The sequence below is a fragment of the Halomonas smyrnensis AAD6 genome, from assembly GCF_000265245.1.
Lineage (GTDB): Bacteria > Pseudomonadota > Gammaproteobacteria > Pseudomonadales > Halomonadaceae > Halomonas > Halomonas smyrnensis.
Map to the genome: position 1 here is coordinate 1 of NZ_AJKS02000010.1, position 57017 is coordinate 57017.

Genomic DNA, 57017 nt, shown 5'->3' on the forward strand with positions numbered 1-57017 from the left:
CCAGAAAAGGCTGAGCGGGGTAGCATCCATGGCAACGGCGGTGTCCGTAGGCTGACGTTTTGGCGAATATCAGCTTACTCGGATTCACCGCCGTTTCTCTATCCAGCCCTCGCCTCAAGCCCTGCCTGTTTCACGCCGATCTGCGAAGAACCATTTTTTTGCCTTTATAAATTATTGGAAAAATTTTCCATAAGTCGTTGACGGGGTGCCGGCGGCGAGCCTAGTCTCTGTATACAGAAATATTTTCCAGAAAACATAACAACGCCACTGGAGGATCACGTCATGGCTCGCATGACCGCCGCGGAAGCCGCCGTTCACGTGCTCAGGAAGGAAGGCATCGATGTTGCCTTCGGCCTGCCTGGCGCCGCCATCAACCCCTTCTATGCCGCCATGCGCACGGTCGGCGGCGTGGACCACGTGCTGGCCCGCCACGTCGAGGGCGCCTCGCACATGGCCGAGGGCTACACTCGTGCCCGGCCCGGCAACATCGGCGTGTGCATCGGCACCTCCGGCCCGGCCGGCACCGACATGATCACCGGCCTCTACTCGGCCTCCGCCGATTCCATCCCGATCCTGTGCATCACCGGCCAGGCGCCGGTGAGCAAGCTGCACAAGGAAGACTTCCAGGCCGTCGACATTCAGGCCATCGCCGGTCCGGTGACCAAGTGGGCCACCACCGTGCGCGAGGCGGCCCAGGTGCCGCGCGCCTTCCAGCAGGCCTTCCAGCTGATGCGCAGCGGGCGTCCCGGCCCGGTGCTGCTCGACCTGCCGATCGACGTGCAGATGACCGAGATCGAGTTCGACCCGGACACCTACGAGCCGCTGCCGGCCTACAAGCCATCCGCCAGCCGCGCCCAGATCGAGAAGGCGCTGGCCATGCTCAACGAGGCCGAGCGGCCGCTGCTGGTCGCCGGGGGCGGGATCATCAACGCCGACGCCAGCGAGCTGCTGACCGAATTCGCCGAGCTGACCGGGGTGCCGGTCATCCCGACCCTGATGGGCTGGGGCACCATCCCCGACGACCATCCGCTGATGGCGGGCATGGCCGGCCTGCAGACCTCGCACCGCTACGGCAACGCGACTCTGCTCGCGTCCGACTTCGTGATGGGTATCGGCAACCGCTGGGCCAACCGCCACACCGGCAATCTCGAGACCTACACCGAGGGCCGCACCTTCGTTCACGTGGACATCGAGCCGACCCAGATCGGGCGCATCTTCGGCCCCGACTACGGCATCGTCTCCGACGCCGGGGCGGCGCTCGCGCAGTTCGTCGAGGTGGCCCGCGAGTGGCAGGCCGAGGGCCGGCTCAAGGATCGCAGCGCCTGGGCCGAGGCCTGCCAGGAGCGCAAGCGCACCCTGCTGCGCAAGACCCACTTCGACAACGTGCCGGTCAAGCCGCAGCGGGTCTTCGAAGAGATGAACCAGGCCTTCGGCAAGAACACGCGCTACATCAGCACCATCGGCCTCTCGCAGATCGCCGGCGCCCAGTTCCTGCACGTCTACAAGCCGCGCCACTGGATCAACTGCGGCCAGGCGGGCCCGCTGGGCTGGACCATCCCGGCCGCGCTCGGGGTGCGTCGGGCCGATCCCGAGGCCGAGATCGTCGCGCTCTCCGGCGACTATGATTTCCAGTTCATGGTCGAGGAGCTGGCGGTGGGCGCGCAGTTCCACCTGCCCTACCTCCACGTGCTGGTGAACAACTCCTACCTGGGGCTGATCCGCCAGGCCCAGCGCGGCTTCGACATGGACTACCAGGTGCAGCTGTCGTTCGAGAACATCAACTGCCCCGAGATCAACGGCTATGGGGTGGACCATGTCTCCGTGGTCGAGGGCCTGGGCTGCAAGGCGATCCGCGTCACCGAGCCCGGCCGGATCGGCGAGGCCTTCGCCGAGGCCCGCGATCTGATGAGGCAGTACCGGGTGCCGGTGGTGATCGAGGTGATCCTCGAGCGGGTGACCAACATCGCCATGGGCACCGACCTGACAGGCATCAACGAGTTCGAGGCGCTGGCCGAGAGCGTCGCCGATGCGCCGAGCTCCATCGCCGCCCTGCGGTAGGAAGCGTTAGGCTGGTCGCCGCTGGTGGCCGGCGGCGGGCGCATCGGCAAGATCGATGACACACACGACAGGACACAGGGAGAAGCACATGGCCAAGTTTGCCGCCAATCTCAGCATGCTGTTCACCGAGGTGGATTTCCTCGACCGCTTCCAGGCCGCCGCGCAGGCCGGCTTCAAGGGCGTCGAGTACCTCTTTCCCTACGACGTCGAGGCCGCCGAGATCAAGAAGCGCCTCGACGACCACGGCCTGACCCAGGTGCTGTTCAACCTGCCGGCCGGCGACTGGGGCGCCGGCGAGCGCGGCATCGCCTGCCACCCGGACCGGGTCGAGGAGTTCCGCGCCGGCGTCGACCGCGCCATCGAGTACGCCCGCGTTCTCGGCAATACCCAGGTCAACTGCCTGGCCGGCATCCAGCCCGCCGGCGTCAGCATGGAGCAGGCCCGCCGGACGCTGGTCGAGAACCTGCGCTTCGCCGCCGACAGGCTCGAGGCCGCCGGCATCCTGCTGGTCGCCGAGCCGATCAACACCCGCGACATTCCGGGCTTCTTCCTCAACCGCACCGCCCAGGCCCTGGCGATCTTCGACGAGGTAGGCTCAGGCAACCTGAAGCTTCAGTACGACATCTATCACATGCAGATCATGGAAGGGGACCTGGCGCCGACCATCGAGACACACCTCGACCGCATCGCCCACGTGCAGCTGGCCGACAACCCGGGCCGTCACGAGCCGGGCACCGGCGAGATCCACTACCCCTTCCTCTTCGACCACCTCGATCGACTGGGCTATGCGGGCTGGATCGGCGCCGAGTACAAGCCGGCCGGAAGCACTCAGGAGGGGCTTGGCTGGCTGGACGGCGTTCGCTGAAATGCGACTGCGCTCGGCATCTCGATCGCCGGCGGTGCCCGGAATCCTCATGTACTGAAGTACATTCCGGCTCCTCCGCGCCGGCGGCGACCGACCTGCCATCGCTCGTAACGCCTTTCATCTGACTCGCCGCGAGGACGGGCGCCGGGGACAAGTCGTAGCGAGGGTTCTTTGCCATGGATGGCAAAGGTAGCGCCCAGGGAAGGGTTTACAGCGCCTCGCGAAGGCTTGTCGCCGGGAAGCCCGAGCGATAACGGCAGTAGACATACGCTCGAGATCACGACGACAACAGAGACAAACGGGAGACGCATCATGAGCAAGATCGGTTTTATCGGACTGGGCATCATGGGCCGTCCCATGGCGGGCCACCTGCTGGACGCCGGCCACACACTGACCACCGTCAAGCGCGGCCCCCTGGACGAGACCCTGGCCGGCAAGGGCATGCAGGAGCTGGCCGATCCCAAGGCGGTCGCCGAGGCCTCCGAGGTGATCATCACCATCGTCCCCGACACCCCGGACGTCGAGGAAGTGCTGTTCGGTGAGGGCGGCGTCATCGAGGGGCTGAAGCCCGGCACCCTGGTGATCGACATGAGCTCGATCGCCCCGCTGGCCACCCAGGACTTCGCCAGGCGCATCCATGAGGCCGGCGGCGAGTACGTCGACGCCCCGGTGTCCGGCGGCGAAGGCGGCGCCATCAACGCCGCCCTGACCATCATGGTCGGCGCCACCGGGGAAGGCTTCACCCGCGCCGAGCCGCTGCTCGAGGTGATGGGCAAGACCATCACCCATATCGGCGGCCACGGCGCCGGACAGACATGCAAGGTGGCCAACCAGATCGTCGTCGCGCTGACCATCGAAGCCGTCTCCGAGGGCCTGCTGTTCGCCTCCAGGGCCGGCGCCGACGTGGCCAAGGTCCGCGAATCGCTGCTCGGCGGCCTGGCCCAGTCGAAGATCCTCGACGTCCACGGTCAGCGCATGATCGACCGCACCTTCGATCCCGGCTTCAAGATCAAGCTGCACCAGAAGGACCTCAACCTGGCGCTGGAAGGCGCGCGCAGCCTTGACCTGGCGCTGCCCGGCACCGCCAACGCCCAGCAGCTGTTCCAGGCCTGCGTCGCCCACGGCGGCGCCGACTGGGACCACGCCGGCATCGCCCGCGCCCTGGAAACGCTGGCCGACCACGAGATCGGCAGTGAGTGATGCCATGCCACCGCCCGGCGGCGTCGAGCGGCGCCGCCGGGCGATGGAGGATGGGGAGGTGACTGCTCCCTGAAGGCAGGCGTCGGGTCGTCGTCTGCCGGAGTCGTCGCTTGACGGCTCCTTGCCCGGTGGCGAGTCTTCCCCTATGCCCCCCTGGCTCGTCACCGGGCCCTTTTGCCAAGGAGACCCCTGAATGAATGCCCCTTCCCCGCGGACCGTTTCCCCGCAGGCCTTCGCCGAGCGCCCCGAGGCGGCGCGCGCCTGGCTCGAGCGGCTCGGCGAGATCGCCGTCTCGGCCGTGCACCCCGATACCCTGCTGCCCGACCGGCTGCCCGAGCCCCCGGCCGGCCGCACCCTGGTGGTCGGCGCCGGCAAGGCGGCGGCGGCCATGGCCGTCGCCCTGGAACGCGCCTGGGACGCCCATCAGCCCGAGGCGCCGCTGTCCGGCCTGGTGGTGACCCGCTACGGGCATGGCCCCCAGGCGCCGGATTCAGGCCCGTCGGGGGAGGGCGCCGCCGGGCGCCGCATCGAGATCCTCGAGGCCTCGCATCCGATGCCCGATGACCTGAGCGAGAAGGCCGCCCGGCGCATGCTCGAGGCCGTGGACGGCCTCGGCGAGGACGACCTGGTCATCACCCTGATCTCCGGCGGCGGCTCGGCGCTGATGACCCTGCCGGCGCCCGGCGTGAGCCTGGCCGAGAAGCAGGCCATCAACAAGGCGCTGCTGAGAAGCGGCGCCCCGATCGGCGAGATCAACACCGTGCGCCGCCATTTGTCGGCGATCAAGGGCGGGCGCCTGGCCGCCGCCGCCCATCCGGCCCGGGTGCTGACCTGGCTGATCTCCGACGTGCCCGGCGACGAGGCCTCGCTGATCGCCTCCGGGCCGACGCTGCCCGATGCCTCCACCCCCGACGAGGCGCTGGCGATCCTGGAACGGCGCGGCATCGAGGTCTCCGCCGCGGTGCGCCGGCAACTTGAGGCCAACCACGAGGCGCCGCGGCCGGACGATCCGGGCTTCGCCCGCGACGAGAGCGAGATCCTGGCCCGCGCCCGGGACGCCCTGGCGGCCGGCCGGGCCGCCGCCGAGGCCGACGCGGTCGAGGTGCGCCTGCTCGGCGACGACCTCGAGGGCGAGGCCCGAGAGCTCGGCCGCGAGCACGCCCGCCTGGCCCTCGAGGCCCAGGCCGGGCGCGAGCGGCCGCTGCTGATCCTGTCCGGCGGCGAGACCAGCGTGACCGTGGCCGGCGACGGCCGCGGCGGGCGCAACGTCGAGTACCTGCTGGGGCTGTTCACGGCCCTCCAGGGCGCCGCCGGCATTCATGCCCTGGCCATCGACACCGATGGCATCGACGGCTCCGAGGACAACGCCGGGGCGATTTTCGGGCCCGGCTGCTGGACGCGCATGAACGAGCGCGACCTCGACGCCGACGCCTATCTGTCGCGCAACGATACCGACTCGTTCTTCGAGGCGCTGGACGATCTGATCGTGACTGGGCCCACGCGCACCAACGTCTCGACTTTCGTGCCATCCTGGTACTGCCGCGGAATTCATGCCCACACTGCCGCGCCATGCCCCGATCCACGAGCCGATCCGCCGCACCAAGATCGTCGCCACTCTCGGCCCCGCCAGCGACCGGGAGGGCGTGCTGGAGCAGATGATCGCCGCCGGCGTCGACGTGGTGCGCCTCAACTTCTCCCACGGCTCGGCGGACGACCATCGCCGCCGGCTAAGCGCGGTGCGCGAGATCGCCGCCCGACAGGGTCGCAGCGTCGCCGCCCTGGGCGACCTGCAGGGGCCGAAGATCCGCATCGCCCGCTTCACCGAGGGCAAGGTCGTGCTCGAGGAAGGCGCGCCCTTCGTCATCGACGTGGCCCTCGACGGCCAGGCCGGCGACGCCAGCCGCGTCGGCTGCGACTATCGCGAGCTGGCCGACGACGTGAGCGCCGGCGACCGCCTGCTGCTCGACGACGGCCGGGTGGTGCTCGACGTCTCCCGCGTCGACGGCAGCGCCATCCACACCACCGTGGTGGTGGGCGGCGAGCTGTCCAACAACAAGGGCATCAACAAGCAGGGCGGCGGGCTCTCCGCCCCGGCGCTGACCGACAAGGACAAGGCCGACCTCGAGACCGCCATGGCCATCGGCGTCGACTACCTGGCCGTGTCCTTCCCGCGCAGCGCCGCCGACATGCAGGAGGCCCGCGCGCTGCTGGGCGAGGCCGGTCGGGAGATCGGCCTGGTGGCCAAGCTCGAGCGCGCCGAGGCGGTGGCCGACGACGAAACCCTCGACGGCATCATCGAGGCCAGCGAGGCGGTGATGGTGGCCCGCGGCGATCTCGGCGTGGAGATCGGCGACGAGGCGCTGATCGGCACCCAGAAGCGCATCATCAAGCACGCCCGCAGCCACAACCGCGCGGTGATCACCGCCACCCAGATGATGGAGTCGATGATCGACTCGCCCTTGCCGACCCGCGCCGAGGTGTTCGACGTGGCCAACGCGGTGCTCGACGCCACCGACGCGGTGATGCTCTCCGCCGAGACCGCCGCCGGCGACTTCCCGGTCGAGACCGTGGAGGCCATGGCCCGGGTGTGCCTGGGCGCCGAGCGCGAGCGCATCGCCCAGTCCTCCGGCCACCGCATCCACGAGGGCTTCTCGAAGATCGACGAGACCATCGCGCTGTCGGCGATGTACGCCGCCAACCACCTGTCGGGCGTGGCCGCCATCGCCTGCATGACCGCCACCGGCTACACCCCGCTGATCGCCTCGCGCATCCGTTCCGGGCTGCCGATCGTCGGCCTGGCACACAATCCGGTCGCCCAGCGGCGCATGGCGCTGTATCGCGGGGTGATCTCGCTGCCCTTCGACACCAGCGAGATGTCGGCCGCCGAGCTCAACGACCGTGCCATGGCGCTGCTGGTGGGGCAGGGCGTGGCCGAGCCGGGCGATCACGTCATCCTCACCCGCGGCGATCACATGAACGCCCACGGCGGCACCAATACCCTGAAGATCCTCGACGTCAACGAGCGGCATCGCGACGGCTAGTGCGAAAACGTCCCCGATGATCGTGGCGTCACCTGATATCGCCCCGACCGTGCCGACGGTCGGGGCATTTTCTGTATACAATGCCGGTATGCGATACAGTCAGCCATCCGCCCACATGCGACAGTCCGCGCGGACGATCAGGAGACCCACGTCATGAGCCAAGCCTGGCACGAGGAGTTGCAGGCCGACGTCAGGAGCGGTGCCCGCGTCGGCGACCGCGATATCGCCGACAAGGTGCGCCGAGCGGTGCTGATGCAGCGGCTGCCGCCGGGCACCAAGCTGCCCGAGGTGACGCTGGGCGAGGTGTTCGGCGTCAGCCGCTCGGTGGTGCGCAAGGCGCTGACCCGGCTGGCCTCGGAGCACGTCGTCGACCAGCGTCCCAACCAGGTGGCGCGGGTGCGGGCGCCGAGCATCGAGGAGACCCGCGAGACCTTCGCCGCCCGCCGCCTGGTGGAGGGCGAGGTGGTCGCGCTGCTGGCCGGCCGGCTGTCCGCCGAGACGCTGGACGCGCTCAGGCTCCAGGCGAACGAGGAGACCGAGGCCCATCGCCGCGGCGACGAGCCGGCGCGCATCGAGCACTCGCTGAACCTGCACCACCTGCTGGCCGAGCACTCGCCCAACCGGGTGCTGGGCGGCATGCTCACCGACCTGGTGCTGCGCACCTCCATCGTGGTGGCGCTCTACAAGCGCTCGGGGCTCTCGTCGTGCTATCAGGAGGCCCAACACGAGCGGCTGGTCGAGCTGCTGGCCGCGGGCGAGGCGGACGCCGCCCGCGGCGCGATCCACGATCACCTGCTCGGGCTGGAGGCGCTGCTGGACCTGAGCCCGCGGGAGTCGCGCATCGATCTGAAGTCGATCCTGGGGCAATCGCCCGCGACCTGAGACGGTCGAGATACCCCTCCGACATTCCAAACGACACCGCCGCGCCTCTCGACCAAGAGGCGCGGCGGTGTCGTTTGGCGTCGAAGACGCCGGTGGCGGGGCGGGTGGCGTCAGGCGCGGGAGGCCGCCTCGGCGCCGGCCTGGGCGCGACGCTCGCGGAAGGCGATCAGGAACAGCACCAGCACCGCCAGGGCGAAGGCCGCCGGGAACAGCCAGATGCCCTGCCAGTCGTGGCCGCCGTCGGCCAGCGTGTAGTGGTCGGTGACCTGGCCGGCGATCCAGAAGCCGATCAGCATGCCGACGCCGTAGGTGGCCAGGGTGATCATGCCCTGGGCGGCGCTCTTGAACCGCTCGCCGGCCTTGGAATCGGTGTAGATCTGCCCGGTGACGAAGAAGAAGTCGTAGCAGATGCCGTGCAGCGCGATGCCCAGCAGCAGCAGGTAGAGCTCTCCCTCGGCGTCGCCGAAGGCGAACATCGCGTAGCGCAGCGCCCAGGCCAGCATGCCGATCAGCAGCGTCTTCTTGATGCCGAAGCGGCCGATAAACAGCGGCAGCAGCAGCATGAACAGCACCTCGGAGGCCTGTCCCAGGGTCATCTTGCCGGTGGGATTGGCCACACCGACCTCGGCCAGGAAGGGGTTGGCGTTCTGATAGTAGAAGGCCAGCGGAATGCAGATCAGCACCGAGGCGGCGAAGAAGATCGCATAGTTGCGGTCCTTCAGCAGCGACAGGGCGTCGAGTCCCAGCACCTCGCGCAGGCCGGTCCTGCCCTGGCCTTTGGCCTTGGGCGGGGTGGCGGGCAGGGTGAAGCTGTACACGCCCAGCGCGAGAGAGGCGATCGCGCCCATCAGGAAGGTGTTGCGCAGCAGGCCCTCGCCGATACCGGCGGCGGAGTCCCAGGCGAACACGTAGCTGATGCCGAGGCCGGCGACGATCCAGCCGAGGGTGCCCCACACGCGGATGCGGGCGAACTCGATGGCCGGGTCGCTCAGCTGGCGGAACGAGACCGAGTTCACCAGCGCCAGGGTCGGCATGTAGAGGATCATGTAGGCCAGCACCAGCGGATAGAAGGCCGCGAAGTCCTCGGCCAGATAGAGCCCGACCATCAGCGCCGCGCCCAGCAGGTGCAGCACCCCGAGCAGGCGCTCGGCGTGGAAGTAGCGGTCGGCGATCAGGCCGATGATGAAGGGCGCGATGATCGCCCCCCAGGACTGGGTGGCGAAGGCCATCCCGATCTGGCCGCCGCTGGCCTCCAGGTTGCTGGCCAGGAAGGTGCCCAGGGTGACGAACCAGCCGCCCCAGATGAAGAACTGCAGGAACATCATCAGGCTCAGGCGCGAGCGTAGCAGTGACATGGCGTTTTCCTTCTCGTGAGGCTTGTTGTTGTGAGGCGCGTTCTCGTGAGGCCCGTTCTTGTGAGGCCTGTGGCGTGCTCCTGTCGGGGCGGCGCTAGCGCGCCAGCCCCAGGATGCGGCGATTGCGGGCCGGGCTGGTGTCCTGGCCGGCGAAGTCGTCGAAGGCGCGGCCGGCGCGGGTGATCAGGTGTTCGGCGATGAAGGGCGCGCCCTCGGCGGCGCCCTGGGCGGCGTCCTTCAGGCAGCACTCCCATTCGAGCACCGCCCAGCCGTCGAAGCCGTACCGGGTCAGGCGGCTGAAGATGCCCTTGAAGTCGACCTGGCCGTCGCCCAGCGAGCGGAAGCGCCCGGGGCGATCGACCCAGCCCTGATAGCCGCCGTAGACGCCGCTGCGCGCGTCGGGGGTGAACTCGGCGTCCTTGACGTGGAACATGCCGATGCGCTCGTGGTAGCGATCGATGAAGCCCAGATAGTCGAGCCGCTGCAGCAGCAGGTGGCTCGGGTCGTAGAGGATCCTGGCCCGCGGATGATGATCCACCGCCTCGAGGAAGCGCTCGAAGGAGGCGCCGTCGTGCAGGTCCTCGCCGGGATGGATCTCGTAGCACAGGTCGACCCCGGCCTCCTCGAAGGCGTCGAGGATCGGCCGCCAGCGCCGGCCGAGCTCGGCGAAGCCCTCCTCGACCAGTCCGGCGGGGCGCTGCGGCCAGGGATAGAAGAAGGGCCACAGCAGGGCGCCGGAGAAGGTGGCGTGGGCCTCGAGCCCGAGCCGCCGGCTGGCCTTGGCCGCCAGCTTGAGCTGGGCGATGGCCCACTCGGTGCGGGCCTCGGGATCGCCATGCAGCTCGGCCGGGGCGAAGCCGTCGAACAGCTCGTCGAAGGCCGGGTGGACCGCCACCAGCTGGCCCTGCAGGTGGGTGGAGAGCTCGCTGATCTCGACCCCGGCCGCGGCGCAGCGGGCCTTGAGGTCGTCGCAGTAGGCCTGGCTATCGGCGGCGCGCTCGAGGTCGATGAAGCGCGGATCGTGGGTCGGCAGCTGGATGCCGCGATAGCCCTGCTCGGCGGCCCAGCGGGCGATGGCGTCGAGGCCGTCGAAGGGCGCCTCGTCGCCGATGAACTGGGCCAGGAAGATCGCCGGGCCGCGAATGCCGGAAGAGGTGTCGCTCATGGAAGGCTCCGTTCAGTCGATGGAGGGCAGGTCGGTCCAGCGGCTGCCGCCGGCCTGGCTCTGGGTGACCGCCTCGATGAAGGCCATGCCGCGCAGCCCCGAGGCCATGCCGGGCACGCCGGCGATGTCGCCGCGGTCGCCGCGCCGGATCGCCGCGGCGGCGTCGCCGTAGAGGTTGGCCAGCGCCTCGAGATAGCCCTCGGGGTGGCCGCCGGGCAGGCGCAGCCGCGACAGGGCCGCGTCGACCAGCTCGGGCTGGTCGATGCCGGCGCGCAGCACGCGCATCGGCGCGCCGCGCGAGCGGTGGACCAGGCTGTTGGGCTCCATCTGGCGCCATTCCAGGGCGCCGTCCTCGCCGTAGAGGCGCAGCTTCAGCGCGTTCTCCTCGCCGGTGCTGACCTGGCTGGCCATCAGGGTTCCGGAGGCCCCCTCGGCGGTGCGCAGCAGCACGTCGCCGTCGTCGTCCAGCCGCCGGCCGTCGACGTGGCTGCCGAGCGAGGCGCACAGCGCCTCGACGCGCTGCCCGGAGACGAACTCGGCCAGGCCGAAGGCGTGAGTGCCGATGTCGGCCATGCAGCCGCTGGGGCCGGCCAGGGCCGGGTCGGTGCGCCATCCGGCCTGCTTGTTGCCCTGGGCCTCGAGGGTCTCGCCGAGCCAGCCCTGGGGATACTCGACGTGGATCTTGCGCAGCCGGCCGAGCGCGCCGGCGTCGACCATGGCGCGGGCCTGCCACACCATCGGGTAGCCCAGATAGGTGTGGGCCAGGCCGTACAGGCCGCCGTGCTCGCGCCAGGTGGTCTCGAGGCCGCGGGCCTCGTCCAGCGACAGGGCGGCGGGCTTCTCGCAGAAGACGTGGAAGCCGGCGGCGAGGGCGGCCTCTGCGATCGGCACGTGCAGGTGATTGGGGGTGACGATCACCAGCAGCTGCATGCGCTGCTCGGCGGGCAGGGCGCGCTCGCCGTCCAGCAGGCGCTGCCAGTCCGCGTACAGGCGCGATGCCGCCACGTCGCAGGCGGCGCCGGTGCGGGCGTTGTTGTCGGCTTCGCGGCTGAAGGCGCCGCAGACCAGCTCGAAGTGGCCGTCGAGGTTGGCGGCCAGGCGATGGACCTGGCCGATGAAGGCGCCTTCGCCGCCGCCGACCATGCCCAGGCGGACTCTCGGGGTGGGGGACATCGATCGCTCCCGGATCGTGGGTGAATAACGGTGATGTAACCGGTTACATGCTGTGTTTCGCAACCTAGGGGACGCGGCGTGGGTGTCGCAATGCGACCAAAGGCTATGCGGCCAATGTCTAGTGCATGCCGGACGCCGCGCGCAAACGCCGCCATGCCGGGTCCCGGCACTCGTGCATCGGGTCCTGGAGGCGGCCGGAGAACCGGTCGATACGTTGCGGAAGCGAGAACGATGGCATATACCATGTAACCGGTTACATGGTCGTCGGAAGCGGCCATGGCTCCCCGCTGAGCCCACTCGACACGGAGGCACGCCCGCCATGAACAACAACACCGCACGCCCGCTCGCCGCCTTTCGCCGCCGCACGCTGCTGGCCTGTCTGGGGGCCGCCCTGGCGCTGCCGGGGCTGGCTTACGCCCAGTCTCCGGCCCCGGCGGCCTCGCCGGTGGCCGCCCAGATGTACACCCTGCGCGATTTCGGCTCGCTGGAGGAGCAGTTCGCGGCCGTCGAGCGCGCCGGCATCGCCTCGGTGGAGCTGGTCGGCGACCAGGGCATCGAGGCCGAGGAGATGAACGCGCTGCTGGCCGAGCACGAGCTGTCGGTCAGTTCCAGCCACGTGCCCCTCGACGACCTGCGCCACGATCTCGACGACGTGGTCGACTTCCACCGCGCGGTCGGCAACGACACCCTGGTGATCCCCTACCTGGCCGAGGAGGCGCGCCCCGACAGCGCCGAGGGCTGGCGGGTGCTCGGCGAGGAGATCGGCGGCCTGGCCAGCCGACTCGCCGAGGACGGCATGCGCCTGGCCTATCACAACCATGACTTCGAGATGCGGACCTTCGACGACCGCACGGCGCTGGAGATCCTGATGCAGGCCGCCGGGCCCGAAGTGCTGGCGGAGATCGACCTGGCCTGGGTGGCCCGCGGCGGCCTGGACCCCGCCGACTACCTGGCGAACTTCGAGGGCCGACTGTTCGCCGTGCACGCCAAGGACAATGCCCCGGCCGGCACCGCGGAGGATGAGCGCGGCTTCGCCATTCCGGGGCAGGGCGTCCTCGACTGGGGCGAGATCCTGCCCGCCGCCCGCGAGGCCGGCGTTGAGGTCTACATCCTCGAGCACGATCAGCCGCGGGATGCCCAGGCGGTGATGACCGAGGGGCATCGCTTCCTCGACGAGGCGCTCGCCGCCCTGCACCGCGAGTGAGTGTCGCCGGTATTCCGCCGGTGTGAGACGGACGACGCGAGAGGGGCATCGCCATGATGAGGCATTCCATCGACAGGCGCGGCTTGCTGCGCCAGACCCTGACCGGTGCCGCGGGGCTCAGCCTGCTCGGCGGCCTCGGCGGGCCGGCCTTCGCCGCCGAGGCGGGCGCGTCCCGCCGGCTCGAGGGCAATATTCGCCACGCCGTGGCGCGCTGGACCTTCGATTTCCTGCCCCTGGAGTCGCTCTGCCGGGTGGCCGGGCGGCTGGGCATGTCGGCCATCGATCTGGTGGGGCCGGAGGAGTGGCCGGTGCTGAAGCGCCATGGCCTGGACTGCTCCATGTGCAATGGGGCGGAACTGAGCCTCGAGGAGGGCTGGGGAGACGACCGCTACCACGCGGCGCTGGTCGAGCGCTATCTCCAGCATATCGATCGGGTCAGCGCGGCCGGCTATACCAACCTGATCTGTTTCAGTGGCAATGCCCGCGGCATGTCGCCTGAGCAGGGGCTGGACAACGCCGAGGCCGGCCTGAAGCGCATCCTCGAGCGAGCCGAGCAAAAGGGCGTCGTGCTGCAGATGGAGCTGTTCAACAGCAAGGTCGATCACCCCGACTACCTCTGCGACAACTCCGCCTGGGGCATCGAGCTGTGTCGGCGCCTCGATTCCCCCAGTTTCAAGCTGCTCTATGACATCTATCACATGCAGATCAGCGAGGGAGATGTCATCAGGACGATTCGTGAGAATCACCAATATTTCGGCCACTACCACACCGCCGGGGTGCCCGGAAGGCATGAGATCGATGACAGCCAGGAGCTGAACTATCCGGCCATCTGCCGCGCGATACGCGATACCGGGTTCCAGGGCTATGTGGCCCAGGAGTTCCTGCCGGATCGAGAGAATGATCAAGCCAAGATCGAGTCACTCGAAGCGGCGGTTCGTCTCTGTGACGTGTGACGCACTTCAACAATAAAGGACGCTATTCATGGCAAACCATCACTACGATGCCATCGTGGTGGGTTCGGGCATCAGCGGTGGCTGGGCCGCCAAGGAACTCACCGAGAAGGGACTCAAGGTGCTGCTGCTGGAGCGCGGCCGCAACATCGAGCACATCAAGGACTACCACAACGCCCACAAGGAGGCCTGGGACTATCCCCACCGGGGCGAGCCGACCCGGCAGATGAAGGCGGACTATCCCGTCCTCAGCCGGGACTATACCTTGAACGAGCAGACCCTCGGCATGTGGGCCGACGAGCAGGCCAACCCCTATGTCGAGGAGAAGCGCTTCGACTGGTTTCGCGGCTATCACGTCGGCGGGCGCTCGCTGCTGTGGGGGCGCCACAGCTATCGCTGGTCGCCGATGGACTTCGAGGCCAATCAGCGCGAGGGCGTGGCCGTCGACTGGCCGATCCGCTACGACGACCTGGCCCCCTGGTACGATTACGTGGAGCGTTTTGCCGGGATTTCCGGCAACCGTGACGGCCTGGAGGAGCTGCCGGACGGGCAGTTCATGCCGCCGGTTCCCCTCAACCAGGTGGAGAAGGACGTCGCCGCGCGCATCCAGCGCGCCTTCGGCGGTTCTCGCCACCTGATCAACAGCCGAGTGGCCAACATTACCCAGGCCAAGCCGGAGCAGAACCGGGGCAATTGCCAGTATCGCAACAAGTGCTGGCTGGGCTGCCCGTTCGGTGCCTATTTCAGTACCCAGTCGGCGACGCTGCCCGCGGCGATGGCCACCGGCAACCTGACCCTGAGGCCCTTCTCCATCGCCACCCAGGTGCTCTATGACCGCGATCGGCGGCGCGCCCGGGGCGTCGAGGTGCTGGACGCCGAGAACGGCCAGACCTATGAATACACCGCCGATGTCGTCTTCCTCAACGCCTCCACCTTCAACTCCACCTGGGTGCTGATGAACTCGGCCACCGACGTCTGGCCGGGTGGCCTCGGCAGCAGCAGCGGCGAGCTCGGTCACAACGTCATGGACCACCATTTCCGTGCCGGGGCCGGCGGCGAGATCGAGGGCTATCGGGACACCTACTACTTCGGGCGACGCCCCGCGGGCTTCTACATTCCCCGCTTTCGCAACCTCGGGACGGAGGCGCGGGACTACCTGCGCGGCTTCGGCTACCAGGGCTCGGCCAGCCGCGAGCGCTGGGATCGCGCGGTGGCCGAGGTCAGCCATGGCACCGACCTCAAGCAGGCGCTGAGCCAGCCGGGTGGCTGGACCATCGGCATGACCGGCTTCGGCGAGATGCTCCCTCGCCACGACAATCGCATCGCCCTGGATCACGGGGTCACCGATGCCTGGGGGCTGCCGGTGCTGTCCATGAACGTGGAGCTCGGCGACAACGAGCGGGCGATGCGCCGGGACATGGTCCAGGACGCCATCGATCTCCTCGAGGCCGGCGGCGCGACCAACGTCAAGGGCGAGGAGGGCGACTACGGCCCGGGCATGGGCATCCACGAGATGGGCACCGCCCGCATGGGCCGCGATCCCGCCACCTCGGTGCTCAACGCCCACAACCAGGTCTGGGACGCCCCCAATGTCTACGTCACCGACGGCGCCTGCATGACCTCGTCGTCCTGCGTCAATCCATCGCTGACCTACATGGCGCTGACCGCCCGGGCGGTCGACCACGCCGTGGCCGAGCTGAAGAGGGGGAACCTGGGATGAATCGTCGCGAACTGCTCAAGATGATCGCCGTCGTCACCGGCACCGCGCTGGTCGGCGGCCAAGCCCTGACGGCCTTCGCCGTTGGCGGGGGCGAGGAGGCACTGACGGACGCGGACGTGCGCCTGCTCGACGAGGTGGCCGAGACCCTGCTGCCGCGCACCGAGACCCCGGGCGCGAAGGACGCCGAGGTCGGTGACTTCATGCGGGTGTTCGTGCGCGACTGCTACACCGCCGAACAGCAGGCGCGGTTCCGCGACGGCATCGCCCGGATCGAGGCGCACAGCCGCGCGGCCCATGGCGACGGCTTCCTGGCCCTGGACGCGCCGCGCCGCGGCGAGGTCGTGGCCGCCCTCGACCGCGAGGCTCGGGCGCGAATGGACGGCGAGGCCCGGGAATGGTCCCCCGCCGAGGGCGGGCCCCACGGCTTCACTCTGATCAAGCAGCTGACCCTGTTCGGCTTCTTCACCTCGAAGGCCGGCGGCACCGAGGTGCTGCGCTATGTGGCCATCCCCGGCCGCTACGACGGCGATCTGGCCTACCGGTCCGGCGAGCCGGCCTGGGCAACCACCTGAGCGCCTCCGGGCGCATCCGGGCGCGGGCGTCACCGCCCGCGCGGCTCACGCCATGCGAGAGGAGACATCTTATGCACAAGGGAATTTCTGCGGGCGCGCTGATCACCGGGCTGGCCGCCCTGGCGTCGACCGCTATCCAGGCCGACGCGCCCAGCGACGCCGAGCGGGCGGCCAGGACGGAGGTCTGGGAGCCGGCGCCGCCGGTGGTGGCGGCACCGGCTGACGGCGTGCCGTCGGACGCCGTGGTGCTGTTCGACGGCACGGACCTGTCCGCCTGGGAAGGCGAGGAGGGCGGGACGGCCGGGTGGCGAGTCGAGGACGGCACCATGACGGTGGTGCCCGGCGCCGGCGGCATCCGTACCCGGGAATCGTTCTGCGACGCCCAGCTGCACCTGGAGTGGCGCGCCCCGGCCGACATCGGCGGCTTCGACGGCCAGGATCGCGGCAACAGCGGCGTCTTCCTGCAGCAGCGCTACGAGGTCCAGGTGCTGGATTCCCACGACAACCCCACCTACGCCAACGGCCAGGCGGCCTCGATCTACAAGCAGCACATGCCGCTGGTCAACGCCTCCCGGGACCCGGGCGAGTGGCAGGCCTACGATATCCTCTACACCGCGCCACGCTTCGACGAGGACGGCGAGCTTGACGCACCGGCCCACGTCACGGTGCTGCACAACGGCGTGCTGGTGCAGCATCACGCCACGATCCAGGGCACCACCGAGTGGATCGGCGAGCCCTCCTACGACGAGGCTCACGGCTGCGCGCCGCTCGCCCTGCAGGATCACGACGCGGCAGTGAGCTTTCGCAACGTTTGGATCAGAAGGCTCTAAGGATATCGCCGGCCGCATGCGATAAGCTGGGGCGTCCGCCGTGGCCGGTTCGTCGGGCGAGCCGGGGCGGCGGATCGTGTCGCATCGAGAAGAGGGCGCATGTCCAATATACGCAAGGTCGCCGAACTGGCGGGCGTCTCCGTGGCCACGGTGTCGCGGACCCTCAAGTCGCCGGATATCGTGTCGCCTGCCACCCGCGACAAGGTGCGCCGAGCCATCGAGGCCTCGGGCTACCGCCCCAACCAGATGGCCGTGCAGTTCCGCTCCCGGCGCAGCCACAACCTGGCGGTGCTGGTGCCGACCATCGCCAACACCTTCTTCGCCCGGGTGATCGCCGGGGTCCAGCAGGCGGCCCGTGAGCAGGGCTACGGCGTGCTGCTGTGCAACACCCTGGGGCAGGAGGAGGACGAGATCCAGTACGCCGGCATGGTGGCCGCCCGCCAGGCCGATGGCGTCATCCAGCTGCGCGCCTTCAATCCCTTTCCGGACGATGCCGTCGAGCCGGGTCGGCCGCTGCCCATGGTCAACGCCTGTGAGGTGCTCGACGATGCCCCTTGCCCGACGCTACGCATCGACAATCGGGCGGCGGCGCGCACCCTCACCGAGCACCTGATCGCGTTGGGCCACCGGCGCATCGCCATGATCCAGGGGCCGCGGCGCAGCCCACTGACTCGCGATCGCGTGGCGGGCTATCGCGATGCGCTGGTGGCCGCGGGCATCGAGCCCGACGAGACCCTGCTGTGCCCCGGCGACTTCACCCCGGCCTCCGGGCATGCGGCGGCGGGCAGCCTGCTGGCCGTCGGGGTGCCGCCGACCGCGATCTTCTGCGAGAGTGACGAGATGGCCATCGGCGCCATCAGCCGCCTGCGGCAGGCGGGGCTGTCCGTGCCCGCCGATGTCTCGGTGGCCGGCTTCGACGATATCGCCTTCGCCTCCTACAGCGACCCGGCGCTGACCACCATCGCCCAGCCCGCCGAGGCCTGCGGACGTCGCGCTGTGGAGATGCTGATCGCTATCCTGGAGGGGCGCGGCGAGGTCGCGCCCAGGGTCGTGCTGCCCCACGAGCTGGTGATTCGCGACAGCACCGCGCCGCCCCGCGACGGCATCCGGGACCGCGCATAGCGCCATCGGCTACCCTGTTCGGCAACCGCGCCGCATCCCCCTGAGAGGAGTGTCATGAATCCGACCCGTCGCCGCCTGCTCCAGGCGCTTTCCATGTTGCCCGTGCTGCCTCTGGCTGCCTCCTGGCCCGGCCTCGCCATGGCCCAGGAGACGCGCCTGCCGCGGGTGCCGCTGACGGTGCACGGCGAGGCGGGCCCCCGTCGGCTGACTGTCGAGCTGGCGCGGAGTGCAGGCGAGCGCGCCCAGGGGCTGATGGGGCGCGAGCGCCTGCCCCTGGACGCCGGCATGCTGTTCCTCTACGACCGTACCCAGCCCTCGCGCAACGGCTTCTGGATGTACCGCACCCTGATCCCGCTGGACATCGCCTTCATCGACGAGGCCGGGCGCATCGTCGATATCCGCCGCATGGCGCCCTGCGCCTCGTCGTCGGCCAGGGACTGCCCGGTGACGCGCCCGGATGCGCCCTATCGAGCGGCGCTGGAGGTCAATGCCGGCGTCTTCGAGGCGCACGGCATCGCGGTCGGCGACTGCGTCAGCTGGCCCGGCGACGGCGGCGAATGCGCCATCGCCGCCGATATGAGCGGCTGATCGTCATCGCTCAGGTCGAGCCGTCGTGCCGTGCACGGCCACCGAAGCGAATCACGATCAGCGCGACGCCGGCCACCACCAGGCCACCACCACCGAGCTTGAAGGGGTCGACACTGTCGTCCAGCAGCACGATGCCGAGGATCACGGCCAGCACCGGCACGAGCAGCGTCAGTGGTACCACTCGATTGACGTCATGGCGCCGTATCAGGCCGAACCACATGCCGTAGGCCAGGATGGATGACATCACCGCCGTGTAGAACACGGCTCCCCAGCCCTTGAGCCCGGCCTCCAGCATGAATTGCCAGTGCTGGTCCTCGAACCACCAGGAGGCCAAGGCCAGCTGTGGGGTGGCGAACAGCGCAATCCAGCCAGCCATGGCCATGGGGGAGACCTTGGGGCCGCGCTTGATCAATAGCTGTGACACGGCCCAGCCCAGGGCGCTGGTGAGCAGCAGGGTCGTGGGCAGCGGGGCGGGCAGGGATGGCCCGCCGGCCAGCACCAATACCCCGGCAAACGACAGCAGCAGGCCGGCCAGCCGCCGCGGGCCCAGCTTCTCCTTGAGAAAGATCACCGCCAGCAGGGTGGCGAAGGGCGTGCCCATCTGTACCAGCAGCGCCCCGGTGCCGGCCTCGGCCTGTTCCAGGCCGATGATCAACAGGGCGAAGTTCATCACGCCGAATGTCACCGACAACAGCGCCAGGAACGGTAGCTGGTGACGCGATATCGGATGAAAGGGCACCAGCAGGACGGCCACTAACGCCAGGCGCAGTGTGGTCAGCAGCAGTGGCGGAAGCTCGGTCACGCCGAGCTTGATGACGATGATGTTGAGCGCCCAGATAACGATGACGCTCAGTCCCAGAACCAGGTCCTTGAGGGGCACGGCTCTTCCTTGATCGGTCGTGGAATGAAGCCACAGCCTAACAGGAATCGCCGTGCCGGTGCCGCACGGCACGGCATCGGCAGGTCCCGCGCATCATGGCCCGGGACAGCGACGGGTCGCTGTCCTCGGGGCCGCACGTGTTCTCCCGGCACCGATGCTCCAGCCCCATGCCCAGGGGCTCGGTGGCAGGCCTCGCCACGTGGGGGCCTTTCGTGGGGGCCGTCGTGCGTCGACCAACGTCGACCCTTGTCGTGACGGGGGCTTGCAGGCATATTCTTTTGTTGCGAAATACCGACAACGCCGATAACCGCTGCCAAAGCGGACACAAGGACACGCTATGCCCACCTCCCGCTCCCTCGGGCGTCTCGCCGCCACCCTGGCCGGCGCCGCCCTGCTGACCTCGACCCTGACCGCCCAGGCCCGCGAGCTTTCCGTCTCCACCGTGCTGTCCGACGCCTTCCCCTGGGGGCAGGCCGCCGAGAAATGGGCGGAACTGGTGGAGGAACGCTCCGACGGCGAGCTGACCCTGCGCGTCTATCCCAACGCCCAGCTGGTCAGCGGCGACCAGACCCGAGAATTCTCCGCCATGCGCTCCGGGCTGATCGACCTGGCGGTCGGTTCGACCATCAACTGGTCGCCCCAGGTGCCGGCGCTCAACCTGTTCTCGCTGCCGTTCCTGCTGCCCGACGAGGACGCCGTGGACGCGGTGACCGGCGGCGAGGCCGGCGAGATGATCTTCTCCGCCATCGAGGACAAGGGCGTGGTGCCGCTGGGCTGGGGCGAGAACGGCTTCCGCCAGCTGTCGAACTCCCGCGGCGACATCGACGCGCCGGCCGACCTCGAGGGCCTGAAGATTCGCGTCGTGGGCTCGCCGCTGTTCCAGGACACCTTCTCCGCGCTGGGCGCCAACCCGACCCAGATGAGCTGGGCCGACGCCAAGCCGGCGCTGACCACCGGTGCCGTGGACGGCCAGGAGAACCCGCTGTCGGTGTTCGACGTGGCGCGGATCGATCAGGTCGGCCAGGCCCACCTGACGCTGTGGAACTACATGAACGACCCGCTGGTGTTCGCCGCCAACCGCCAGGTATGGGGCTCACTGTCCGAGGAGCAGCAGCAGATGCTGCGCGAGACCGCGGTCGAGGCCGGCGCCTGGGAGATCGCCAAGAGCCGCGGCGAGCAGGCCGACCGGCTGGCGGCGATCCGCGAGCGCGGCGTGAGCGTCACCGAACTCGACGACGGCCAGTACCGGGCCTTCGTCGAGGCGACCGAGAGCGTCCACGACAAATGGGTGCCGCGCATCGGCGAGGAGATCGTCGAGGCCGCCCGCCGCGACATCGACGCGCCCTGACGCTCGCCTCCCCCCATGAGACGTCGCCCGGCCTCGGCCGGGCGACGTCGTCGTTCCTCACCCTTCAAGATCCCCCGTCATGAAACGTCCCGACGCAAGACTCGAGCGCGTGCTCGCGACCCTGGCCATCCTGATCATCGGCCTGATCAGCCTGGCCAACGTGGTGGTGCGCTACATCACCGACGCCTCCTTCGCCTTCACCGAGGAGTTCTCAGTGTTCCTGCTGGTGCTGCTGACCTTCGCCGGCGCCTCGGTGGCGCTGCGCCGCCATCGCCATATCCGCATCGCGCTGCTGGAGCGGGCCCTGCCGCCGGGGCCGCGGCGCGCGCTGATCCTGTTCCAGGGCCTGTGCGGCCTCACCGTGCTGGGGCTGGTGGCCTGGTACGGCGGCAAGCTGGCGTGGCAGGAATACCAGTGGGAGACCCTGTCGCCGGGCCTGGGGCTGCCCCAGTGGTGGTACCTGGCGTGGCTGCCGCTGCTGGCCGGCCTGATGCTGTGGCGCCAGTGCCAGCAGACCCTCGACCGCCTGCGCGGAGGGCTCGACGATGAGTCCTGACCTGTGGATGCTGCTGGCCTTCGCCGGCCTGCTGATCGCCGGCGTGCCGGTGGCCTTCTCGCTGGGGCTGTCCGGGGCGGTGGGCATCGTCGCCGGCCTGTCGCCGGCGATGCTGGCCACGCTCGGCACCAACACCTACAACAGCGTCGCCAAGTACCCGCTGATCGCCATTCCGCTGTTCATCCTCACCGGGCTGATCTTCGAACGCGCCGGGGTGGCGGCGCGCCTGGTGCGCTTCGCCCAGGCGCTGATCGGCCCGCGCCACGGCGGCCTGGCGCTGGTGGCGGTGCTGGTGTGCATGATCATGGGCGGCATGAGCGGCTCCGGCCCCGCCGACGCGGCCGCGGTGGCCATGGTGATGCTGCCCAGCATGACCAAGGCGGGTTATCCCAAGCCCTTCTCGGCGACGCTGATCGCGGCCTCGGCCTCCACGGCGATCCTGATTCCGCCCTCGGTGGCGCTGATCCTGTATTCCATCGTGGTGCCGGGCGTGGACCTGCGCGCGCTGTTTGCCGCCGGCCTGTTCCCGGGCATGCTGGCCGGGGCCGCGCTGCTGGTGCCGGCCTGGTGGCTGTCGAAACGCAACGGCTGGGAGGCGCCCGGCGAGACGGAGCGTCCGCCGATCGGCGAGAGCTTCCGTCAGGCGATCCCGGCGCTGTTCGCCCCGGTGCTGATCCTCGGTGGGCTGCGCTCGGGGCTGTTCACGCCCACCGAGGCGGCGGTGGTGGCGGTGGCCTATGGCGTGGTGGTGGGCCTGTGGCTGACCCGCGAGCTCGGCTGGCGCGACCTCTGGGCGCTGCTCGGCGAGGCCGCGGTGATCTCCGGGGTGGTGATGCTGATCATCGCCCTGGCCGGCATCTTCGCCTGGGCCGGCACCATGCTGGGCACCTTCCGCCACCTGGCGGAGTGGGTGATCGGGCTGTCGGACAACGGCACGCTGCTGCTGGTGCTGATCATGCTGGCGGTACTGCTGGCCGGCATGCTGCTGGATGCGATCTCGATCTACCTGATCATGATGCCGATCCTGGTGCCGGTGATGCAGCACTTCGGCTGGAACCCGGTGTGGTTCGGCATCCTGCTGGCGATGAACATCGCCATCGGCCAGTTCACGCCGCCGGTGGCGGTCAACCTGATGGTCACCACCGAGGTGGCGCGGGTGCGCCTGGAGCAGACCGTGGGCTGGGCGCTGGTGTTCGTGGCGGCCATGGCCAGCGCGCTGGCGCTGGTGGTGATCTTCCCGCAGCTCGCTCTGTGGCTGCCAGAGCTTTTGGGCTACAACGTCTAGGCGCGCCGCGGCTCAGGCCTCGGTCAGGGCCTCCAGGGTGTGCTGATGCAGCTCGGCGCCGGCGGCGTCGAACAGCACGAAGCGCACCCGCCTGATCGCCGGGCAGTGGGGCAGGGTGGTCAGCACGGTGGACAGGGCGATGCGCGCCGCCTCGGCGACCGGGTAGCCGAAGGCGCCGGTGGACAGCGCCGGGAAGGCGAGGCGTTCGATGCCATGCCGCTGTGCCAGTGCCAGCGCGTTGCGGTAGCAGTCGGCGAGCAGCGTGTCGGAGGGCTCGTCGACGCCGTAGACCGGCCCCAGGCAGTGGATGACGTGGCGATTGGGCAGGCCGTAGGCGTCGGTGATCACCGCCTCGCCGGGATGAATCGGCGCCAGGGGCGCGCAGGCCACGGCGAGCTCGGGGCCGGCGGCACGGTGCAGGGCGCCGGCCACGCCGCCGCCGGTGCGCAGCCGGGCGTTGGCGGCGTTGACCACCGCCTCGACGTCGTGCTGCCGGGCGATGTCGCCCTGGCAACATTCGATGCGGGGTGCGCTGGCGTGCATGTGGGTGTCCTCGTGGACGCTCATGGTCCTGTCAGTCTGGCGGCCGCGCCGGCGATCTGACAAGCCGGGCGCTCGGCGCGGCTGCCGCGTTGACCAGGACGGCGGTGACGAGCGTTGACGGCAACTACACTGGGGGGGAAGCAATAAACTCCATCGGACAGACGTTTTTTCGCTAAAGTAGGTATTGTCGAATAGATCGAACTGGCTCAGGATGCGCCGTCGATCGAATGGCTTTGCCAAATGTTTTGTCAACAACGTCAACGAGGTGCGTCAATGAAACGCCATGCTTTCTCCACCGCCGCCTTCTCCGGTGCGCTGCTGGGTGCTGCCATGTTCGCGTCGCCGGCCATGGCGCAGGACGAAGAGCAGTTCATCACCATCGGCACCGGTGGCCAGACCGGCGTGTACTATGTGGTCGGCCAGTCCGTCTGCCGCCTGGTCAATCGTATCGACGACGCCAACATCAAGTGCAACGCGCCTTCCACCGGCGGGTCGGTGGCCAACGTCAACGGCATCAAGTCCGGCGAGCTGGACATGGGCGTGGTGCAGTCCGACGTCCAGTACCAGGCCTACAACGGCACCGGCAACTTCGAGGACGAGGCCTACGACAAGCTGCGGGCCGTGTTCCGCGTTCACGGCGAGCCGCTGACCATCCTGGCCCGCGCCGACGCCGGCATCGAGACTCTCGACGATCTGGAAGGCAAGCGCGTCAACATCGGCAACCCGGGCTCCGGTCAGCGCAACACCATGGAAGTGGTGATGGACGCCAAGGGCTGGACCCAGGATTCCTTCTCGCTGGCCTCCCAGCTCGACGCCGCCGAGATGGCCTCCGCCCTGGCCGACAACAACATCGACGCCATGGCTTACGTGGTCGGCCACCCCAACGGCGCGATCCAGGAAGCCACCACCACCGTCGATTCGCGCCTGGTGGCGCTCAACGACGAGGACGTCCAGGGCATCGTCGATGAGTACCCCTACTACTCCATGTCGGTGATTCCGGGCGGGCTCTACAAGGGTAACCCGGACGACGTCGAGACGTTCGGCGTGGCGGCCACCTTCGTGACCGATTCCGACACCAGCGACGAGGTGGTCTACCAGACCGTCAAGGCGATCTTCGACAACTTCGATCGCTTCAAGCAGCTGCACCCGGCCTTCGCCAACCTGGACCCGCAGGAAATGGTCACCCAGGGGCTCTCGGCACCGCTGCACGAGGGGGCCGCGCGCTACTACCGCGAACAGGGCTGGATCGAGTGATCGTCAGCCGCTGAACCTGCATCATTCGCCATGGCATGCGCGGCCCTCGCCGAGGGCCGCGCATTGCGTTTGTGATTCCGAAAGAAGAGTGAAAGAGAGCGTCGTGCACTCCATGCGTCATCCACATCAACCAGGGCACGCTTATGACTGACGACAAGACAAGGGCGCCGGGCGCCGAGGTCGATCTGGAGGACATGGTCGCCTCCAGCGACTCGGGGGCGCGCAAGCCGGCCGGAACGCCGGGCAAGCTGCTGGTCAGCATTGCCGCGGTCTGGTCGCTGTTCCAGCTGTGGATCGCCTCGCCGATTCCCTTCGTGCTGGGCTTCGGGGTCTTCAACGCCACCGAGGCGCGCTCCATCCACCTGGCCTTCGCACTGTTTCTGGCCTACATGGCCTATCCCGCCCTCAAGCGCTCGCCGCGGGACCGCATCCCGCTGCTGGACTGGGGGCTCGCCTTCGCCGCGGCCTTCTGCGGCGCCTACATGTTCATGTTCTACGAGCAGCTGTCCCAGCGCCCCGGCGCGCCGATCACCCAGGACGTGATCGTCGGCGTGATCGGCATCGTGCTGCTGCTCGAGGCGACGCGCCGCGCCCTGGGGCCGCCGCTGATGATCGTGGCCCTGGTGTTTCTCGTCTACAGCCTGGCCGGCCCCTGGATGCCGGGCATCCTCGCCCACGGCGGGGTCAGCCTCAACGGGCTGGTCAATCACCAGTGGCTGACCACCCAGGGGGTGTTCGGCATCGCGCTGGGCGTGTCGACCAGCTTCGTGTTCCTGTTCGTGCTGTTCGGTGCCCTGCTAGACAAGGCCGGGGCCGGCAACTACTTCATCAAGGTCGCCTTCTCGCTGCTCGGCCACTATCGCGGCGGGCCGGCCAAGGCCGCCGTGGTGGCGTCCGGCATGACCGGCCTGATCTCCGGCTCCTCGATCGCCAACGTGGTGACCACCGGCACCTTCACCGTGCCGATGATGAAGCGCGTCGGCTTCCCCGCCGAGAAGGCCGGGGCGGTGGAGGTGGCGTCCTCGGTCAACGGCCAGATCATGCCGCCGGTGATGGGCGCCGCGGCCTTCCTGATGGTCGAGTACGTCGGCATCTCCTACGTGGACGTGATCAAGCACGCCTTCCTGCCGGCGCTGATCTCCTATATCGCGCTGGTCTACATCGTCCACCTGGAGGCCCTCAAGGCCAACATGCAGGGCCTTCAGAGCAGCAATCCGCCGAAGCCGCTGGTGCGCAAGGCGGTGGGCTTCCTGGCCGGTCTGCTGCTGATGATGATCACCGCACTGGTGGTGTACTACGGCCTGGGCTGGCTAAAGCCGGTGCTCGGCGATGCCACTCCCTGGGTGGTGGCCGTGGCCCTGGCGGCGGTCTACGTGAGCCTGCTCAAGGTGGCCTCGCGCTATCCGGAACTGGAGCTCGACGACCCCGACGAGCCGGTCTACAAGCTGCCCCAGACCCGGCCCACGGTGATGGTCGGCCTGCAGTACATCCTGCCGGTGATCGTGCTGATCTGGTGTTTGATGGTGGAACGCCTGTCACCGGGACTGTCGGCCTTCTGGGCCACGGTGTTCATGGTTTTCATCATGATCACCCAGCGCCCGATCACGGCCATGTTCCGCCACCGCAGCAATCTGGCGGCGGACGTTCGCGAGGGCTTCCATGACCTCTGGGAAGGCCTGGTCGGCGGCGCCCGCAACATGATCGGCATCGGCATCGCCACCGCCACGGCGGGCATCATCGTCGGCGCGGTGTCCCAGACCGGCGTGGGCCTGGTGCTGGCCGACGTGGTGGAGATCCTCTCCATGGGCAATCTGCTGCTGATCCTGCTGCTCACCGCGGTGCTCAGCCTGATCCTCGGCATGGGCCTGCCCACCACCGCCAACTACATCGTGGTGTCGGCGCTGCTGGCGCCGGTGATCGTGCAGCTCGGCGAGCAGAACGGCCTGCTGGTGCCGCTGATCGCGGTGCACCTGTTCGTGTTCTACTTCGGCATCATGGCCGACGTGACGCCGCCGGTGGGGCTGGCCTCGTTCGCCGCGGCCGCGGTGTCCGGGGGCGACCCGATCCGCACCGGTTTCCAGGCGTTCTACTACAGCCTGCGTACCGCGGCGCTGCCGTTCCTGTTCATCTTCAACACCGACCTGCTGCTGATCGATGTCTCGCTGCTCCAGGGCATCCTGATCTTCGTGGTGGCGACGGTGGCGATGCTGATCTTCGCCGCGGCGACCCAGGGCTTCATGATCGCCCGCAATCGCTGGTACGAGTCGCTGCTGCTGCTGCTGGTGGCCTTCACGCTGTTCCGCCCGGGCTTCTGGATGGACATGATCCATGATCCCTACCAGGACGTGCCGCCGGCGCAGTTCGTCGAGGCGCTGGGCAACGCGGACCCCGATTCCTCGCTGCGGATCCAGATCAGCGGCCTGGACGCCTACGGCGATCCGATGACCACCTACATGACCCTGCCGGTGCCGGACGGCGAGACCGGCGAGGATCGGCTGTCGAACCTGGGGCTGATGCTCAACGTCGAGGACGATCGTGCCGTGGTCGACATGGTGACCTACGGCAGCGAGGCGGCGAAGCTCGGCTTCGACTTCGACCAGGAGATCATCCAGGTGCAGGCGCCGGTGGATCGCTGGACCAAGGAGTGGATGTGGATTCCCGCCTTCCTGGTGCTGGCCCTGGTGGTGATGCTGCAGCGACGGCGCCGCGATCACGGCGGCAAGCCGGTCTCTGCCTGATGGAGGTGACCCATGTATAGCAAGATCCTGTTGCCGGTGGACCTCAACGAGGAGTCCTCCTGGACCAAGGCGCTGCCGACGGCGCTGGCGCTGTGCAAGAGCTTCGGTGCCTCGCTGCACGTGGTGACGGTGTTGCCGGACTATCGCATGCCGCTGGTGGGGGCCTATTTCCCCGAGAACTTCGCCGCCAAGGCCCATGAGGAGGTGACCAAGGCCCAGCACGAGTTCATCCAGCAGCACGTGCCGGATGACGTCCAGGTGCAGAGCGTGATCGTCGACGGCTCGCCCTGGGAGGCGATCATCAAGGCGGCCAGGAAGCTCGAGGTCGACCTGATCGTGATGGCGTCCCACAACAAGCGCAAGTTCGCCGATTACGTGCTGGGCCCCAACGCCGAGCACGTGGTGCACCACAGCAAGATGTCGGTGATGATCGTGCGCTGACGCCCGCGCCCGGCGCCCGCGACGCCCACGTCCCCGCCCGGGGGCGTGGGCGTCGTCGTTTCACCGCTCGGGTTTTGCCACCCCGCGGCATGATCCGAATCACGGCGGGGGCGCGGGGGAACGGCTAGAGTAACCAGTGACGGGGCGTGATGCCGGGCCTGGAATCCGCCCGTTCTGCCCGGCGAGTCCGGGACTTCAGCGTCGGCAAACGGGGGTGTCACCATGTGTGCAGCAGCCACGAAGAGCGGCGGTAAGGAGGGTTCTCGGGTGCGAATCCGCATCCGGTCGGTCGGCATGGACAAGCCGCGAATCTGGCTGGCCGAAGGCGTCGCGGACTTTCGACGCGCCACGGCGGTCAGCCTGGCCTACGGGCTGTTCTGGGTGGGGCTGAGCATCGCCATCACCGCCGGGGCCTTCGTGCTGGGGCTATGGCACTGGCTGCTGCCGCTGATCGCCGGCTTCATGTTCCTTGGCCCGCTGGTGGCGGTGGGCTCCTACGGCATCAGCCGGTCGCTGGAGGCCGGGCGCGAGCCGACCCTCGGCGACGCCTTCGGGGCCTGGACCGGCCATGTCGGATCGCTGGCGATGATGGGCGTGATGATGATGATCTTCTTCCTCGCCTGGATTCGTCTCGCCACCCTGCTGTTCGCGCTGTTCTTCGGCCTCGGCGCGCCCGACCCGGCGACCCTCTATGCGACGCTGCTGACCACCCCGGAGGGGCTCGGCATGCTGGCCGTGGGCACGACGGTCGGGGCGCTGCTGGCCTTCGGCGCCTTCGCCATCAGCGTGGTGGCGATTCCGACCCTGATGGATCAGGACCTGACCTTCATGGAGGGCATCGAGGCCAGCATCCGTGCGGTGGCCTCCAACCTGCGCCCGATGATGCTGTGGGCCGCCATCATCACCGGCTGCGTGATGGTCGGCGTGGCCACCTTCTACATCGGCCTGGCGCTGATCCTGCCGGTGCTCGGCCATGCCAGCTGGCATGCCTACGAGGACCTGGTACGGATCGAGCTCGTGGAGGGGGACGAGGCGGCCTGACGCCGCCCGTGCCCGGGTCAGGGCGTGCCGGGGCGGGGTGGGTGCCGGCGCCTGACGGCGTGGCGGGATTCGCGTAATCTTGGCGCCGAGACCGTAAAACCGGAGCCCCGACATGCGCCTTCGACGCCTGCTGCCATTGATCCTGGCCCTATCCTGGAGCCTGGTGGCGTCCGCCGCCGAATCCCTGCCCGAGCCCGAGGGGTGCGTGATGCTGACCGTCAGCGGTGACATCTCGCGCACCAACGGCGACGGCGAGGCGCGCTTCGACCGGGCCATGCTCGAGGCGCTGCCGTCGCGCACCATCGAGACCCATACTCCCTGGCACGAGGACTCGGCCCGCTACGCGGGGCCGCTCGGCGAGGCGCTTCTCGAGGCGGTGGGGGGCCGGGGCGACGAGGCCCGGGTGATGGCGCTCAACGGCTTCGAGGCCGAGGTGCCGGTCAGCGACTTCAGCCGCTACGGCGTCATCCTGGCGATGACGCGTGACGGCGAACCCATGCCGATCCGCCGCCTGGGCCCGCTGTTCGTGCTCTATCCCTTCGATGAACGCCCCGAACTGCGCAACGAGGAAATCCGCTTTCGCTCGGTCTGGCAGGTGGCGCGCATCGAGATCCACTGACCGACGAGGAGCCGCCCGGTGCGCCATTCTCCGCTGCGCCTGAAGCTCGGCGTCGTCGCTGCCCTGCTGTTGTTCGTCGCCGCCATCCTGATGGTCGGGCTGGTCGCCTGGCGCCAGGACAGCCTGGTGTGGCGGGTCGGCGGCGACACCGTCTGGCACGCCTACAAGCTGGATCGTGACGCCGTCGAGCTGCGCAGCTATCTGGCCCTGAGCGACGCCGATCCCGAGGCGCTCGATGAAGCGCGACTGCGCTTCGAGCTGCTCTACAGCCGGCTGATGCTGCTGCGCGGCGGCAAGATCGCCGCGCTGATCGAGCGCATTCCCGCCTCCGACCGCCTGGTCGACGAGATCGAGCAGCAGCTGCAGGCACTGGATACGCGGCTGCAGGCCCTCGACGCCTTGGGGCCCGTCGCGCGTCAGGACCTGATCGAACACCTGGGCCGTATCAGTCAGCCCGCCGAACGCCTGATCATCACCCTCAACAGCCACCTGGCGAGCGTGTCGACCCACGAGCGCGATCGCCTGCAGTGGCTCTATGGCCTGCTGCTGGCGCTGATCCTGGGCATGAGCGTGGCGGCGATGCTGGTGGTCGCCTTCCTGATCCGCGAGGCCCGCGACAACGCCGCCGCACGTAGCGCGCTGGAATCGCTCAGCCGCGAGCTGGAGGCCACGGCCCGGCGCGCCGAGTCGGCCAGCCAGGCCAAGTCGGAGTTCCTGGCCACCGTCAGCCACGAGATCCGCACCCCGCTCAACGGCGTGATCGGCATGAGCGACCTGCTGGTGGAGCAGCCGCTGCCCGAGCGTGCCCGCCACTACGCCGATACCATCCACGAGAGCGCCGGTCGCCTGATGGAGCTGATCAACGACATCCTGGACTTCTCCAAGATCGAGGCCGGCCGCCTGGAGCTCGAGCATCGCGCCCTGGCGCTGTCCGAGCTCGTCGAGGGCGCGGTCTCGCTGTTCCGCCCCCACGCCGAGGCTCGGGGCCTGCGGCTCGAGTGTGGCCTCGATACGACGCTGCCGGCCCACGTCATCAGCGATGCCGGGCGGCTGCGCCAGGTGCTGCTGAACCTGCTGTCCAACGCCGTGAAGTTCACCGATAGCGGCGCGGTGCGCGTGGAGGCGACACGCGACGACGAGGGGCGGCTGTGTTTCGCGGTGAGCGATACCGGCTGCGGCATCACGGCCGAACAGCAGGCGCGCCTGTTCGAGCCCTTTCGCCAGGGCGATCCCGGCACGGCGCGCCGCTTCGGCGGCAGCGGCCTGGGGCTGGCGATCAGCAAGCGGCTGGTCGAGGCGCTCGGCGGCGAGATCGGCATCGACAGCCGGCCGGGCGAGGGCAGCCGCTGCTGGTTCCGGGTCCCGCTGATCGAGGCGGCGGCCCCCTCGGTCGAGCCGGCGGCCGCGTGGCCCATGGACACCGCCTCGCTGTGCGAGGCCCGGCTGCTGGTGGTCGAGGACAATCCGGTCAATCAGCAGGTGGCAATGGCCATGCTCACCAAGCTCGGCTGTCGCGCCAGCCTGGCGAGCTCCGGCGCCGAGGCCCTGGCCAGCATCGACCGGGAGCGCTTCGATCTGGTGTTCATGGACGTGCAGATGCCGGACATGGACGGCCTGGAGGTCACCCGGCGCATCCGCTCCCGCGGCGGCTGGCTGGCCGACATGCCGATCGTGGCGATGACCGCGGGCGGCCCGCTGGGCGACCAGGCGCGCTGCCTGGCGGCGGGCATGAACGGCTATCTGGCCAAGCCGCTGCTGCAGGCCTCGCTGCTCAAGGTGCTGCATCGTCACCTGGCCGGCCGCGATGCCTGGCCGTGGCCGGCCATGCCGGCGCCCGACGCCGCACCCGCCACGGCGGATCCGATCCTGGACGAGGAGGTGATGGCGGCGCTGCGCGACAGCCTGGACGCCGAGGCCCTGGCGACGCTGGTGGCGCGCTATCGTCAGGACGCCGCGGACCGCCTCGCGGCGCTGGACGTGGCGTTCGAGGCCGGCGAAGCGGAGCGGGTGCAGCATCTGGCCCATCAGCTCAAGGGCGAGTCGGCCACCCTCGGCGCCGTGCGGGTCGCGGCGCTGGCCGCGCGGCTCGAGCATGCCGCCCGCGACGCCGCCCTGGACGGCGAGGACGCCACCCTGGCCGCGCTGCGCCAGCGGCTGGACGAGGCCCTGGTGGCACTCGACGGCGAGGTCGCGGCGACCTGAGGCCGGCCTCATCGCCATGAACCGGGCCGGGCCTCATGCCAACCGCGCATTGTGGGCCGGGGCGGCGCCCGCCTACACTGCGCCCATCCCGTCCTCGCGAGGCTGCCATGTTCGACGCCCCCGGTTCTTCTTCTACGACGGCCTCGCCGCGCACGGCCGCCAGCGACAGCCTCGACCCCGAGCGGGCCGCCGCCGAGCTGGCCGAGGCGCTGGCCGGCCCCGGGCTCGGCTTCGTGCTGTTCTTCTGCAGCGCCGACTACCCCCTGGCGGCGCTCGGCGAGGCGCTGGAGCGAGCCTTCGCCCCCGTGCCCCTGGCCGGCTGCACCACCGCCGGCGAGATCACCCCGGCGGGCTACGGTCGGGGCTGCATCGTGGCCATCGGCTTCGATCGCGACGACTTCGCCATCGGCTGTGCGCGGGTCGCCGATCTCGAGGCCTTCGCGCTGCCCCAGGCGCAGCGGCTGGTCGACGGCCTGCTCGCCGACTGCCGGCGCCGGGCGCCCGACGCCGAGGCGCGCCCCTTCGTGCTGACCCTGCTCGACGGCCTCTCCAGCAGCGAGGAGCAGGTGCTCTCGACCCTCGAGGCCGCGCTCGGCGGCATTCCCAGCTTCGGCGGCTCGGCCGGCGACGACAACCGCCTGAGCCACACCCACGTCTACGCCGAGGGCGGCTTCCACGACGCCTCGGCGGTGGTGGTCATGATCGCCAGCCGCCGGCCCTTCGAGGTCTTCACCACCCATCATCTGCGCCCGCGCCGGGAGAAGCTGGTGGTCACCGCGGTGGACCGCGAGCGGCGGCGGGTGCTGGAGCTCAACGCCGCGCCCGCCGCCGAGGAATACGCGCGCCTGGTGGGGCGGCCGGTGGCGGCGCTGGACGACGGCGTGTTCGCCCGCCACCCGCTGGCGGTGCGCATCGGCGAGGACCACTACGTGCGCTCGATCCAGCGGGTCGACGATGACGGCGGGCTGCGCTTCTACTGCGCGGTGGAGAACGGCATCGTGCTCACCGCCATGCAGCCGGCGCCGATGCTCGAGGAGCTGGCCGGGGTGCTGGACGGCCTGGGGCGTCGCCTCGGCCCGCCGGCGCTGATCCTCGGCTGCGACTGCTTCCTGCGGCGCCTGGAGCTGGAGGCCCTGGGCCGGGTCGAGGACGCCTCGCGGCTGCTGGCCGAGGCCCGGGTGGTGGGCTTCAACACCTACGGCGAGCAGCACCAGGGGCGGCACATCAACCAGACCTTCACGGGGGTGGCGATTGGATCTCGGGGCTGAGCGGCCGGACATCGAGCCCGTCACCGAGCGCGAGCGGGCGCTGGCGGAGGAGAACGCGCGGCTGCGGCGCATCTGCGGTGCGCTGATCGAGCGGGTGGAATCCGCCGGCATGGCCGACGGCGCGCCCTACGGCGCCTTCGAGCACGCCGTGCTGCTCGCCGAGCAGGTGCGCGAGCGCACCGACAGCCTGCATCGCACCCTCGAGGCGCTGGAGGAGGCCCGGGCCGAGGCCGAGGCGGCCAACCGCTCCAAGACCCGCTTCCTGGCCGCCGTGAGCCACGACCTGCTGCAGCCGCTCAACGCCGCACGGCTGTTCGCCAGCGCCCTGGAGGACCAGGCGCTGCCCGAGGCGGCGGCGCGTCAGGTCGGCCATATCGGCCGCTCGCTCAGGGACGTGGAGTCGCTGCTCGGCACCCTGGTGGACATCTCTCGGCTGGACGCGGGCGTGCTGACCCCGGACATCGCGGCCTTCCCGGTGGCCGAGCTGCTCGACGTGATCGCCGAGGAATTCCGCCAGCTGGCCGGCGCCCGCGGGCTCGAGTTCCGCTACGTGCCGAGCGAGGCGGTGGTCCGCTCCGACCTGGCGCTGCTGGCCCGGGTGGTGCGCAACTTCCTGACCAACGCGGTGCGCTACACCGAGCGCGGCCGGCTGCTGCTGGGCTGCCGGCGCCGTCCCGACGGCCTCGAGATCCTGGTCGGCGATACCGGACCCGGGATCGACGAGGCCCAGCAGCAGGCGATCTTCCTCGAGTTCCGCCGCGCCGTGACCGAGCCGGCCGAGGCCGATCGCGGCCTGGGGCTGGGGCTCGCCATCGTCGATCGCATCGCCACCATGCTCGACCATCCGCTGCACCTGGCCTCGCGGCCGGGGCGCGGGGCGCTGTTCTCGATCCGGGTGCCCTACGGCCGGCGCATCGAGACGCCGCCGGCGGAGGCGCCGCCGGGCATGCATGATCTGTCCGGGGCGCGAATCTGGGTGCTCGACGACGACCCGGCGATCCTCGAGGGCATGGCGGCGCTGCTGGAGGGCTGGGGCTGCCGGGTGCGCTGCGCGGCCACGCCGGCGTCGCTGGAGGCGGTGAGCCGCCGCGAGCGCGCCGACCTGCTGCTGGTCGACTATCACCTGGCGCCGGGCGGCCCCGACGGGCTCAGCGTGGCGGACCGGCTGCGTCGGTGGCATCCCGGGCTCGGTGTGGTGGTGATCACCGCCAGCCATGACGGCGAGCTCAAGCAGCGGGCGAGGGAGCGCGGCTACGACTGCCTGCTCAAGCCGGTGAAGCCGCTGCGGCTGAGGCTGTTGATCGCCAACCGGCTGGAGGCGGGCAGCGCCTAGGCGTTCCAGGCATCGCCTAGTCGTGGTGCCGGGCCGCGGGCGACAGGCGCGCCAGCCGGGCGGCCAGCTCGCCCTGGTCGGCGGCCAGGATGGCCTGCACCCGGCTGCCGACGTTGAGCTTGCGCAGGATCGCCGAGACGTGGGTCTTGACCGTGGTCTCGGCGATGTCGAGGTCACGGGCGATCACCTTGTTGGCGTCGCCCCGGGCGAGGCGGGCGAGCACCTCGAGCTGCTTGTCGGTGAGGCTGTCCAGCGGCGAGGGCGCATTCGGGGCGGCGGGCGCGGCGAAGGCGTCGTGATCGTCCGCGGTCGGGGCCGGCGGTCTGCGCATGATGTCCGGCGGCAGGTAGATCTGGCCGCTCAGCACCTGACGCAGCGCCTCGAGCATCGCGCGCCGCGGCGTCGACTTGGGAATGTAGCCCACCGCGCCCAGGGCGATGGACTCGAGGATCAGGTTGCGTTCGCGCTCGGCGGAGACCACGACCACCGGCAGCGCCGGGCAGGCCTCGCGCAGCCGTTCCAGCCCGGCCAGCCCCGCGGCGTCGGGCAGGCTCAGGTCGAGCAGCAGCAGGTCGATGTCCTCCTCTTCCTCGGCGATGCCCTTGAGGGCGTCGTCGAGGCTGCCGGCCTCGAGCAGCCGGCAGCTGGGCAGGCCGGCGCGGATCGCCGCGCCGATCGCCTCGCGAAACAGCGGGTGGTCGTCGGCCACCATCAGGGTATTCATGCGGGACTCCTTGGATCGCTCGGCCGCCTGCCTGTCATGCCTCCGGGTCTCCTACCGAAGGAGGAGGCGCTCTCCTGCCATCGCAGTATGTCTCAGACGCCGGGGCTGGCCAAGACTGGGGGGGCACTCACATAACCACAACCGCTGGAGACACGCCATGATCTTCGCCAACCCCGGCAGCCCCGAGTCCGTAGTCAGCTTCGATGCGCGCTACGGCAACTATATCGGCGGCGAGTTCGTCCCGCCGGTCAAGGGCCAGTACTTCGACAACGTCAGCCCGGTCAACGGCAAGCCGTTCTGCGAGATTCCCCGCTCCACCGCCGAGGACATCGACAAGGCGCTGGACGCCGCCCACGCCGCCGCCCCGGCCTGGGGCAGGACCTCGGCCGCCGAGCGCGGCAATATCCTGCTCAAGATCGCCGATCGCATCGAGCAGAACCTGGAAGCGCTGGCCGTGGCCGAGACCTGGGACAACGGCAAGGCGGTGCGCGAGACGCTCAATGCTGACCTGCCGCTGGCGGTGGACCACTTCCGCTACTTCGCCGGCTGCATCCGCGCCCAGGAAGGCACCGCGGCGGACATCGACGCCAACACGGTGGCCTATCACTTCCACGAGCCGCTCGGTGTGGTGGGCCAGATCATCCCCTGGAACTTCCCCATCCTGATGGCGGTGTGGAAGCTGGCGCCGGCGCTGGCCGCGGGCAACTGCGTGGTGCTCAAGCCCGCCGAGCAGACCCCGGCCTCGATCCTCAAGCTGATGGAGCTGGTCGGCGACCTGCTGCCGCCGGGCGTGGTCAACGTGGTCAACGGCTACGGCGCCGAGGCCGGCCAGGCGCTGGCCACCAGCACCCGGATCGCCAAGATCGCCTTCACCGGCTCGACCCCGGTGGGCTCGCACATCCTCAAGTGCGCCGCCGAGAACATCATCCCCTCCACCGTGGAGCTGGGCGGCAAGTCGCCGAACATCTACTTCGCCGACATCATGAACGCCGAGCCCGAGTTCATCGACAAGGCCGCCGAGGGCCTGGTGCTGGCGTTCTTCAACCAGGGCGAGGTGTGCACCTGCCCGTCGCGGGCGCTGATCCAGGAGTCGATGTACGACGCCTTCATGGCCAAGGTGATGGAGAAGGTCGCGACCATCACCCGCGGCAATCCGCTGGATACCGACGTCAAGGTCGGCGCCCAGGCCTCCCAGGAGCAGTTCGACAAGATCATGTCCTACATGGACGTCGCCCGCGAGGAGGGCGCCGAGTTCCTGACCGGCGGCGACAAGGAGCGCTTCGATCCGGCCTATGACAGCGGCTATTACATCCAGCCGACCCTGCTCAAGGGCCACAACAAGATGCGCGTCTTCCAGGAGGAGATCTTCGGCCCGGTGGTGGCGGTGACCACCTTCAAGGACGAGGAGGAGGCGCTGGCCATCGCCAACGACACCGAGTTCGGCCTCGGCGCCGGGGTCTGGAGTCGCGACATGAACGTGGCCTTCCGCATGGGCCGCGGCATCCAGGCCGGCCGGGTGTGGACCAACTGCTACCACCAGTATCCGGCCCATGCCGCCTTCGGCGGCTACAAGAAGTCCGGCGTCGGCCGCGAGACCCACAAGGTCGCCCTCGAGCACTATCAGCAGACCAAGAACCTGCTGGTCAGCTACGACATCAACCCGCTGGGTTTCTTCTAGGCCCCCGGCGGCCGATTGCCGCGCCCCGCGACATGGCGCCGTGATGGCGGCGGGTCCCGCCCCGGGCGCAGCCCGGGGCATTCCCCCCTGACGCAGCCCGCCGCCCGATGGCGGCGGGCATCCCCCGTCCCGCAGGACAACGATAGACTATGAACGCCGCCGTGGGGCGGGTCGTCAGCGGGCCCCGAACGAGGCGGGGCGCGACGCGGGTCGCGCCCCGCTTTTTTTGGCCCCGTGCTGGCTCGGGCGAGGGCTTTTTCGGCCGCGCGGCACCGGCGTCAGGGAGACGCGGCCGCCTGCCAGGCCTGGGTGCCCCACAGCGGCACGCTGCTCAGGGCGTGCTTGAAGCTGCCGCTGCTCTCCTTGGTGGTGTAGGCCAGGTACAGCAGCGACTGGCTCTCGGCATCATAGATGCGGCGCAGCTTCAGGCTCTTGAACAGCACGCTCTGGGAGCGGCGGTAGAGCAGCTCGCCGGACGGCGAGGTATCGATGTCGGTGAGCATGTCCGCGGTGATCGGTCCGGTCTGGCGGCAGGCCAGGCTGGAGTCGGACGGATCGGCCAGGTCCAGGTCGGCGTCGATGTTGCTGAGATGGCAGGTCACGCCGGGAATCTTGGGATCGACGAGGCTCTCGATCTTGATGTCCTTGGTGGTGAACAGGCCCAGCGAGACGTCGCCGACCTCGTTGTCGTTGCCGCAGCCGGCGAGCCCCGCCAGGAGCAGGCCGATCAGGGGGGTACGCAGTGTCAACACGTCGGTATCCCCTCAGGCCCGGTCGCCGAACTGGCTCAGGTCCAGGGGGTGGCTGTGGCCGAGCCACATGGCGCCCTGGGTGTGATCGAAGAGATCGTCGTCGGTGCCGAGGTGGACCAGCACGTCCAGCGAGCCGCGGTTCAGCGCCAGCCAGGGGATGAAGGCGCCGAAGGTCTCGGGGGCGAAGGAGAGCTGGCAGCTCCACAGCGGATGGGGCCCCACCGGCCGCTCGTGGAAGCGCCCGACGCGGATCTCGAAGCGCGCGGCGGCGGCCTCGGCGATGCGGCGCGCCTCGGCCAGGCCGGCGGCGTCGCGGTAGTAGAGGTGGGCGTGGTAGTAGCGGATGCGGGTCGGATCGGTGAGGGGCGGGGTGTCGCTCATGACGGTCTCCTGGCTGGGCACCGTCAGGGTAACCGTTGCGGGATGGCAACGCGAGGCGGCTCTACCCGGGACCCGGGCCGGGCGCGGGCGTCATCGACCTCGCTCCTGTGGGCGGGCCACACACGACGACGGCGACCCGAGGGTCGCCGTCGTCAGGGCACGGAGCGTCAGGCTCAGGCCGGATTGAGGTCCTGGGGCGGCTCGCCCACGGAGCCCGGCATCGCCTGGACGTTGGCGTTTTCCTGACCGGCGCGGGCCAGGAAGTAGATGTGGCTCTCGTACTCGGTGACCACGTTGTGGATCACCTGGGCGCGGCTGTAGCCGTTGAGATCCTGCTCCAGGCCGCCCTCGTTGAGGTAGACGTCGAAGCGCACGTAGTAGTCGTCGTCCACCGGCAGGAAGCTCGGGGTGCGCAGGCGGTGCGCCCGCACCTGGTAGACGAAGCTGGCGGCGTCGTCGAAGTCCACCTGCAGGGTCAGCTGACGCAGCGGTTCGCCCTCGACCTCTTCCTCGGTCACCGTGGCCGGCTGGCCGCGACGCTCGAGCTCCTCGGCGAACTGGTTCAGCGCCGGCCGGATGGCGTGCTCGAGGGTGGCGGCGGCACCGGCGCGGTTGGAGGTGTCCAGCGCCCGGTCGAGGCGCTCGCGCCAGTCGCCCTGGATGCCGGTGCCGCCGATCTGGCGACGGGTGTCGGCCTTGGTGCACTCCAGCTTCAGGGCGCGGCTCATGCCGGCCATGATGGCGAAGATCACCAGCGAGAAGGGCAGGGCGGTGATCACCACCGCACTCTGCAGCGCCGAGAGGCCGCCGGCCATCAGCAGGGCCACGGTCACCAGGCCGATGGTGGCCGACCAGAACACGCGCAGACGGATCGGGGCGTCGTGGTTCACGTCCGACAGGATGGAGGTGAAGTTCGCCAGCACCAGCGCGCCGGAGTCGGCGGAGGTGACGAAGAACACGATGCCGAGGATGGTCACCACCGAGGCGGTGATGCCGATGTAGGGATACTGCTCGAGGAAGGTGTAGATGGTGGTCTGAGGCGCGTTCAGCGCCTGCTCGCCGAGTTCGACGAGGCCCTGGTTGGCGACCATCTCGATGCCGCTGTTACCGAAGATCGACATCCAGGCCATCATGAAGCCGAGCGGCAGCAGCAGGGCGCCAAGCACGAACTCGCGGATGGTGCGGCCGCGCGAGATGCGGGCCAGGAACAGGCCGACGAAGGGCGTCCAGGCGATCCACCAGCCCCAGAAGAAGATGGTCCACCAGCCCTTCCACTGTTGGGCATCCTCGCCGGCGAAGGCGTAGGTGTCGAAGCTCTTGCCGATGAAGCCGCTCAGGTAGTCGCCGGCGTTGAGCACCATGGCGTCGAGCAGGTGCAGGGTGTTGCCGGCGAACAGCACGAACAGCAGCAGCGCCACGGCCAGCGCCATGTTGAACTCGGACAGCCGGCGGATGCCCTTCTCGACCCCGGTGATCACCGAGATGGTGGCCAGGATCATCACCAGTACGATCAGCACCACCTGAGTCGTCAGGCTCTCGGGCACGCCGAACATGAAGGTCAGGCCGTAGTTCAGCTGCATCACGCCGATGCCGAGGCTGGTGGCGATGCCGAACACGGTAGAGATCACCGCGGTGATGTCGACGGCGTTGCCGATCGGGCCGTTGATGCGCTTGCCGAGCAGCGGGTAGAGGGCGCTGCGGATGGCCAGCGGCAGGCGATGACGATAGCTGAAGTAGGCCAGCGCCATGCCCATCAGCACGTACATGCCCCAGCCGGACAGGCCCCAGTGGAGGAAGGTCTGAGGCACGGCGGCGCGCATGGCCGCGGCGCTCTCCGGCGCCATGTCCGGCGGCGCCAGGTAGTGCGACAGCGGCTCGGCCACGCAGAAGAACAGCAGGTCGATGCCGATGCCCGCGGCGAACAGCATCGAGGCCCAGGACAGCAGCGAGAACTCGGGCCGGGCGTGGTCCGGGCCGAGTCGGATGTTGCCGACGCGGGAGCAGCCGATGGCGATCACGAAGACCAGGTAGACCACGGCGGCCAGCAGGTAGTACCAGCCGAAGGTGTCGCTCACCCAGGCCAGGGCGGCGTCGAAAAAGGCGCCGGCCTCCTCGGTGAACGTCATGGTCAGCACCAGGAAGATCAGGATGCCTGCCACGCTGCCGTGAAAGACGGTGCGATTGATGCGATCTCGTCGCTCGGGATGGGCGGTGTTATCCGACATTCGCAAATGACTCCTGTCGCGGGGGCGACTTCTTTTTTTGAATGAACGTTCAAATAAAATACGCACATCCCCCGACACCTGCAACAGCAAGGCGCCCAAGGCGAAGTATTCTTTACCTTCCGGGCACGAAAACGCCCGACCAGTGGCCGGGCGTGGGTGGAGTATAACGTTTTGAAATTTAGGCGTTATTCGGCAGCGTGCTCGGCCTGGTCGGGACCGCCGTGCGGGCCCGGCTCGCCGTGATGGCCGCGCTCGCCACGATGGCCGTGACCGTCATGGGGCGGGCGCATGGCCTGCTCCAGCTCGCCGATCTGTTCCTCGCTCAGCAGCTCGGCCAAGGCATCGTGGTGCTGGTCGCGCATCGCCTTCCAGGCCTGGCGGCGTTCGTCGCGGGAGTCGAACGACTGGGCCTTCAGCGCCTGGGCATCCTCCATGAAGGCGTGGCGCAGCTCGTCCAGCGACTGGCGGGTCTCGTCGTCGAGGTCCCAGCCGTCGACCACCGCGTCGATGCGTGCCTCGATGGCGTCTCGCCGCTCGGCGCGATGCTCCTGGTGAATCTCCTGGCGGGCCTCGTCCAGCGCGGCGCGCTGCTCATCGTCGAGGATCTCGTCGATCTGCTCGCGGTAGTCGTGGCGCAGTTCGCGCATGGCCTCGCGATGTTCCTGCTCGGCCTCGGCGAGCTCGTCACGGGTCTCGGCGTCGATGCCGGCGCGGTCGAACAGTGCCTCGCGCTGCTCGGCGTGGAAGCCGTCCGGCTGGGGCTGGCCATGGGGGCCGCCCTGGCCGGCGTTGGCAGTGAACGCCAGCGGCGCGATGGCGGCGGCGAGCAGGGCGGGGGCGAACAGCGTGCGGGTCAGGTTGGTCTTTTTCATCTCGGGCAATCCTCTTTGGCCGCGAATGGACGCCTTCACTGTCGCCCCTGGGCGTGCAAGCGATTTGCAGTCAGCGTGCAAACATCGAGGACGCTGCCCGGGAATCATTCCTCCGGCTGGTACTTGTAGCCCACGCCGTAGACCGAGCGGATGATCTCGCGCTCGGGCCAGACCTCGGCGATCTTCTTGCGCAGCTTCTTGATGTGGCTGTCCACGGTGCGCTCGGAGACGATGCGATGGTCGCGGTACATGTGATCCATCAGCTGCTCGCGGGAGAAGATGCGCCCCGGGGAGTGCATCATCACCCGCAGCAGCTGGAACTCCACCGCGGTCAGCGCCAGGTCGTGGCCGTCGGCCAGCGCTCGCCAGCCCTCGTCGTCGAGGCTCAGCTGGGCCTCCTCCGGTGCCTCCTCCGGCGCCGCGGTGGCGGCGCGGCTGCGACGCAGCACGGCCCGGGCCCGGGCCACCACCTCGCGGGGGCTGAACGGCTTGCAGATGTAGTCGTCGGCGCCGAGCTCCAGGCCCAGCAGGCGGTCGACCTCCTCGACCCGGGCGGTGAGCATGATGATCGCTACCCCGGGCCAGCGCTGGCGGATCTCGCGGCACAGGGTCAGGCCGTCGGTGCCGGGCAGCATGAGGTCCAGCAGCACCAGCTCGGGCAGCGCCTCGCGCTCCTCCAGCCAGGGCATCACGGCATCGCCGTGCTCCAGGTGATGCGGCGCGAAGCCGCTGCCCGTCAGGTAGTCGGCCACCAGGCGGGCGATCTTGGGTTCGTCCTCGACGATCAGGACGGTATCGGTCGCGAGTTCCGTTGTGCTCATGCGTCTTCCTCCCTGAGCTGATGATCGGCGATGGCGGGGAAGGTCAGGGTCCAGCATAGCCCGTCGAGCGACGAGGCACTGGGGGTCATCTCGGCGCCGTGGGCGCGCGCCAGGGCCATGGCGATGGAGAGGCCCAGGCCGCTGCCGCCGCTGGCGCGATTGCGCGAGCCCTCGACCCGGTAGAGGCGCTCGGTGAGCCGCGGCATCTCCGCCTCGGGCACGCCGGGCGCGCTGTCTTCCCAGCACAGCCGGTAATGGTCGCCTGTTTGCGTGAGTGTGACCCGCAGCCGTCCTGGCGTGTGGGTATAGGCGCAGGTGTTGTCGAGCAGGTTCGTCCACAGCTGGCGCAGGCGCTGGGTGTCGCCGCGGATCCAGGCCGGGCCTTCGATGTCGGTCTCGAGCGTGATGTCGGCATCATGCAGCCAGGTGCCGGCCTCGTCGAGGCGATCGCCCAGGCTGGCGGCCAGGTCCAGCGGTGCCAGTTGCACCTCCAGGGCACCGGCATCGCTCTGGGACAGCAGCCGCAGGTCGGCCACCAGGCGCTCCAGCTGGTCGACCTCCTGGCCCAGCGAGCCGAGGCTGTCCAGGTCCAGCGGGCGGATGCCGTCCTGCATCGCCTCGATCTCGCCGCGCAGCACGGCGAGCGGGGTGCGCAGCTCGTGGGCGATGTCCGAGACCCAGCGGCTGCGCGCCTCGCGGCTGGCCTCGAGGGTGGCCGCCAGCACGTTGAAGTCCCGCGCCAGGCTCGATAGCTCGTCGCGGCCGCGCTCGGGCAGGCGGATGCTGTAGTCCCCCTCGGTGAGACGGCGGGTGGCCAGCGTCATGCCGCGGGCGCGGCGCCCCAGCCACCAGGACAGCCCCCCGGCGAGCAGCAGCGAGGCAAGCCCCAGGGCGGCGACGATGATCGCCAGGTTGCGCTGCTGCTGGGTGAGGAAGAGGCGGTCCATGCGCGCCATCAGCTGCTGCGGCGGGCGGTAGCCGAGGGTGCCGACGCGCTCGCCGTCGCTGACGATGGTCAGCCAGCGCAGCTCCGCGGCCTCCAGGTCGTTGTCCGGCGGCAGGCCGATCACCGGCAGGCCGTTGGCGTCGTGGAGCACGAAGTCCTTGGGATCACCGAGGCGTCGCTCGAGTCCCTCCGGCGGTGCCTCGCCGGGCCACAGCTGGCGCCGTACCAGGTGATGCCAGGCGCGCGGCGACTGGCGCAGCCACTGCCAGTCGCCGCGCCGGGCCCATTCGTCGGCGAGCCCGGTGGCCAGGGTCTCGGCGCGATGGGTCTGGGTGCGGTCCAGGTACTCGATGAAGCCTTGGTCGAGGCTTCTCGACACGGCGATGAAGACCAGCCCCGAGATGGCGACGTTGACGATCAGGATGATCGCGAACAGCTTGATGCCGAGTCGGGACACGGCCGGGTTCAGGGCGTGGCGAAGGGACATGGCACGGGCTCTCGATTGAACGGGCAAAGTGCCCTAGCGTAGCGCACCGGGTCGCCGGGAGGATGCAATTCCGGTGCAAGTCCGCTCTGGCTCAGGGACAGGTTTCGCCGATCAGCAGCTCGGTGGTGAGCAGGCGGGGCGTGGCCGGCTCAAGCCCCAGCACCATGCGGGCCGCGATGCGCCCTTTCTCGACGCTGTCCTGGCGCACCGTGGTCAGTCGCGGCGAGCGGTACTGGCCCTCGGCGATGCCGTCGAAGCCGGTGATGCGCAGGTCCTCGGGAATGCGCAGGCCACGCCGCTCGGCCAGGGTCAGTACCGTCAGGGCGATGCGGTCGGACATGCACAGCAGCAGGTCGGGACGCTCCTCGTCGGGAAGATCGAGGATTCCCTCGATCACCGGCGTGCAGACCTCGTGGGTGTTCTCCTCCACGTTCCACATCGGCACCGCCGCGGCGTCGAGGCCGTGCTCGTCGAAGGCCCGATAGAAGCCGTCCAGGCGAGCGCGGGTGATGGTCCGACTGGCCGACAGCAGGGTCTGTCCGGGGCCGATGCGGCCGTTGCAGGCCTGTTCGGTGAGGCGCAGGTTGATGATGCCGGCGCGATGCGGCGGAGTCCTCAGCGCATGGCAGGCGATGGCGTGGGCCGCGGGTTCGTTATCCACGTGGACGCTGGCCTGGCCCGAGATGTCGAAGTCCACCGCCACCTGAGGGTGCTGCGAGGGCAGGTCGTCGAGCAGCGAGGGGCTGGGCATCAGGCCGTAGACGATGAAACCGTCGGCGATGCTGGCCGAGCCCGGCATTCTATCGTTTGCCTGGCGCCCGGATAGCAGCAGAAGAGTGTGGCCGTGGGCGTCCAGCACCTCGGCGATGCCCGACAGCAGTTCGCTGGCCACCGCATCGTTCAGGCTGTAGGTCAGGCTCTCTGCGAGCAGTACCGCGACGATCTGCGAGCGGCCGGTACGCAGGCTGCGTGCCTTGGCGTCGGGGCCGCGGTAGCCCAGCCGGCGGGCCTCGGCGAGGATCCGTTCGCGCAGGTCGTGAGACAGCTGGTCCGGGCGGTTGAAGGCGTTGGACACGCTGGCCGTGGACACGCCGAGGTGTTGGGCCAGCTCCTTCAGGGTGATGCGGCGTGACGAAGACACGGAATGGCTCGCTTCTCTGGCGGCGATACGGGGTCGCCTCTGAATCGATTTAGTTAGGGGCCTATCCTAGCCGCACCTGCCGGCGATGAACAGTGACCGAGGGCCGCTTCATCGGCGGTATGCCCGTCCGTGTCGTGGCGCGGGCGGGCATGGTGAGCGGCGTCGGACGGCGTCAGGGGCAGGCCAGCCAGGCGGCGGTACCCGGCCACAGGCGCAGGGCGTTGCCCCGACGATGGGGAGACGGCATTCCCGGCAGGTCTAGGACGCTTACAGCGCCGAAGCCGGTGGCCAGCTCGTCGAGGGAAATATCGGACGGTGTATCCCCATGGCCGAGATGCGCCAGGCACAGCAGGCGGCGGTCACCGAGCGTGCGAATCATGCCGAAGACCTCTTCGGGCAGGGCCTCGGGGGCGATCAGCTGCTGGTCGCCCTGACGCAGGAGGTCGCTGTCGGCGCGCCGCCGGAGCAGTTGGCGGACCCGGTTCAGCAGGCTGTCGGGCGCCTGTTCCTGGTGCTCCACGGCCAGTGGCCGGTGGCGCGCGTCGACCGGCAGCCAGGGGGAGGCGCCTTCGTCACAGAAGCCGCCGTTGGCGGACTCTTCCCAGACCATCGGTGTGCGGCAGCCGTCGCGGCCCTTGACCTCCGGCCACAGGTTGATGCCGAAGGGGGCCTGCAGGTCCTCATAGGCCAGCTCGGCCTCGGGCAGGCCCAGCTCCTCGCCCTGATAGAGGCAGAGGCTGCCGCGCAGCGAACAGAGCACCGTCAGTGCCAGCAGGGCGCGCTCCTGGCCCCAGCTGCTGGCGCTGCGCTGGACGTCGTGGTTGGAAAGTGCCCAGCAGGGCCAGGTGTCGTCGCCGAGTTCGGCGAAGCGCGCCAGGACGCCGTGGAGCTCGCGCGCCTCACCGGTGCTGTCCAGCAGGTCGAAGGTATAGGCCATGTGCAGGCGCGACTCGCCGGCGGTATAGGCGGCCATGGTCGGCAGCGGATCGTTGCCGCCGATCTCGCCCACGGTGGTCGAGCCCGGGTATTCGTCGAGCAGGGCGCGGACACGCTCGAGGAACGCCAGGTTCTCGGGCTGCTCGATGTTGTGTCGCTGGCACTGGTAGCTCTGCGGATTGCCGGGCCGGCGTTGATCGAGAGGCATCGGCGGATTGTCGGTGAGGGCGCGGTCGTGGAAGTAGTAATTGACCACATCGAAGCGGAAGCCATCGACGCCGAGTTCCAGCCAGAAGCGCAGGTTGTCGAGCTGCGACTGCTGTACCTCGGGATGATGGAAATTGAGGTCCGGCTGGCTGGGCAGGAAGTTGTGCAGGTAGTACTGCCGGCGACGGGCATCGAAGGTCCAGGCGCGACCGCTGAAGGCCGCCATCCAGTTGTTGGGTGGATTGCCATCGGGCTCGGAGTCGGCCCAGACATACCAGTCGGCCTTGGGATTGGTGCGGTCCCGGCGGCTCTCCTGGAACCAGACATGCCGGTCCGAGCTGTGCGACAGCACCTGGTCGATGATCACCCGCAGCCCGAGCTCGTGGGCGCGGTCGACCAGGGCGCGGAAGTCGTCGAGCGTGCCGAACATCGGGTCGACGTCGCGATAGTCGGCGACGTCATAGCCGAAGTCGTCCATCGGCGAGGTGAAGAAGGGCGACAGCCAGATGGCATCGACACCGAGGCTCGCCACATGCTCGAGCCGCGACGTGATGCCGGGCAGATCACCGATGCCGTCGCCGTTGGCGTCCATGAAGCTGCGCGGGTAGATCTGGTAGATCGTGGCGCCGCGCCACCAGTCGTGCCGCGAATCGTCCTGAGCGTGAAATAACGGCATGCGGGTCTCCAGAGACAGGAGCCGAGGCTCCCGTCACAGGGGGAAGAGAAAGGAAAATACGGGTGTCGATTCAGGCGGCGCGACGCTGGCCGGCAAGCGCCAGTGCCCGGTCCTGGCCGTCAAACAGATGGACGTGCTCTAGCTCGGGCACCAGCGCCACGCGCTGGCCGATCGCCCAGCGGCTCGGCGCCTCGCTGCGATGGATCAGCAGGGTGTCGCTGGCCTTGGGCTCCAGATAGACGTAGACCTCGTTGCCCAGATACTCGACGTTGACGATCTCGAAGGCGTTGTCGCCCTCCGCCTCGGCCAGGCGCAGGTGCTCGGGACGCACGCCGAGGGTCAGGCCGGCACCGCTGGGTTCGCCGCCGGGGTCCTGCGGCAGGACCAGCTCGCCGAGCCCGGGCGCTTGGATCTTGCATCCCTGGCCATCGCCACCCAGGAGTTCGGCCGGCATGAAGTTCATGGTCGGCGAGCCGATGAAACCTGCCACGAACTTGGTGGCCGGCTGCTGATAGAGCGTCTGCGGGCTGCCGACCTGCTCGATGCGGCCGTCGCGCAGCACCACGATCTTGTCGGCCAGCGTCATCGCCTCGACCTGGTCGTGGGTGACGTAGACCATGGTCGAGCCGAGCCGATGGTGGAGGCGGGCGATCTCGTTGCGCATCTGTACGCGCAGTGAGGCGTCGAGGTTGGAGAGGGGTTCATCGAACAGCAGGATACGTGGTTCGCGGGCCATGGCGCGCCCCATGGCGACCCGCTGGCGCTGGCCACCGGACAGCGCCTTGGGCTTGCGGTGCAGAAGTTCCTCGAGCTGCAGGATGCGGGCGGTGTCCATCACCCGTTGCTCGATGCTCTGCTTGTCGGTCTTGGCCAGCTTCAGGCCGAAGGCCATGTTTTCGTAGACCGTCATGTGCGGGTAGAGCGCATAGGACTGGAACACCATGCCCACACCGCGCTCGCGAGGCGGCAGGTCGTTGACCAGGTCGCCGGCGATGCGCAGGTCGCCCTCGGTGATCGATTCCAGCCCGGCGATCAGCCGCAGCAGGGTGGACTTGCCGCAGCCCGAGGGGCCGACGAAGACCACGAACTCGCCGTTGCCGACCTCGAGGTCGAGATCCTTGATGATGTGGGTGCTGCCGAAGACCTTGTTGATCTTGTTAAGGGTTACGCTTGCCATCTTGCGACTCCCGGCCGGCGCCTTGGCGCCGGCCTCTGGAAAGAGGTTAATCGAGCGAGATAAAGGCGGCCTGGTAGGCCGGCAGAATTAACTGCGAGGCCTCAAGGCTGGTCCGGAAACCGGGGCCCTCGAGCAGCGTGGCGTGCTCGCCAACAGATGCCGGCAGCGGAGTCTCCCGTGGCTCGCCGGTCAGGTTGAAGACGCACAGCAGCCGCTCGCCGTCCGCCTCGCGGAGGAAGCCGAGCAGGTCCTCGCCGACTTCGACCAGGCGGATCTCACCCTCGATCAGGGCCGCATGCTGCCGGCGGAAGGCCAGCATGGCGCGGGTGGCATTGAGCACCGAATCGGCGTCGTCCTGCTGATTGGCGACGGCCAGCGGCAGGTGGCGCTCCTCGACCGGCAGCCAGGGCTCGACGGAGGAGAAGCCGCCCTGTTCGCCATGGGTCCAGGGCATCGGCGTGCGGCAGCCGTCGCGACCCTTGAATTCCGGCCACAGCACCTTGCCGTAGGGATCCTGAATACGCTCGAAGGGCACCTCGGCCTCCGGCAGGCCTAGCTCCTCGCCCTGGTAGAGGCAGACGCTGCCGCGCAGCGACAGCACCATGGCCAGCGCCACCTTGGGGTAGGCGACGGGGTCCTCGTCGGCGCCCCAGCGGGTCGCGCTTCTCATCACATCGTGGTTGGACAGCGCCCAGCAGGGCCAGGCGTCGCCGGCCAGGCGCTGGAAGCGTTCGATCACCTCGCGGATGTAGCCGGCGGAGTGCGGGGCATTGAGCAGGTCGAAGCCGTAGGCCATATGCAGCTTGTCGCCGCCGGCGGTGTATTCGGCCATGCGCTCGAGCGGATTGTCGTCGCCGATCTCGCCGACCGTGGTGGTGCCCGGGAACTCGTCCATCAGGGCGCGCAGCTCCTTGAGGAAGTCGAGGTTCTCCGGGCGGCTCAGGTCATAGACGTGGCGCTGCCAGGTGTAGGGGTTGGTGTCCGGCGCGCCCAGGGTCTTGGCCTCGCCCGCCGGCACCGGCGGGTTGTCGCGAAGCTCCTGGTCGTGGAAGTAGAAGTTGACGGTGTCGAGGCGGAAGCCGTCGACGCCGAGCTCGAGCCAGAAACGCAGGTTGTCGAGCTGGGCCTGCCTGGCCTCGGGATGGTGGAAGTTCACGTCCGGCTGGCTTTTCAGGAAGTTGTGCAGATAGTACTGCTGGCGGCGCGAATCGAAGGTCCAGGCCGAGCCGCCGAAGATCGACAGCCAGTTGTTGGGCGGTGTGCCGTCGGGCTTGGGGTCCGCCCACACGAACCAGTCGGCCTTGTCGTTGGTGCGGTCCTGGCGGCTCTCCTGGAACCAGGGGTGCTGATCCGAGGTATGGCTGATCACCTGATCGATCATCACCTTCAGGCCCAGGGCATGGGCGCGTGCCAGCAGCGCCTTGAAGTCGTCGAGGGTGCCGAACATCGGGTCGACGTCGCGGTAGTCGCTGATGTCGTAGCCGAAGTCGAGCATCGGCGAGGTGAAGAAGGGCGACAGCCAGATGCCGTCGACGCCCAGCGAGGCCACATAGTCGAGCTTCTCGGTGATGCCGGCCAGGTCGCCGATGCCATCGCCGTTGCTGTCCATGAAGCTGCGCGGATAGATCTGATAGATGACGCCACCGCGCCACCAGATGGTTGAGTCTTGCATCTTGGATTCCATTGATGACATGAAGCTTATCCCTTGACGGCGCCGGCGGTGAGGCCGGAGACGATGCGGCGCTGGAAGATCATCACCAGGATGACCAGCGGTACGGTGACGGTGACCGAGGCGGCCATGATCGGGCCCCAGGGCAGTTCGTGCTGGCTGCCGCCGGAGATCAGGGCGATGGCCACCGGCACGGTGCGCTGGTCGTCGGTGAGGGTGAAGGTCAGGGCGAATAGGAACTCGTTCCAGGCGGCGATGAAGGCCAACAGGCCGGTGGTGGCCATGGCCGGCCACATCAGCGGCAGAAAGACCTTTGTGATGGTCACCCAGGGCGTGGCGCCGTCCATGATGGCGGCCTCTTCGAGCTCCATCGGCAGCTGACGCATGAAGGTGGTCAGCACCCAGACGGTGAACGGCAGGGTGAAGATGGTGTAGCTGAGGATCAGCCCGCCCGGGTTGTTGTAGAGGTTCAGGCTGCGAATGACCTCGAACAGCCCGGACAGCACCGCGACCTGGGGGAACATGGAGACGCCAAGGATGGTGAGCATCACCGTGGTGCGGCCGCGAAAGCGTACCCGGCCCAGCGCATAGGAGGCGGTGATGCCGAGCAGCAGGGCGATGGCCACCACGCTGATGGCGATCAGGATCGAGTTGCCGATGGCCTGCACGAAGCTCTTCTGGGCGAAGATCTGCGCGTAGTTGCTGAAGTCGACCGAGGACAGCCAGTAGTCGACCTGGAACAGCTCGCTGGACGGCTTCAGCGAGGTGATCACGGCGTAGTAGAAGGGGAAGGTGGCGTAGACCATGATCACCGCGATCAGGGCCCACTTGCCGATCTGCTTGGCGAGCTTGATCTGCTGATAGCGGTTCATTCGTCGACTCCCAGTTGGCGGCGGCCGAGGTAGAGATAGATCACCACGGCCAGGGCGATGATCAGGAACAGCATCGTCGAGGCGGCGCTGCCGTAGCCCACGTCCTGAAACTCCACCAGCTGCTGACGGGCGTAGATCGACATGGTCATGGTGTTGGTGGAGTTGGAGGTCAGCACGTAGATCACATCGAACACGCGCAGGGCGTCGAGCAGGCGGAAGATCACGGCGACCAGCAGCGCCGGGGTGATCAGCGGCAGGGTCACGCGGAAGAACACCTTGACCGGGTGGATGCCATCGACCTCGGCGGCCTCATAGCAGTCCTTGGGCAGCATCTGCAGGGCGGCCAGCACCAGCAGCGCGACGAAGGGGATGGTCTTCCAGACGTCGACCATGATCACCGCCCACATCGACAGGTCGGCGTCGGCGGTCCAGGCCAGGGGGGCGTCGATCAGGCCCAGGGTCATCAGCAGGTGATTGATGATCCCGAACTGGTCATTGAGCATCCAGGCCCACATCTTGGCCGAGACGATGGTGGGGATCGCCCAGGGGATCAGCACCGCGGCGCGCACCAGCATGCGGCCCTTGAACTCGGCGTTGAGCAGCAGGGCGACGATGATGCCGAACACCACCTCCAGCGACACCGACACCACGCTGAAATAGACGGTGTTCCACACCGATTGCCACCAGACGGGGTCGGTGAGCAGGCCGTACCAGGCGCCGTCATCAAAGACCAGGTAGTTCTCGATGCCGATGAAGGCGGCCCCGGCGGTATCCGACAGCGAGGCATCGGTGAAGCTCAGGTAGAAGGTGCGCAGCAGTGGCCAGCCGGCCACCAGGGCCAGGGCGACCAGCATCGGCGCCAGAAACAGCCAGGCGGCGCGGACGCGCTGGCGGCGCACCTTGGTGCCCCGGTAGGCCGCCTTGGCAGTGCGCCCCACCCGGGGGGCGCTGTCGGTTGCAGAAGTGGACATCTCGACCTCCGGTTACCAGCGACGACGCTTGATGCGCGACAGTTCGCTATCCAGCTGCGAGACCGCCTCGGCGCCGGTCATGTTGCCGGAGAGCACGCTGTGGATGGCGTTGAAGAAACTGTTGCTGACGCGGCCGTAGTTGTCGCCGGTGGGGGCGGAGGGCCGTGCCACGGCATTGGTGAAGGTTTCGAAGAGGGTGCCGAAGAAGGGGACGGCGGTCAGCACTTCCTCGTCTTCATAGAGGCTGGCGATGGTCGGGTTGTAGGCGCCCTCGATGGCGCGGCGCTTCTGTTCGGCTTCACCGGTCAGGAAGGCCACCAGCTCGGCGGCGAGCTCGGGATTCTCGCTGTACTTGGAGACCGCCAGGTTCCAGCCTCCGAGCGTCGCCGCGGTATCTCCATTCGGTCCATGGGGCAGCTTGACCACGCCGACCTCGCCGGCCACCTCGCTGTCCTCGCTCTGGGCCAGCGACCAGGCATAGGGCCAGTTGCGCATGAACACCGCATTGCCGGACTGGAAGACGCCGCGGGCCTCTTCCTCGGTGTAGTTGAGTGCGCCGGCCGGCGAGATGTCGCCGATCCAGCCGGCGGCCAGATCGAGGGCCGCGGCGGCGTTCTCGTTGTCAATGGTGATCTCTCCGCCGTCGTCGACCAGGGTGCCGCCGCCTTGGCTCGCCACCCATTCCAGGGCATTGCAGGTCAGGCCCTCGTAGGCGCGACCCTGGAAGACATAGCCCCACATCTGGTCGTTGCCGTCGGCGCGCTCGGCGGCCTGGATCTCCTCGGCGATGGCGGTCATCTCCTCCCAGGTCTCGGGCGCCTCGAAGCCGTGCTGCTCGAGCAGATCCGTGCGGTAGTAGAGCACCCCGGCGTCGGTGAACCAGGGCATCGCCACCAGACGCTCGTCGACGGTGTTGTTGGCGACGATGGTCTCGAAGTGGCCGTCGGCGGCCTCTTCGCCGATGGCCTCGTTGAGGTCGAGCAGGTGATTGGCCAGCAGGCCCGGCCAGACCACGTCGATCTGCATCACGTCGATGTCGCTGGATTGTGCGGAGAGGATCTGCTGATAGAGCGACAGTCGCTCGGTGGAGGAGTTGGGCGTGGAGACGATCTCCACGTCGTGGCCGGTCTCGTCTTCCCAGGCCGCGACGCCCTCCTCGCACAGGGCCAGCTCGGCACCGACGGCGCCGCAGGAGATGGTCAGTTCAGCGGACAGGGCCGCGGGAGCGCCTGTCGCGCCCAGCAGGGCGAGTCCAGAGACGATCAGGGACTTGCGTTGCATGGCGTATCCTCGTCACTTGTTGTTGTAGGGCCGGCATGGCAAAGACACGCGTCTCATGTCGCGATGCCGGTGTCGTCTTAATCGATTAAGATATGGTGCTCAGTTAAGCGACGCGCCGTCGGTGGTGCAACCTAGACTTTGGTCGCGCAAGGTGCCGGCTATCGGCGTTGAATGTTGTTTACTTACTATTTATTAACGCGTTTGAACGGGTTTTAGACATAAGTCGTGTGTTTTTCGCGTTCTATTCCAACTACCTTCTTAAACGATTAAGTCCGGGTGCCCGGTGTCGCCCAGTGGTCGGGTAAAACGGGAGTTCTCCGGACGCGATCGAGATCTTCAGCGACAACAACAAAGGCATTGATCACGATGACAATTCCGACCCAACGCCCGCGCAAGTCACCACTCGTCATGGCCATCGCCGCCGCGGCCCTGGGGGCCAGCGGCCTGGCCAGTGCCCAAGGATCGAGCGACCTCGAGGCCAGGCTGGCTGAGCTCGAGCAGAGGATCGTCGCCGCCGAACAGCGTGCCGCGGCGGCCGAGCGCCGCGCCGACGAGGCTGAGCAGCAGATGGCAGAGCAGCTGTCCGACGAGGAGCTGGAGTCCCGGCTGGCGGCCGTGGAACGCCAGGCCAGCGGAGAGGAGGGCTTCTCCTTCAACGCCTATGCTCGTTCGGGACTGCTGATCGGTGACGGCGGTAAGAGTGCCGAGGGCGGACCCTACCTGACGCCGGCGGGTGCCCAGGGCGGCGCCGTGGGTCGTCTCGGCAACGAGCCGGATACCTACGCCGAGGCGATCCTCAATTACAAGATGCGCTTCGACAACGGCGCCAAGGCCCACTATCGGACCATGATCGCCGACGGGGTGGAGACCAGTAACGACTGGACGTCCGATGAATCGAGCCTCAACGTGCGCCAGGTCTACGTCGAGTTCAGTGATCTGCCGAGCTTCACCGGGGCCTTCGAGAACGCATCCATCTGGGCCGGCAAGCGTTTCGATCGCGACAACTTCGATATCCACTGGCTGGACAGCGACTTCATCTTCCTGGCCGGTACCGGCGGCGGCATCTACGACATGCGGCTGGCCGACAACTGGACCTCCAACCTGTCCATCTACGGCCGCAGCTTCACCGACTTTCCTGTCGACAGCATGAACCCCGCCGCCGACACCGGCAGCACCGATAACCTGATTCTCACGTCCAACAACTACTTCGGAAACTGGCAGTGGATGGTCAGCGGCATGAATGCCACTGACAACGACGAGCGTCTGACCGAGGGCAATATCGACGCCGCGGATGACGGCATCCACACCATGGTGGCCTATCATGGCGATGACTTCTTCGGCCTGAGTGACGGCAGCTTCAAGGCGGCACTGATGCATGGCCAAGGGCTGGGGGCCGAGACCAAGAGCCTCGGTTCCAACGGCAACCTCAGCGATGACGCCACCGCGACCCGCCTCGGGCTTTATGGCACCACCTATCTGGCGCCCGACTGGCGTGTGGCACCGGCCATCCTGGCCGAGACCAGCGAGGATCGCTATGTCGCGGGAGACCAGTATGACTGGGCGACCTTCAATGTGCGCCTGGCCAACGAGCTGACCGAGAACTTCGAGATGCAGTACGAGGGCAGCTATCAGTGGATGGATATCTCGCCCGAGGGCTATGGCGGCAACAATGCCGCCGAAGGTAGCTACACCAAGTTCACCATCGCGCCAACCTTCAAGCCGCAAGTGGGTGGCTTCTGGCAGCGGCCGGAGATTCGCCTGTTCGCTTCCTGGAGCGACTGGGACGAGGAACTCAACGACTATTCCCAAGACGATGCCTTCGGCAGCGACGGCTTCACCGGCGATGAGTGGGCCTTCGGGGTGCAGAGCGAGATCTGGTTCTGACAAGAATCTCTGGTCGAGTGCTGTTTCGATGCTTGCCCGCGACCGAGGTCGCGGGCGTTTTCGTTGGCGGGTCTACGCCGTCAGTAGCAACAGGGGAGCGCGTCGCGATAGGAGGGCGTCCGAGGCCAGCGTTACAGCGTCAGCAGGAACAGGATCAGCGGCGGCGAGAGCAGCGAGAGGATAAAGCCCGAGACCACCGCCACCGGCACGCAGTTGACGCCGCCGTGCTGCTGGATCACCGGCAGGGTGAAGTCCATGGAGGTGGCGCCGCCGTAGCCGATGGCCAGCGCCGGGTGACGGCCGATCACCAGCGGGATCAGCACGAAGGCCAGCAGCTCGCGGCCCAGGTCGTTGAAGAAGGCCACGCCGCCCAGCAGCGGTCCCAGCGCGTCGCCGATCAGGATGCCCGACAGCGAGTACCAGCCGAAGCCGGCGGCCATGGCCAGGCCCTCGTTCCAGGAAAGGTCGAGCAGCGGGGCGGCGACCAGCCCGCCGATCAGCGAGCTGGCGCCCAGGGTCACGGCGATGGCCAGCCCGTGGCGGTTGAGCAGGATCTGCCTGAGCGGCATGCCGGAGTTCCTGAGCTGGCAGCCGATCAGCACCAGCAGGGCGTAGAGCACCCATTCCGACAGGCGCTCTGCCCAGGCGAAGGGCGCCTCGGCGCCGCCGAACAGAACATGGATCAGAAGGCCGAGCACGATGCCGGCGAACACCACCCCGACCAGCGCCAGCGAGCCGGCCATGGCGGCCAGCTTGCTGGTGGGCGCGCCGTCCACCGCCTGGCTCGAGTCCACGGCCAGGCGCAGCCTCCGCGACAGCCAGCCCAGGGCGACGAGGTTGAAGGCCGAGGTCACGCCGAGCAGCGCAAGCGCTTGGCCGCCCATGCGCGAGAACTGGCCGCCGAGGTCGTCGAGCCCGGCCAGGCTCACGCCCATCAGCAGCAGGATGGCGTAGATCGCGGCGCTGACGCCGCGGTTGATCGCCGCCATGACGGCATCGTGACGCACCCGGACCAGATAGCCGAGGATCAGCGGCAGCAGGACGATCAGCAGTCCGGTGAGCATGCGAGAGTTCCTTCCCTGATTCTTTCCCGTTCGGGCCGTCGGCGACGGCCAAAACCGGTCACTCTAGCAGCTTGTTGGCGCCGGGGCAGCGGCCTCAGTCGCCGCCGAGCCGGGTCAGCGACAGGCGGCTCTTGCGCTCGCCGTCGCGGTAGTAGGCCATGCCCAGCAGCAGGCCCGGGCGCCGGGCATCGAAGGTGATCTCCATGCGGCGGTCGTCCTCGTCGGGTTCGGCCAGCGTCACCCGCACCGCCTCGAAGCGCCCCGTCGGCAGGGTCACGGGCGCGCGATCCAGCACCCGATAGTCGAGCCGTTCCTCGCGGCCGCGGTGGTCGCGATAGCGCAGCCGGCCCCGGTCGTCGGCGTCGTCGATGACGCGGCGGGCCAGCGCCACCAGGGCGCTCTGGCGATCGGGCAGCGGGGCCAGATCGTCCCGTTCCAGCGAGTAGGCGCGGCTGATGCCCAGCAGCGAGTAGCCGGCGGCGTAGTGCAGCGAGCTGACCCGCTCGTCGTCGAGCCGGAAGCGGCCCCATTCGTGGCCCCTGGCGCCGGGCAGGCTAGCGCGCATCTCGCTCTGCCAGTGGCCGGCTTCCTGCGACAGTCGGTGGTCGATATCGATGTCCGGCCAGCCCGAGACCTCCAGGTGGTAGCGGGCGTCGAAGGGCTGGGGTGCGGTGGCGGCCAGGCTCGGCAGGGCCGTGATCAACAGCGCCAGGCCCAGCAGCCGGGCGCGGCGCGGCAGGCGAAACGTCATCGGGAATTCCTCGCGGGAAAGAGCATCGGGGTGACTCGATTGAGAGGGCGCGGCGGCCGCCGGGTTCCCCGCCGGGCATGCTCGACGGTGATCTCGTTGACGCCTCGCTGGCATGGCCGCGTCATCGATGAGCGGTTAGGCTGGCGGGGCAGGCTCCCATTTTCGTCTTTCACAGGAGGTGTTGTCATGGCCAGACTGCTGCTTATCGCCGGCGACTTCGTCGAGGACTACGAGATCATGGTGCCGTTCCAGGCCCTGCAGGCCATGGGCCACCGGGTGGACGCGGTGTGCCCCGAGAAGCGCGAGGGCGACAGCATCCGCACCGCCATCCACGACTTCGAGGGCGACCAGACCTACACCGAGAAGCCGGGGCACAACTTCACCCTCAACGCCACCTTCGCCGAGGTCGCCGCCGGCGACTACGACGCGCTGGTGATTCCCGGCGGCCGGGCGCCGGAGTACCTGCGCCTGGACGAGCGGGTGCTGGAGCTGGTGCGCCACTTCTTCGACGCCGACAAGCCGGTGGCCGCCATCTGCCACGGTGCCCAGCTGCTGGCCGCCGCGGTGTCGCTGGCCGACTACCGGGTCTCGGCCTATCCCGCCTGCGCCCCGGAGGTGCACCTGGCCGGCGGCGACTACGCCGAGATCGGCATGGACGAGGCCATCGTCAGCGGCAAGCTGGTGACCGCCCCGGCCTGGCCGGCGCATCCGGCCTGGCTGGCGCGCTTCAACGAGCTGCTGTAAGTCGGCGCTGCCCCGGCAAAGGCGTCAGGGCGTCTCGTCGGTCCGGCGGGCGAGGCGCTCGGATAGTGTGACCGGATCGTCGCCCTCGAGTCGCGCCAGTCGGCGCAGGGTGGTCGGCAGGCGTTCGAGGTCCCGCGCAACCCGCTCCCGGGCGGCGGAAGACCGGCTGGCACCCGGGCCGATGGATCCTGCCGGGGGAGTGCTTGAGCTTCGGGGCCCGGCACATGCCACCCGCCGGCAGGACAGCTCCTCGACGCTCGGCGGGCCGATACGGCATGGCGTGTCCCTCACGGCATGATCGTGGCGCCGGCCCCGGCGAAGGCGGCCCGGCAGTCGGCCACGGCCTGCGGGTCCACCGCCGCGCTGAGCGATTCGAGCAGCAGGGTCTCGAAGCCGTGCCGGCAGGCGTCGAGCACCGTGGCACGCACGCAGACGTCCAGCGCCAGGCCGCAGACGATCACCCGGGTGACGCCGCGCTCGCGCAGGTAGCCGGCCAGGCCGGTGCCGTCGAAGGCCGAGTAGGCG

49 protein-coding genes and 1 pseudogene (1 of these 50 running past the window's edge) are annotated in these 57017 nt (G+C 68.8%); 28 read left to right on the forward strand and 22 right to left on the reverse strand.

What is annotated here, in order from left to right; genetic code table 11:
• From UYS_RS18880 to UYS_RS0211515, 7 genes and pseudogenes are all read left to right on the forward strand, one after another.
• On the forward strand, positions 1 to 201 hold a 201-nt coding region (locus UYS_RS18880), incomplete at its 5' end, for a hypothetical protein (protein WP_237738463.1).
• Between the two features lie 81 nt (positions 202 to 282).
• A complete protein-coding gene (gene gcl / locus UYS_RS0211490) occupies positions 283 to 2058 on the forward strand; it encodes a glyoxylate carboligase (protein WP_016855657.1) in 1776 nt (591 codons plus the stop codon).
• 88 nt (positions 2059 to 2146) lie between these two features.
• Complete coding sequence (hyi, locus tag UYS_RS0211495; RefSeq protein ID WP_016855658.1) at positions 2147 to 2923, forward strand: hydroxypyruvate isomerase; 777 nt, start codon at positions 2147 to 2149, stop codon at positions 2921 to 2923.
• A 312-nt stretch (positions 2924 to 3235) separates the two neighbouring features.
• Complete coding sequence (locus UYS_RS0211500; RefSeq protein WP_016855659.1) at positions 3236 to 4123, forward strand: 2-hydroxy-3-oxopropionate reductase; 888 nt, start codon at positions 3236 to 3238, stop codon at positions 4121 to 4123.
• Between the two features lie 193 nt (positions 4124 to 4316).
• A pseudogene (locus tag UYS_RS18095) lies at positions 4317 to 5579 on the forward strand (glycerate kinase type-2 family protein); the annotation flags it as partial.
• 94 nt (positions 5580 to 5673) lie between these two features.
• Positions 5674 to 7164, forward strand: a complete 1491-nt coding sequence (gene pyk / locus UYS_RS0211510; RefSeq protein WP_016855661.1) for a pyruvate kinase — start codon at positions 5674 to 5676, stop codon at positions 7162 to 7164.
• Positions 7165 to 7317: 153 nt separating this feature from the next.
• A complete protein-coding gene (locus UYS_RS0211515) occupies positions 7318 to 8046 on the forward strand; it encodes a GntR family transcriptional regulator (protein WP_016855662.1) in 729 nt (242 codons plus the stop codon).
• 110 nt (positions 8047 to 8156) lie between these two features.
• Here the strand turns inward: UYS_RS0211515 and UYS_RS0211520 are convergent, their stop codons facing one another.
• The 3 genes from UYS_RS0211520 to UYS_RS0211530 form a co-directional block, all read right to left on the reverse strand.
• Positions 8157 to 9401: a nucleoside permease gene (locus tag UYS_RS0211520; RefSeq protein ID WP_016855663.1), complete on the reverse strand. Its 1245-nt coding sequence runs from the start codon at positions 9399 to 9401 to the stop codon at positions 8157 to 8159.
• 94 nt (positions 9402 to 9495) lie between these two features.
• Complete coding sequence (locus tag UYS_RS0211525; RefSeq protein WP_016855664.1) at positions 9496 to 10566, reverse strand: sugar phosphate isomerase/epimerase family protein; 1071 nt, start codon at positions 10564 to 10566, stop codon at positions 9496 to 9498.
• A 12-nt stretch (positions 10567 to 10578) separates the two neighbouring features.
• Positions 10579 to 11739: a Gfo/Idh/MocA family protein gene (locus UYS_RS0211530; protein ID WP_040478350.1), complete on the reverse strand. Its 1161-nt coding sequence runs from the start codon at positions 11737 to 11739 to the stop codon at positions 10579 to 10581.
• A gap of 319 nt (positions 11740 to 12058) precedes the next feature.
• On the opposite strand from UYS_RS0211530, the gene UYS_RS0211535 reads away from it, so the two are divergent.
• The 7 genes from UYS_RS0211535 to UYS_RS0211565 all read left to right on the forward strand — a co-directional run bounded on the left by UYS_RS0211535 (position 12059) and on the right by UYS_RS0211565 (position 18725).
• A complete protein-coding gene (locus tag UYS_RS0211535) occupies positions 12059 to 12943 on the forward strand; it encodes a sugar phosphate isomerase/epimerase family protein (protein WP_016855666.1) in 885 nt (294 codons plus the stop codon).
• 53 nt (positions 12944 to 12996) lie between these two features.
• Complete coding sequence (locus UYS_RS0211540; protein WP_016855667.1) at positions 12997 to 13896, forward strand: hydroxypyruvate isomerase family protein; 900 nt, start codon at positions 12997 to 12999, stop codon at positions 13894 to 13896.
• 28 nt (positions 13897 to 13924) lie between these two features.
• The gene (locus tag UYS_RS0211545) at positions 13925 to 15613 is read left to right on the forward strand and encodes a GMC oxidoreductase (protein WP_016855668.1); all 1689 of its coding nucleotides are present in this window, start codon (positions 13925 to 13927) and stop codon (positions 15611 to 15613) included.
• The gene (locus UYS_RS0211550; RefSeq protein ID WP_016855669.1) at positions 15610 to 16185 is read left to right on the forward strand and encodes a gluconate 2-dehydrogenase subunit 3 family protein; all 576 of its coding nucleotides are present in this window, start codon (positions 15610 to 15612) and stop codon (positions 16183 to 16185) included. Before UYS_RS0211545 ends, UYS_RS0211550 begins: the two co-directional genes overlap by 4 nt.
• Before the next feature lie 71 nt (positions 16186 to 16256).
• Positions 16257 to 17015, forward strand: a complete 759-nt coding sequence (locus UYS_RS0211555; RefSeq protein WP_016855670.1) for a 3-keto-disaccharide hydrolase — start codon at positions 16257 to 16259, stop codon at positions 17013 to 17015.
• 99 nt (positions 17016 to 17114) lie between these two features.
• Positions 17115 to 18137, forward strand: coding sequence for a LacI family DNA-binding transcriptional regulator (locus UYS_RS0211560; protein ID WP_016855671.1), 1023 nt, complete (start codon positions 17115 to 17117; stop codon positions 18135 to 18137).
• A gap of 54 nt (positions 18138 to 18191) precedes the next feature.
• Positions 18192 to 18725, forward strand: a complete 534-nt coding sequence (locus UYS_RS0211565) for a DUF192 domain-containing protein (RefSeq protein ID WP_016855672.1) — start codon at positions 18192 to 18194, stop codon at positions 18723 to 18725.
• 10 nt (positions 18726 to 18735) lie between these two features.
• Here UYS_RS0211565 and UYS_RS0211570 read toward each other — a convergent pair whose 3' ends face one another.
• Positions 18736 to 19605, reverse strand: coding sequence for a DMT family transporter (locus UYS_RS0211570; RefSeq protein ID WP_016855673.1), 870 nt, complete (start codon positions 19603 to 19605; stop codon positions 18736 to 18738).
• Positions 19606 to 19942: 337 nt separating this feature from the next.
• Here UYS_RS0211570 and UYS_RS0211575 point away from each other — a divergent pair, with 337 nt between their 5' ends.
• From UYS_RS0211575 to UYS_RS0211585, 3 genes are all read left to right on the forward strand, one after another.
• Positions 19943 to 20953: a DctP family TRAP transporter solute-binding subunit gene (locus UYS_RS0211575; RefSeq protein ID WP_016855674.1), complete on the forward strand. Its 1011-nt coding sequence runs from the start codon at positions 19943 to 19945 to the stop codon at positions 20951 to 20953.
• 79 nt (positions 20954 to 21032) lie between these two features.
• Positions 21033 to 21509, forward strand: coding sequence for a TRAP transporter small permease (locus UYS_RS0211580; protein ID WP_016855675.1), 477 nt, complete (start codon positions 21033 to 21035; stop codon positions 21507 to 21509).
• Positions 21499 to 22794, forward strand: coding sequence for a TRAP transporter large permease (locus UYS_RS0211585; RefSeq protein ID WP_026068515.1), 1296 nt, complete (start codon positions 21499 to 21501; stop codon positions 22792 to 22794). The genes UYS_RS0211580 and UYS_RS0211585 overlap by 11 nt, the downstream gene beginning before the upstream one ends.
• A gap of 12 nt (positions 22795 to 22806) precedes the next feature.
• Here the strand turns inward: UYS_RS0211585 and UYS_RS0211590 are convergent, their stop codons facing one another.
• Positions 22807 to 23337, reverse strand: a complete 531-nt coding sequence (locus UYS_RS0211590) for a macro domain-containing protein (protein WP_026068516.1) — start codon at positions 23335 to 23337, stop codon at positions 22807 to 22809.
• A 273-nt stretch (positions 23338 to 23610) separates the two neighbouring features.
• Here UYS_RS0211590 and UYS_RS0211595 point away from each other — a divergent pair, with 273 nt between their 5' ends.
• The 8 genes from UYS_RS0211595 to UYS_RS17355 all read left to right on the forward strand — a co-directional run bounded on the left by UYS_RS0211595 (position 23611) and on the right by UYS_RS17355 (position 34233).
• Positions 23611 to 24591 (forward strand): TAXI family TRAP transporter solute-binding subunit, encoded by a 981-nt coding sequence (locus UYS_RS0211595; RefSeq protein ID WP_016855678.1) that lies wholly within the window; start codon positions 23611 to 23613, stop codon positions 24589 to 24591.
• 143 nt (positions 24592 to 24734) lie between these two features.
• Complete coding sequence (locus UYS_RS0211600) at positions 24735 to 27329, forward strand: TRAP transporter permease (RefSeq protein ID WP_016855679.1); 2595 nt, start codon at positions 24735 to 24737, stop codon at positions 27327 to 27329.
• Positions 27330 to 27341: 12 nt separating this feature from the next.
• Positions 27342 to 27770 (forward strand): universal stress protein, encoded by a 429-nt coding sequence (locus tag UYS_RS0211605; protein WP_016855680.1) that lies wholly within the window; start codon positions 27342 to 27344, stop codon positions 27768 to 27770.
• A 222-nt stretch (positions 27771 to 27992) separates the two neighbouring features.
• Positions 27993 to 28811 carry a DUF2189 domain-containing protein gene (locus tag UYS_RS0211610; protein ID WP_026068517.1) on the forward strand — a complete coding sequence of 273 codons (819 nt, stop codon included), beginning with the start codon at positions 27993 to 27995 and terminating at the stop codon, positions 28809 to 28811.
• Between the two features lie 112 nt (positions 28812 to 28923).
• The gene (locus UYS_RS0211615) at positions 28924 to 29430 is read left to right on the forward strand and encodes a putative pterin-binding protein (RefSeq protein WP_016855682.1); all 507 of its coding nucleotides are present in this window, start codon (positions 28924 to 28926) and stop codon (positions 29428 to 29430) included.
• 18 nt (positions 29431 to 29448) lie between these two features.
• A complete protein-coding gene (locus UYS_RS17350; protein ID WP_016855683.1) occupies positions 29449 to 31632 on the forward strand; it encodes an ATP-binding protein in 2184 nt (727 codons plus the stop codon).
• Between the two features lie 107 nt (positions 31633 to 31739).
• A complete protein-coding gene (gene nosP / locus UYS_RS0211625; RefSeq protein ID WP_016855684.1) occupies positions 31740 to 32900 on the forward strand; it encodes a nitric oxide-sensing protein NosP in 1161 nt (386 codons plus the stop codon).
• A complete protein-coding gene (locus UYS_RS17355) occupies positions 32884 to 34233 on the forward strand; it encodes an ATP-binding response regulator (protein WP_016855685.1) in 1350 nt (449 codons plus the stop codon). Before nosP ends, UYS_RS17355 begins: the two co-directional genes overlap by 17 nt.
• Positions 34234 to 34249: 16 nt before the next feature.
• Here UYS_RS17355 and UYS_RS0211635 read toward each other — a convergent pair whose 3' ends face one another.
• Positions 34250 to 34957: a LuxR C-terminal-related transcriptional regulator gene (locus UYS_RS0211635; RefSeq protein WP_016855686.1), complete on the reverse strand. Its 708-nt coding sequence runs from the start codon at positions 34955 to 34957 to the stop codon at positions 34250 to 34252.
• A gap of 157 nt (positions 34958 to 35114) precedes the next feature.
• Between UYS_RS0211635 and exaC the strand changes: the two genes are divergently transcribed.
• On the forward strand, positions 35115 to 36635 hold the full coding sequence (gene exaC / locus UYS_RS0211640; protein WP_016855687.1) for an acetaldehyde dehydrogenase ExaC: 1521 nt from the start codon (positions 35115 to 35117) through the stop codon (positions 36633 to 36635).
• 278 nt (positions 36636 to 36913) lie between these two features.
• Here the strand turns inward: exaC and UYS_RS0211645 are convergent, their stop codons facing one another.
• The 13 genes from UYS_RS0211645 to UYS_RS0211705 form a co-directional block, all read right to left on the reverse strand.
• Positions 36914 to 37387: a CreA family protein gene (locus UYS_RS0211645; protein ID WP_337587463.1), complete on the reverse strand. Its 474-nt coding sequence runs from the start codon at positions 37385 to 37387 to the stop codon at positions 36914 to 36916.
• 12 nt (positions 37388 to 37399) lie between these two features.
• Positions 37400 to 37768: a DOPA 4,5-dioxygenase family protein gene (locus tag UYS_RS0211650; RefSeq protein ID WP_016855689.1), complete on the reverse strand. Its 369-nt coding sequence runs from the start codon at positions 37766 to 37768 to the stop codon at positions 37400 to 37402.
• A gap of 173 nt (positions 37769 to 37941) precedes the next feature.
• On the reverse strand, positions 37942 to 39993 hold the full coding sequence (betT, locus tag UYS_RS0211655; protein WP_016855690.1) for a choline BCCT transporter BetT: 2052 nt from the start codon (positions 39991 to 39993) through the stop codon (positions 37942 to 37944).
• Positions 39994 to 40178: 185 nt separating this feature from the next.
• Positions 40179 to 40865, reverse strand: a complete 687-nt coding sequence (locus tag UYS_RS17740) for a Spy/CpxP family protein refolding chaperone (RefSeq protein WP_016855691.1) — start codon at positions 40863 to 40865, stop codon at positions 40179 to 40181.
• A gap of 104 nt (positions 40866 to 40969) precedes the next feature.
• Positions 40970 to 41686 (reverse strand): response regulator, encoded by a 717-nt coding sequence (locus tag UYS_RS0211665; protein ID WP_016855692.1) that lies wholly within the window; start codon positions 41684 to 41686, stop codon positions 40970 to 40972.
• Positions 41683 to 43119, reverse strand: a complete 1437-nt coding sequence (locus UYS_RS0211670) for an ATP-binding protein (protein WP_016855693.1) — start codon at positions 43117 to 43119, stop codon at positions 41683 to 41685. Before UYS_RS0211670 ends, UYS_RS0211665 begins: the two co-directional genes overlap by 4 nt.
• Positions 43120 to 43210: 91 nt before the next feature.
• Complete coding sequence (locus tag UYS_RS0211675; RefSeq protein WP_016855694.1) at positions 43211 to 44260, reverse strand: LacI family DNA-binding transcriptional regulator; 1050 nt, start codon at positions 44258 to 44260, stop codon at positions 43211 to 43213.
• A 172-nt stretch (positions 44261 to 44432) separates the two neighbouring features.
• Positions 44433 to 46079, reverse strand: a complete 1647-nt coding sequence (locus UYS_RS0211680) for an alpha-amylase family glycosyl hydrolase (protein WP_016855695.1) — start codon at positions 46077 to 46079, stop codon at positions 44433 to 44435.
• A 70-nt stretch (positions 46080 to 46149) separates the two neighbouring features.
• Complete coding sequence (locus UYS_RS0211685) at positions 46150 to 47256, reverse strand: ABC transporter ATP-binding protein (RefSeq protein WP_016855696.1); 1107 nt, start codon at positions 47254 to 47256, stop codon at positions 46150 to 46152.
• Between the two features lie 46 nt (positions 47257 to 47302).
• Positions 47303 to 48928, reverse strand: coding sequence for an alpha-glucosidase family protein (locus tag UYS_RS0211690; RefSeq protein WP_016855697.1), 1626 nt, complete (start codon positions 48926 to 48928; stop codon positions 47303 to 47305).
• A 26-nt stretch (positions 48929 to 48954) separates the two neighbouring features.
• Entirely contained in the window at positions 48955 to 49797 is an 843-nt protein-coding gene (locus UYS_RS0211695) for a carbohydrate ABC transporter permease (protein WP_016855698.1), read from the reverse strand.
• Positions 49794 to 50768, reverse strand: coding sequence for a carbohydrate ABC transporter permease (locus UYS_RS0211700; protein WP_016855699.1), 975 nt, complete (start codon positions 50766 to 50768; stop codon positions 49794 to 49796). Before UYS_RS0211700 ends, UYS_RS0211695 begins: the two co-directional genes overlap by 4 nt.
• A gap of 12 nt (positions 50769 to 50780) precedes the next feature.
• Positions 50781 to 52049 carry an ABC transporter substrate-binding protein gene (locus UYS_RS0211705; RefSeq protein ID WP_016855700.1) on the reverse strand — a complete coding sequence of 423 codons (1269 nt, stop codon included), beginning with the start codon at positions 52047 to 52049 and terminating at the stop codon, positions 50781 to 50783.
• Positions 52050 to 52415: 366 nt separating this feature from the next.
• On the opposite strand from UYS_RS0211705, the gene UYS_RS0211710 reads away from it, so the two are divergent.
• Positions 52416 to 53933, forward strand: coding sequence for a carbohydrate porin (locus UYS_RS0211710; RefSeq protein ID WP_026068519.1), 1518 nt, complete (start codon positions 52416 to 52418; stop codon positions 53931 to 53933).
• Between the two features lie 131 nt (positions 53934 to 54064).
• On the opposite strand, the gene UYS_RS0211715 is transcribed toward UYS_RS0211710, so the two are convergent.
• On the reverse strand, positions 54065 to 54997 hold the full coding sequence (locus UYS_RS0211715) for a LysO family transporter (protein ID WP_016855702.1): 933 nt from the start codon (positions 54995 to 54997) through the stop codon (positions 54065 to 54067).
• A gap of 94 nt (positions 54998 to 55091) precedes the next feature.
• Positions 55092 to 55748 carry a hypothetical protein gene (locus tag UYS_RS0211720; RefSeq protein WP_016855703.1) on the reverse strand — a complete coding sequence of 219 codons (657 nt, stop codon included), beginning with the start codon at positions 55746 to 55748 and terminating at the stop codon, positions 55092 to 55094.
• 186 nt (positions 55749 to 55934) lie between these two features.
• Here UYS_RS0211720 and UYS_RS0211725 point away from each other — a divergent pair, with 186 nt between their 5' ends.
• Positions 55935 to 56492 carry a DJ-1/PfpI family protein gene (locus tag UYS_RS0211725; RefSeq protein WP_016855704.1) on the forward strand — a complete coding sequence of 186 codons (558 nt, stop codon included), beginning with the start codon at positions 55935 to 55937 and terminating at the stop codon, positions 56490 to 56492.
• Positions 56493 to 56779: 287 nt separating this feature from the next.
• On the opposite strand, the gene UYS_RS0211730 is transcribed toward UYS_RS0211725, so the two are convergent.
• Positions 56780 to 57017: the 3' portion of a nicotinamidase gene (locus UYS_RS0211730; RefSeq protein ID WP_016855705.1), read on the reverse strand. It continues 332 nt past the right edge of the window; 238 of the gene's 570 nt are visible here — the last part of the coding sequence; its start codon lies off the right edge, out of view — the gene reads right to left on this strand; its stop codon occupies positions 56780 to 56782.

What these genes read in the sequence shown, in the direction of transcription:
- gcl (WP_016855657.1), top strand. Translation starts at nt 283, where the DNA reads ATGGCTCGCATGACCGCCGCGGAAGCCGCCGTTCACGTGCTCAGGAAG.
- hyi (WP_016855658.1), top strand. Translation starts at nt 2,147, where the DNA reads ATGGCCAAGTTTGCCGCCAATCTCAGCATGCTGTTCACCGAGGTGGAT.
- UYS_RS0211500 (WP_016855659.1), top strand. Translation starts at nt 3,236, where the DNA reads ATGAGCAAGATCGGTTTTATCGGACTGGGCATCATGGGCCGTCCCATG.
- pyk (WP_016855661.1), top strand. Translation starts at nt 5,674, where the DNA reads ATGCCCACACTGCCGCGCCATGCCCCGATCCACGAGCCGATCCGCCGC.
- UYS_RS0211515 (WP_016855662.1), top strand. Translation starts at nt 7,318, where the DNA reads ATGAGCCAAGCCTGGCACGAGGAGTTGCAGGCCGACGTCAGGAGCGGT.
- UYS_RS0211520 (WP_016855663.1), bottom strand. Translation starts at nt 9,401, where the DNA reads ATGTCACTGCTACGCTCGCGCCTGAGCCTGATGATGTTCCTGCAGTTC.
- UYS_RS0211525 (WP_016855664.1), bottom strand. Translation starts at nt 10,566, where the DNA reads ATGAGCGACACCTCTTCCGGCATTCGCGGCCCGGCGATCTTCCTGGCC.
- UYS_RS0211530 (WP_040478350.1), bottom strand. Translation starts at nt 11,739, where the DNA reads ATGTCCCCCACCCCGAGAGTCCGCCTGGGCATGGTCGGCGGCGGCGAA.
- UYS_RS0211535 (WP_016855666.1), top strand. Translation starts at nt 12,059, where the DNA reads ATGAACAACAACACCGCACGCCCGCTCGCCGCCTTTCGCCGCCGCACG.
- UYS_RS0211540 (WP_016855667.1), top strand. Translation starts at nt 12,997, where the DNA reads ATGATGAGGCATTCCATCGACAGGCGCGGCTTGCTGCGCCAGACCCTG.
- UYS_RS0211545 (WP_016855668.1), top strand. Translation starts at nt 13,925, where the DNA reads ATGGCAAACCATCACTACGATGCCATCGTGGTGGGTTCGGGCATCAGC.
- UYS_RS0211550 (WP_016855669.1), top strand. Translation starts at nt 15,610, where the DNA reads ATGAATCGTCGCGAACTGCTCAAGATGATCGCCGTCGTCACCGGCACC.
- UYS_RS0211555 (WP_016855670.1), top strand. Translation starts at nt 16,257, where the DNA reads ATGCACAAGGGAATTTCTGCGGGCGCGCTGATCACCGGGCTGGCCGCC.
- UYS_RS0211560 (WP_016855671.1), top strand. Translation starts at nt 17,115, where the DNA reads ATGTCCAATATACGCAAGGTCGCCGAACTGGCGGGCGTCTCCGTGGCC.
- UYS_RS0211565 (WP_016855672.1), top strand. Translation starts at nt 18,192, where the DNA reads ATGAATCCGACCCGTCGCCGCCTGCTCCAGGCGCTTTCCATGTTGCCC.
- UYS_RS0211575 (WP_016855674.1), top strand. Translation starts at nt 19,943, where the DNA reads ATGCCCACCTCCCGCTCCCTCGGGCGTCTCGCCGCCACCCTGGCCGGC.
- UYS_RS0211580 (WP_016855675.1), top strand. Translation starts at nt 21,033, where the DNA reads ATGAAACGTCCCGACGCAAGACTCGAGCGCGTGCTCGCGACCCTGGCC.
- UYS_RS0211585 (WP_026068515.1), top strand. Translation starts at nt 21,499, where the DNA reads ATGAGTCCTGACCTGTGGATGCTGCTGGCCTTCGCCGGCCTGCTGATC.
- UYS_RS0211590 (WP_026068516.1), bottom strand. Translation starts at nt 23,337, where the DNA reads ATGCACGCCAGCGCACCCCGCATCGAATGTTGCCAGGGCGACATCGCC.
- UYS_RS0211595 (WP_016855678.1), top strand. Translation starts at nt 23,611, where the DNA reads ATGAAACGCCATGCTTTCTCCACCGCCGCCTTCTCCGGTGCGCTGCTG.
- UYS_RS0211600 (WP_016855679.1), top strand. Translation starts at nt 24,735, where the DNA reads ATGACTGACGACAAGACAAGGGCGCCGGGCGCCGAGGTCGATCTGGAG.
- UYS_RS0211605 (WP_016855680.1), top strand. Translation starts at nt 27,342, where the DNA reads ATGTATAGCAAGATCCTGTTGCCGGTGGACCTCAACGAGGAGTCCTCC.
- UYS_RS0211610 (WP_026068517.1), top strand. Translation starts at nt 27,993, where the DNA reads ATGTGTGCAGCAGCCACGAAGAGCGGCGGTAAGGAGGGTTCTCGGGTG.
- UYS_RS0211615 (WP_016855682.1), top strand. Translation starts at nt 28,924, where the DNA reads ATGCGCCTTCGACGCCTGCTGCCATTGATCCTGGCCCTATCCTGGAGC.
- nosP (WP_016855684.1), top strand. Translation starts at nt 31,740, where the DNA reads ATGTTCGACGCCCCCGGTTCTTCTTCTACGACGGCCTCGCCGCGCACG.
- UYS_RS0211635 (WP_016855686.1), bottom strand. Translation starts at nt 34,957, where the DNA reads ATGAATACCCTGATGGTGGCCGACGACCACCCGCTGTTTCGCGAGGCG.
- exaC (WP_016855687.1), top strand. Translation starts at nt 35,115, where the DNA reads ATGATCTTCGCCAACCCCGGCAGCCCCGAGTCCGTAGTCAGCTTCGAT.
- UYS_RS0211650 (WP_016855689.1), bottom strand. Translation starts at nt 37,768, where the DNA reads ATGAGCGACACCCCGCCCCTCACCGATCCGACCCGCATCCGCTACTAC.
- betT (WP_016855690.1), bottom strand. Translation starts at nt 39,993, where the DNA reads ATGTCGGATAACACCGCCCATCCCGAGCGACGAGATCGCATCAATCGC.
- UYS_RS17740 (WP_016855691.1), bottom strand. Translation starts at nt 40,865, where the DNA reads ATGAAAAAGACCAACCTGACCCGCACGCTGTTCGCCCCCGCCCTGCTC.
- UYS_RS0211665 (WP_016855692.1), bottom strand. Translation starts at nt 41,686, where the DNA reads ATGAGCACAACGGAACTCGCGACCGATACCGTCCTGATCGTCGAGGAC.
- UYS_RS0211670 (WP_016855693.1), bottom strand. Translation starts at nt 43,119, where the DNA reads ATGTCCCTTCGCCACGCCCTGAACCCGGCCGTGTCCCGACTCGGCATC.
- UYS_RS0211680 (WP_016855695.1), bottom strand. Translation starts at nt 46,079, where the DNA reads ATGCCGTTATTTCACGCTCAGGACGATTCGCGGCACGACTGGTGGCGC.
- UYS_RS0211685 (WP_016855696.1), bottom strand. Translation starts at nt 47,256, where the DNA reads ATGGCAAGCGTAACCCTTAACAAGATCAACAAGGTCTTCGGCAGCACC.
- UYS_RS0211690 (WP_016855697.1), bottom strand. Translation starts at nt 48,928, where the DNA reads ATGCAAGACTCAACCATCTGGTGGCGCGGTGGCGTCATCTATCAGATC.
- UYS_RS0211695 (WP_016855698.1), bottom strand. Translation starts at nt 49,797, where the DNA reads ATGAACCGCTATCAGCAGATCAAGCTCGCCAAGCAGATCGGCAAGTGG.
- UYS_RS0211700 (WP_016855699.1), bottom strand. Translation starts at nt 50,768, where the DNA reads ATGTCCACTTCTGCAACCGACAGCGCCCCCCGGGTGGGGCGCACTGCC.
- UYS_RS0211705 (WP_016855700.1), bottom strand. Translation starts at nt 52,049, where the DNA reads ATGCAACGCAAGTCCCTGATCGTCTCTGGACTCGCCCTGCTGGGCGCG.
- UYS_RS0211710 (WP_026068519.1), top strand. Translation starts at nt 52,416, where the DNA reads ATGACAATTCCGACCCAACGCCCGCGCAAGTCACCACTCGTCATGGCC.
- UYS_RS0211715 (WP_016855702.1), bottom strand. Translation starts at nt 54,997, where the DNA reads ATGCTCACCGGACTGCTGATCGTCCTGCTGCCGCTGATCCTCGGCTAT.
- UYS_RS0211720 (WP_016855703.1), bottom strand. Translation starts at nt 55,748, where the DNA reads ATGACGTTTCGCCTGCCGCGCCGCGCCCGGCTGCTGGGCCTGGCGCTG.
- UYS_RS0211725 (WP_016855704.1), top strand. Translation starts at nt 55,935, where the DNA reads ATGGCCAGACTGCTGCTTATCGCCGGCGACTTCGTCGAGGACTACGAG.